28 protein-coding genes, 1 tRNA gene and 1 pseudogene (1 of these 30 cut by a window edge) are annotated in these 42612 nt (G+C 43.3%); 11 read left to right on the forward strand and 19 right to left on the reverse strand.

Annotation, left to right across the window (positions count from 1 at the left end; genetic code table 11):
• Together glgA and QGP82_RS19715 are read left to right on the forward strand one after the other, a co-directional pair.
• On the forward strand, positions 1–162 hold the end of the coding sequence (gene glgA, locus QGP82_RS19710; protein ID WP_163702928.1) for a glycogen synthase GlgA. 1314 nt of this gene lie to the left of the window's left edge; only the last 162 of its 1476 coding nucleotides appear in the window; the start codon falls outside the window, past its left edge; the stop codon is at positions 160–162.
• Between the two features lie 102 nt (positions 163–264).
• Positions 265–666: a single-stranded DNA-binding protein gene (locus QGP82_RS19715; protein ID WP_163659992.1), complete on the forward strand. Its 402-nt coding sequence runs from the start codon at positions 265–267 to the stop codon at positions 664–666.
• Between the two features lie 361 nt (positions 667–1027).
• Here the strand turns inward: QGP82_RS19715 and QGP82_RS19720 are convergent, their stop codons facing one another.
• Complete coding sequence (locus QGP82_RS19720) at positions 1028–4189, reverse strand: alpha-mannosidase (RefSeq protein WP_163659995.1); 3162 nt, start codon at positions 4187–4189, stop codon at positions 1028–1030.
• A 59-nt stretch (positions 4190–4248) separates the two neighbouring features.
• On the opposite strand from QGP82_RS19720, the gene QGP82_RS19725 reads away from it, so the two are divergent.
• Together QGP82_RS19725 and QGP82_RS19730 are read left to right on the forward strand one after the other, a co-directional pair.
• Positions 4249–5409, forward strand: a complete 1161-nt coding sequence (locus QGP82_RS19725) for a hypothetical protein (RefSeq protein WP_163659997.1) — start codon at positions 4249–4251, stop codon at positions 5407–5409.
• A 23-nt stretch (positions 5410–5432) separates the two neighbouring features.
• On the forward strand, positions 5433–6158 hold the full coding sequence (locus QGP82_RS19730; RefSeq protein WP_163659998.1) for a DUF8692 domain-containing protein: 726 nt from the start codon (positions 5433–5435) through the stop codon (positions 6156–6158).
• A 34-nt stretch (positions 6159–6192) separates the two neighbouring features.
• Here the strand turns inward: QGP82_RS19730 and QGP82_RS19735 are convergent, their stop codons facing one another.
• On the reverse strand, positions 6193–7083 hold the full coding sequence (locus QGP82_RS19735) for a putative capsular polysaccharide synthesis family protein (RefSeq protein WP_499060742.1): 891 nt from the start codon (positions 7081–7083) through the stop codon (positions 6193–6195).
• Between the two features lie 715 nt (positions 7084–7798).
• On the opposite strand from QGP82_RS19735, the gene QGP82_RS19740 reads away from it, so the two are divergent.
• Positions 7799–11038, forward strand: a complete 3240-nt coding sequence (locus QGP82_RS19740) for an HAD-IIIC family phosphatase (protein ID WP_499060743.1) — start codon at positions 7799–7801, stop codon at positions 11036–11038.
• A 32-nt stretch (positions 11039–11070) separates the two neighbouring features.
• Here QGP82_RS19740 and QGP82_RS19745 read toward each other — a convergent pair whose 3' ends face one another.
• The 12 genes from QGP82_RS19745 to moaC all read right to left on the reverse strand — a co-directional run bounded on the left by QGP82_RS19745 (position 11071) and on the right by moaC (position 24103).
• The gene (locus QGP82_RS19745) at positions 11071–11991 is read right to left on the reverse strand and encodes a glycosyltransferase (protein WP_163696940.1); all 921 of its coding nucleotides are present in this window, start codon (positions 11989–11991) and stop codon (positions 11071–11073) included.
• 562 nt (positions 11992–12553) lie between these two features.
• Positions 12554–13639, reverse strand: a complete 1086-nt coding sequence (locus tag QGP82_RS19750; protein WP_250565641.1) for a glycosyltransferase — start codon at positions 13637–13639, stop codon at positions 12554–12556.
• Positions 13640–13759: 120 nt separating this feature from the next.
• Positions 13760–14740 (reverse strand): glycosyltransferase family 2 protein, encoded by a 981-nt coding sequence (locus QGP82_RS19755; protein WP_163696944.1) that lies wholly within the window; start codon positions 14738–14740, stop codon positions 13760–13762.
• Positions 14741–14758: 18 nt separating this feature from the next.
• A complete protein-coding gene (gene hpsE / locus QGP82_RS19760; RefSeq protein ID WP_163696946.1) occupies positions 14759–15697 on the reverse strand; it encodes a hormogonium polysaccharide biosynthesis glycosyltransferase HpsE in 939 nt (312 codons plus the stop codon).
• Between the two features lie 18 nt (positions 15698–15715).
• Positions 15716–17503 (reverse strand): hormogonium polysaccharide biosynthesis glycosyltransferase HpsE, encoded by a 1788-nt coding sequence (gene hpsE, locus QGP82_RS19765; protein WP_163696948.1) that lies wholly within the window; start codon positions 17501–17503, stop codon positions 15716–15718.
• Positions 17504–17922: 419 nt separating this feature from the next.
• On the reverse strand, positions 17923–18519 hold the full coding sequence (gene cbiT / locus QGP82_RS19770; RefSeq protein ID WP_006516988.1) for a precorrin-6Y C5,15-methyltransferase subunit CbiT: 597 nt from the start codon (positions 18517–18519) through the stop codon (positions 17923–17925).
• Positions 18520–18577: 58 nt separating this feature from the next.
• On the reverse strand, positions 18578–20029 hold the full coding sequence (locus QGP82_RS19775) for an aminotransferase class I/II-fold pyridoxal phosphate-dependent enzyme (protein WP_499060745.1): 1452 nt from the start codon (positions 20027–20029) through the stop codon (positions 18578–18580).
• 157 nt (positions 20030–20186) lie between these two features.
• Positions 20187–20627 (reverse strand): hypothetical protein, encoded by a 441-nt coding sequence (locus QGP82_RS19780; RefSeq protein WP_163660009.1) that lies wholly within the window; start codon positions 20625–20627, stop codon positions 20187–20189.
• 227 nt (positions 20628–20854) lie between these two features.
• A complete protein-coding gene (locus QGP82_RS19785) occupies positions 20855–22291 on the reverse strand; it encodes a hypothetical protein (RefSeq protein WP_499060746.1) in 1437 nt (478 codons plus the stop codon).
• A 593-nt stretch (positions 22292–22884) separates the two neighbouring features.
• Positions 22885–23193, reverse strand: a complete 309-nt coding sequence (locus QGP82_RS19790) for a DUF3181 family protein (protein WP_163660011.1) — start codon at positions 23191–23193, stop codon at positions 22885–22887.
• A gap of 97 nt (positions 23194–23290) precedes the next feature.
• Complete coding sequence (locus QGP82_RS19795; protein WP_499060747.1) at positions 23291–23560, reverse strand: hypothetical protein; 270 nt, start codon at positions 23558–23560, stop codon at positions 23291–23293.
• 18 nt (positions 23561–23578) lie between these two features.
• Positions 23579–24103, reverse strand: a complete 525-nt coding sequence (moaC, locus tag QGP82_RS19800; protein WP_163696953.1) for a cyclic pyranopterin monophosphate synthase MoaC — start codon at positions 24101–24103, stop codon at positions 23579–23581.
• A gap of 49 nt (positions 24104–24152) precedes the next feature.
• Here moaC and QGP82_RS19805 point away from each other — a divergent pair.
• Positions 24153–24225: transfer RNA gene (locus tag QGP82_RS19805), tRNA-Arg, on the forward strand.
• On the opposite strand, the gene QGP82_RS19810 is transcribed toward QGP82_RS19805, so the two are convergent.
• The gene (locus tag QGP82_RS19810) at positions 24226–25518 is read right to left on the reverse strand and encodes an MFS transporter (RefSeq protein ID WP_499060748.1); all 1293 of its coding nucleotides are present in this window, start codon (positions 25516–25518) and stop codon (positions 24226–24228) included.
• Positions 25519–25672: 154 nt separating this feature from the next.
• On the opposite strand from QGP82_RS19810, the gene QGP82_RS19815 reads away from it, so the two are divergent.
• From QGP82_RS19815 to QGP82_RS19825, 3 genes are all read left to right on the forward strand, one after another.
• Positions 25673–26191, forward strand: a complete 519-nt coding sequence (locus QGP82_RS19815; RefSeq protein ID WP_499060749.1) for a DUF1643 domain-containing protein — start codon at positions 25673–25675, stop codon at positions 26189–26191.
• Between the two features lie 353 nt (positions 26192–26544).
• The gene (locus QGP82_RS19820; RefSeq protein ID WP_499060750.1) at positions 26545–27846 is read left to right on the forward strand and encodes a P-loop NTPase family protein; all 1302 of its coding nucleotides are present in this window, start codon (positions 26545–26547) and stop codon (positions 27844–27846) included.
• 98 nt (positions 27847–27944) lie between these two features.
• Positions 27945–32978 carry an nSTAND1 domain-containing NTPase gene (locus tag QGP82_RS19825; RefSeq protein ID WP_499060751.1) on the forward strand — a complete coding sequence of 1678 codons (5034 nt, stop codon included), beginning with the start codon at positions 27945–27947 and terminating at the stop codon, positions 32976–32978.
• Between the two features lie 259 nt (positions 32979–33237).
• Here QGP82_RS19825 and QGP82_RS19830 read toward each other — a convergent pair whose 3' ends face one another.
• From QGP82_RS19830 to grrM, 3 genes are all read right to left on the reverse strand, one after another.
• On the reverse strand, positions 33238–33621 hold the full coding sequence (locus QGP82_RS19830) for a hypothetical protein (protein ID WP_499060752.1): 384 nt from the start codon (positions 33619–33621) through the stop codon (positions 33238–33240).
• Between the two features lie 559 nt (positions 33622–34180).
• Positions 34181–34552 carry a hypothetical protein gene (locus tag QGP82_RS19835; protein ID WP_499060753.1) on the reverse strand — a complete coding sequence of 124 codons (372 nt, stop codon included), beginning with the start codon at positions 34550–34552 and terminating at the stop codon, positions 34181–34183.
• Between the two features lie 130 nt (positions 34553–34682).
• Positions 34683–35888, reverse strand: a complete 1206-nt coding sequence (grrM, locus tag QGP82_RS19840; RefSeq protein ID WP_499060755.1) for a cyclophane-forming radical SAM/SPASM peptide maturase GrrM/OscB — start codon at positions 35886–35888, stop codon at positions 34683–34685.
• A gap of 535 nt (positions 35889–36423) precedes the next feature.
• On the opposite strand from grrM, the gene QGP82_RS19845 reads away from it, so the two are divergent.
• Complete coding sequence (locus QGP82_RS19845; RefSeq protein WP_499060756.1) at positions 36424–36597, forward strand: hypothetical protein; 174 nt, start codon at positions 36424–36426, stop codon at positions 36595–36597.
• A 16-nt stretch (positions 36598–36613) separates the two neighbouring features.
• Here the strand turns inward: QGP82_RS19845 and QGP82_RS19850 are convergent, their stop codons facing one another.
• A complete protein-coding gene (locus tag QGP82_RS19850) occupies positions 36614–40447 on the reverse strand; it encodes a TIR domain-containing protein (RefSeq protein WP_499060758.1) in 3834 nt (1277 codons plus the stop codon).
• A 283-nt stretch (positions 40448–40730) separates the two neighbouring features.
• On the opposite strand from QGP82_RS19850, the pseudogene QGP82_RS19855 reads away from it, so the two are divergent.
• Positions 40731–42403: pseudogene (locus tag QGP82_RS19855) on the forward strand (ISL3 family transposase).
• Positions 42404–42612: the final 209 nt, after the last annotated feature.

The raw sequence follows: 42612 nt of genomic DNA on the forward strand, positions 1-42612 counted from the left end.
AACTATGCTCTAGAGTCAGCATTAGATCGGGCGTTAGATCTTTGGTACACCGACCGCAAAGGTTTCCAAACGCTACAACGCCAGGGCATGGCCTATGACTATTCATGGCATATCCCTGGCCAACAATACGTTAAAATCTACGATTCAATCCGTCACCGCTAAGCTAACAACAGAAATCGATATCACAAGCAATACAAACCCCTTTGGCCAGGGTGGGCATTTTGAGATAGCACACCTAGTCATCTCAAAAGGGGTTTATTTGCCATGTCTAGTGCTGGCCTAAACAAGTGGACTGTTAGCGGTAACTTAGCTGCTGACGCCGCTGTTAAAACTGTCGACCTCCGCAGTGGTCGTCAAGCTCAGGTAGCTAGTGCCACTATCTATGTGCGCGGGGTGAAAGATAGAAATGAGTCTTTTACCGTGAGATTAAATATTTGGGAAGGCTCTCCCGCCTGGCGCACCCTAGCTTTTTTGAAAAAAGGTTCACTCATTATTTGTACGGGGAGTGTAGAGCCCACACCCTATGTATCAAAGACAGATGGCACGCCCAAAGCAGGACTCACTATGAAGGTTCTCGATATTGACTTAGATGTAGTAAAAGACCCTAATAGGGACAACAATCATAGTGATCAAAGAGCTAACGACAAAACTCCTGTAGCTGTATAAACACCTAGTCTTACGGCGAACCTATGTAGCGTTTTTTGAGGTGACTTAGTAGCTTTTAATGCCTTTGAAAGAAACATTCCAGCGTCTTTAAAGAAAGTTCAAGCGATCTTTGCTCAAGTGTTAGCTGATGGACATCATCTGGGATGAATTAGTGTGTAGACAAACAAATTATATGTAACCCACCCCCTATTCCTACACCCATATACAGAAACGGGCCGAGTTGTCGTCATTGACAATTCGGCCTTTATGCTTCTCATACCCAATCCGAATTTATTAAACCCGATTAAACATGGAGACTCCTGTAGGGGCAGTCCCTTGTGGATACCCTTAAATATCGAACGCTATCAATCAGGGTTTCATATCATACGTCTTGCGAATAAAGACAACGAGTTTCAATTTTGTAAGGTCGAGCAGTGGATGGCTCTGTAGGCTCTTCCAGTAGATTAAGGGATTTTCCTACCGTGAGCCCTAAACTATTCGTCATGGACACATTTTTCGCAGATGATCTTCCATAGGCATCGTAGTATCGAGCTATAAACCTCTCTGGATCTGACTCGCTCGGTTTAAGTGCGGCCAGGATGAGGTGATCGGATTCCAAGCTGAAAAAGCTCTGGCTGGTCGAAACAGGAGTAGAGCGATTTGAGGATGTCATTGCTTTAGGAAGGTAAGTCCTTAGGGGAATATTGAGTGCCCGAGCATGGTGGGGGGTGCAGGCCGATTGCCAGGAACCTGCATGGGGATAAATGGCATAGGTGAAATGATGATGACCGCGATCGCAACCTGGATCAGGCCATAGCGGAGCCTTTAATAAGGTCAGTCTTAACTGACTTGGCTGGGCATCAAACCCATGCTTACAGTCTGTCAAAATGCTCAGGCCAAATGTATCATCACTCAAATCAGCCCAGCGTAAAGCAGGCACTTCCCACTTTGCTTTTTCATGGTCAGTTATCGGTTTTGTAGGCCGCTCAATGGCACCGAAGGGCACCTCATAGGTCGCCTGATCAGCCTCCACAGTGGTCGGAAAATTAACCTTGAGCACCACCTGCGTCTCCTGCCAATCCACCCAGGTCTCCACTTTTAGCAAAGGAGACGCCGCTTCCAAACAATACTCTTGAACAATCGTGGATATATTGAGCTGACGGGTAACACGCAAGCACTGGCGAACAGAATTACGAGAAATCCATTTTATCTCCAACAGCTTTGCAGGGGCAGCGGGATGATCGGCATAGTCTGGCGCAATATTCCATGCGTCCCAATACTGACCACTATCTTCAAAACACTGCAACTGATTTGCCGCTGCCTTAAAAATCTCTCGTCCCGTCGCCACATGAATACAGGAAGCAATGTCTCCAGTATCTGGAGAAACAACAACTTGTAAATACCCATTATCTAAAACAAGTTCATCTGAGTTTTGGTCGTCTCTCTTCTCTGAAGCATCAGACACGAGCGCATATAATCGATAGCCCACTGCTGGCACATCAGCGGCTAAAAAGCTGAGAACCTGACTCTCTTCGTTAGCCTTTTTAGCTAATGGGTTACTTGCTCGATGCACCTCATACTCCACTGGCTGCTTGGTTTCGCAATTAATAATTTGCCACTGGCCTAACGGTAATGTTGCAGTCACAACCTCCGTGCGTGACCAGCCATGGGCATTAAACACAAACAATGGTTGACCTTGCTCTGGTAATGATTGACCGGATAGGGTCTCTAATGCATTGACCAATGCCTCTTGCCCTAAGCTCTCCACCTTAGACCACTCTTGGTTTGCATCTTGAAAGACTTCCGGAATCGATGAGCCTGGCAAAACATCATGGAACTGATTAAACAACAACCCTTTCCAGGCGGCCTCTAAGCTATCTTTAGGATAAGGGTGTGCAGCTTTTATCTGCGCTATCGTTGACCATAGCTCCGCCTGATATAACAAATCTTCTGCGCGACGATTCTGTTGCTTTTGATCACTGTGGGCTGTGTAGCATCCGCGATGCAACTCCAGATATAGCTCATCATTCCATAGGGGTAAAGCAGGAAGAATTTGACTAGTAAAAAACGTTTGTTCTATGTCTGTACTGGGATAATCAGCGTGGGGTAAAGCATGGGATACAGTCTTTAAGAAGTTGACTGGGGTTGAGAATCTCACCTGGGGGAAAAATGGAGACTCTTGCCAGCGTCGCGCCTTAGCTAACATGTCACGGGTGGGGCCACCGCCGTGATCACCGACACCAGGTAACCAACATGCATGGGGGCTATTTGTTTTCTGTTCCCACTGCGCGGCATACTCTGCCATCTGGACAGGATCAAAATCCGTACCAATAGGAGGTAACGTCCACCCTAAAATTTCACTGCCATCGGGGGCTTGCCAACGAAATAGCTCATGGGGAAACTGGGTGGTGTCATTCCACCGGAGTTTTTGGGTGGCAAATATATTTACACCGCCTAGCTTGAGTAGCTGGGGCAGCTGCGAACAAAAACCAAAAGTATCAGGGAGCCATGCGATTAAACTGCGGGTACCAAACTTTTCTTGGCAATACCGCTGACCGTAGAGGATCTGTCGTGCGATCGCTTCTCCACTGACAATATTCAGCTCAGGTTCAACCCACAGCCCTGCATCAATAGACCATTGCCCTGCAGCCACCTGCTGCTGAATTTGACGAAACAGTTGAGGGCGATTGGTTTCTAACCAAGCAAATAAGGCCGGACTAGAGTGGGTATAGATCAGTTCAGGAAACTCCTGCTGTAGTGTCAAAACCGAGGTAAAGGTGCGCTCTGCCGCTTGCCAGGTATCAGCCACAGGCCACAGCCAAGCTAAATCTAAATGGGCATGGCCAACACAGTGAATTTGCCGCTGTTTCAGCCAATCGCCATAGGGCAACAGACATTGGCGCAAGTGGGCAAGACGCTGATGTAAATCGCCATTGCTGGCTTGCCACTCTTGAGTAATAAGATCCGTCACTGCAGGCAAGTTTTCTGGCGTCAACGTCTGCAAATAGTAATGCAGCACCTGTAATTCATCGGCCACAAAGCCAGGTTCAGGGCTGATGGCGTGATTTAAGGCCTCATAAATTAGATGCGATCGCACCAACGCCCCTGCATCATGCTTCGGACTTGCCAGGCGCAGCACCACCTCAAACGATTGTCCCGGCATCACCGCCTCACTCAAACAAAGACGCGTGAAGAAGTCGAACAAATCCCCCGCCTGGACGAACTCACCATTAATATAAAGCTGTGCATCTTCAGCCCACCAAGCAGTGACTAAACGCAGAGTCAAACCATCTAAGGGATAGCCATTCAGAGTATCAGGCACCGTAAACCGTTGATACAAGAACAGCACTCGTCCCTGAGACCAAGCAATGTGATGACGTTCATTCAACGGCATCACATCCCATTGAGGCCCCTGTTCCATCGCCGCTGTCAGGCTGCCCCCCATATCCTCATACAAACCGTGCCAATGCATTTGCACATCCTGCTGACTGTAGGACCGCAGCTCTTGAATCAGGTTCGTCACAAATGAGATAGGGGCGTTCATACTTCCGCTAAGATCGAACTAAGATTGATCAAGGATCTGAGGATACTTGCCATACAACTATGCCATCGTCGTCTCGCCCCTACAAAAGCAAATTACTCAGATTCGTCCTGCAGCAGTGGCAGCAGGGGTTAGAACGACAAGATCGAGCTTGGCGGCAGCTACAGTCAACCGCCACCTGGGGTGCGCAGGTCGCAGTGTTTCCCATCTATGTCGTCATGCGGGCATTAGAACGAGCAAATTTTGCCCTGGGCAGCAATAATACCCCTGACACTAGCAGCAGCCAACCCACTGTCCCCACCACTCGTGCTCAGGGCAATGTTACTGACCTTGAGCATTCGTTCACTGCAATTTTGACCCACACACAACAACTGCTCTCCTCAGAAGACTCATCCCAGCTAGTAATCGCCCCTTCAGGTAGCCTATTAAGCAAGGCACAATCTCTTCTATCTGGTGTTATTCAACGGATAAGGCAACAACTTCCAGGGAGCCAATTATCTACTAGGGGTTCCGCTGCTCTTACCAACATCCAAAGAAAACAGAGTCACCTCGTAACGTCTGCTAAACCTCAATACAGATCTAAAGGGTTAGCTGTGGCTCAATCTGCAAGAATGCGGCGACAAGCTAGGGCGGATTTGCTTCAAAATGGCACCACTCTGGCATCTTCTATCGAAACTCAAAAGATAGTTCTAGTGAACCCAAGCAATGAGGTCTTCGATATTTTTACCCCTGAACAACAGGCAGACCTAAAACACTACATTGCCTGCGTCATGAACGCCTATCGGGAATCGAGAACCATTGTCCCCCGTAAAACCAAGCAATTATCAGCTAAAACAATTCTGGCCATTGGTGCTGTCTTTATTGCCGCCTTACCGATGGAGTTTCGAAAAGCCTGGGCTCAGGTGGCACCGGGTCCAAAAGCCCTGAGTCTGCCCCCTCTAGAAACAAACAATCCTCAACCTCGCTCTCGTGTTTTTTACCCGTCTTCAGCGACGAAAGGTACTGTTAAAACACGGGCTCAACGCTTATCAAGTGGTGCAACCCATACCTACAGTGCCCGTCGCCTATCCAGCAAAGATCCCCATGCGTTTGAAGCTAACATCAATGACGTTAGCTACTTAGAGCATCCTTTAGAAAGGATGCTGCGCTGGTTAGATCGGGTTCTGACTTGGTGTGAACATCGTTGGCAACAATGGCTTGAGGGTAGAGCTAACATGGGATAACCTAACGCATCCTGCCACCTATCATGCTCAAAATTTGGTATCGCCTGTGCCGCGCTATGCAAACTCATCGCACAGCCTTACTGCTAAATCTGGCAGTTATCGTTCCATTTGCCCTGCTCACAGCCTACATCAAAGTCTCAACCATACTTAACGGATACTCGGCAGGGCGAACGCTCAGGCGATCAACGGGTATTGACTTACTGATTACGCTATTTAGTGAGCCCTATTCCATACCCTATGAAGGAATTCTCACCGAGATTTCCGAAATTGTTTGGTGCTTCCCCATTGCACTCTGTTTCTTTACCGCCCATTTGTTACGTCATCGGCAACTGCGTCGATATTTAAGCTGTTTCGGTATATTTTTATCTCTGTTATTAGCAGATGATGCATTTCGGATAACTCTTATTCTCTATTCTTTATTAGATGTTCCTAAAATTTTGATGTATGGGCTTTACAGTAGCGTTGGAGTAGCGATCGCAATCTGCTTCTGGCGCACTATTTTGACAACACCCTATCGATTACTGCTAATTTCTGGCGCTTTACTGGTCTTTTCGGCAGCGGCGGATTTTTTACCCATTCGTGGCATTGGCACGCCCATCATGCTAGAAGACGGAACCAAGTTGCTTGGCCTTGTTAATCTAAGCATCTACGTTTGGCAATCAGCAAAATTAGCCCTTACCAAATTTCCTATGGCCAATCCGCCATCAAACACTAGCGATCGCACAGGTCAACTATTTCAGAACTTTTGATAGGCATCAACAGAATGCCCTCAAACATGCACTACTAAATCTTTTGAGCAACTTGCCATTGACGGTAGAAACCCTGAATTTCAGCTTCACTATAAATCTTTTCAACCTGAGGAGATCGATAAAGCCTATCCAGATATTCTGGGGGAAAGTTGATGTGCTGCTTAAACTGCTTATAGATTTTGCCTTGCTCTTTTCTTTTACCTGCAACATTGGCCTTCACAAGGCTTACATTATTAATATTCAGAAATTTGCTAAAGGCTTCTTCGACACAGTGATCAAGATGCTCTACTTTCAGAACCAGCAAATCAACATGATCATATGAATAGATCTTAAATCCGTCAGTTTTAGAAAAGTCATTTAAGGGATTGTCAATAGAAAAAACGGGACTAAGCTCTTCATCAAACCAAGTAAATGGGTGTTTTTCATCAAGATAATGATGAAAATATTTTTGGATCAAAGCCTCAACATTAAAATCATTGAGCAGAGCATTAAATTCAGAATTATAACGATTTTCCTGAAAAAACTTTGATATATTGCGAGCGACAGGATCTCTGACTAACGTTATGATTTTCCATTTTGATTTTGAGTCATTAAGACCTCGATCTAAACATCGTCTCAGGTATTGACTATGAATAAGATGTTCATCAACTCTATGAGTAATTAAAAACCGTTTTTTATACGCCTGCTTCACCTCATGGATAGAAGCAGGCTGTAAAGTATGCAAATGGTAGATGGAAGCATCAAGATTTCGATTTTTTAGTGTCTTATGTAAGCTAGTTGAAGCTACTTTACCCATCTGGTAAATCAAGATTTTATTGGCCTTCGTATCAGCCTTTGCAACCTTAAATTGTTCATAGAAATTTGAAAGATGAAAGTTTTTCTTAATTAACCATTGGATTAGTTTGCCTTTAACGCTTAAAGCCATTTATAGTTTTCAAATAAAAAAGTCAACAATATCAGTTACTTAGAACGTCCTCTAACAAGGATTTTGCACTGGCTTGTTCAAGCGCTTACTTGGCTTGAAAGAGCCTGGCAGCAATGGATTGAACAAATAGCTAATATGGGATAACACGTATAGCCTTTACAGGATCAGGTAATTACAGTCGAGGCATATCTGTTTGTGAAGTTTGAGTGAAGTCCGTAAAGCAAGACGTCATAATTTATGGTGCCATAGATAAGCTTAGCTTGACGAGAATATGCTTGAAAGCAGGAATAAATTCTAAGAATTTATGTTGATATGGTGATAATCCAACAGGCACTCTTTTATCAAGGCTTGTGAGGTGATAGTACGCAATATCACCCACACTCTCAGAACAAAATTTATGAAGCTTACTTGAAGTCTCAGTATTAATGCTTTCAGGGATTGTGGAATCAGTAGTAACCTTATTGATCAGGAGTAAGCGTTTATACACAACGTATACACAAAAAGAAGTTCAAAACGGTGTGGCTTTTTATACTGTTTGGACGTGTGGAATGTCCAACTCACTTCATAAATCGCTCACAATTTATCATGATTGGCGATTGGCTTACTAACGTTTGCCCATTACTGCAATGGATGCACAAGAGAAGTACGCACCATTCTGTAGCCCATTAAAGATAAGTATTTAATAAGTATTTAAAACATCTATCTACTCATAATTATGCCGAAGCCCACGGTCACAAAGGATAATAGTCACAAGTCAACAGAACCTAATGCCGGTAATGAAATTGGTCAATTGGCTGTAGCCGCAACTTTTACCGCCGACCCTCTCAAGGAAATTCTTGAATTCTGGTTTGCTCAGCTGGGTTTGGCTATGGAAGTTAACCTAACTGATTACAATCAGGTATTTCAGCAACTGCTCAACCCTGCAAGTTTAATGGCCCAAAACACTCAGGGTATTAACTTATTGCTGATACGCATTGAAGATTGGATTAAATTTCAGACATCCGAGGAGCAGACTGAAGAAAATCTGAACGCTCTTTGTAGGGATATTTTAAAGAGAAATAGTCAGGATCTAATTAACGCTATCTTTGAGTCAGTTCAGCGTTCTTCAACACCCCATATAGTTGTTTTTTGTCCATCTAATCCAGATACATCAACTGAGACAAGAGCCCTTTATAACCAGATTGAGCAAACGATTGTCGAAGAACTTAGCCCGCTTAATAATCTATACTTTATACCGTCTGGGACCATTTTCTCGCGATATCCCGTTAACGATTTTTATGACGCTAATCGCGATCGCATCGGCCATATTCCCTTCACTCCTGAAGCGTTTGCCGCCCTCGGAACAATAATTGCACGGACAGTTCATGCCCTGAAGCGCCCTCCCTATAAAGTCATTGCTTTGGATTGCGATCGCACCCTCTGGCGCGGCATATGTGGAGAAGATGGTCCCCTGGGCATCGCAGTCGATGAACCGTTCCGGGCACTACAGTCCTTTATGGTGCGCTGTAATGAAGCTGGCTTCCTGTTGTGTCTATGCAGTAAAAACGTTGAAGAAGATGTTTGGCAGGTATTTGATCAGCGGGACGATATGCTCTTGGGTCGTGAACACCTGGTAGGTTGGCGCATTAACTGGCAGCCCAAATCAGAGAATTTGCGTTCTCTAGCCACAGAACTCAACCTGGGGCTAGACAGTTTTATCTTCATTGATGATAACCCAGTAGAATGTTCGGAAGTACGGGCGCACTGCCCCGAGGTACTTACGCTACAGCTACCTGAAGAGCCCGACCAATTTTCTCAATTTCTCAACCATATTTGGCCCTTAGATACCCTCAAGGTTACTGAAGCAGACAAAAATCGTACTCAACTTTACCAACAAAACGCGGCTCGTAAGCAATTCGAACAACATTCCATAGACTTTAAGACCTTTATTGACGGGCTACAGCTGGATATCAATATCGCCGCTCCTACGCCAGAGCAGTTTTCTCGTGTCTCTCAGCTAACTCAACGCACGAATCAGTTTAACGCTACAACATGTCGATATAGCGAATCAGAGATACAGAGACTGTGTCAGACCGATAGCGGATATGGCTGCCGCGCTGTGACTGTTAAAGATAGGTTTGGGGACTATGGTCTCGTCGGGGTCATAATCTTCCAAAGACAGGCACACACATTAAATGTCGATAGCTTTTTACTCAGCTGCCGTGTCTTAGGTCGTGGAGTAGAACACCAAATGTTGAAGCATCTGGGTGAGGTTGCGGCCAATGACGGCCTGAATACAGTTACTCTAAACTATCGGCCCACATCTAAAAATTTACCAATTGCAGAATTCTTCACATCTGTTGGCCATTCCTACCAACAAGATACCCATGAAGGCTGCCAGTACGAACTCCCCCTAGAAGTTAGTCAAAATCTAAGCTTCAACTCCAGTGCCTCCACTCAACCATCAAAGGCAAAGGAAAACGTGCCTAGGGCAGAGCAAAACAATCCTATGGTTGCACAACAACAAAGCAAATCAGAACAATGGGCTCACATTGTTCATCATCTATGGCAGCCCATACAAGTACTTAATAACCTTACCGAGCAGCACCAGAGAAAACGCGCCCATGACGATAACTGGAGTGAGCCCAAAACAACCATAGAGAAAAAACTCAGTGAGATATGGAGTAAGGTTTTACGGATTGATAGAGTGAGTCTCAACGATAATCTATTTGACTTAGGTTGCACATCTTTACTCGCGGTAAACGCGTTTACCGATATCGAGACAATCTTGGGCAAGCGTTTACCGATATCAACACTTCTGGATGCACCCAACATAGCAACCTTAGCGAGCAAGATTAATCAGCATCAAGATCAGACATGGCATCCTTTAGTCACTGGACAAGTTGGTGGTAGTAAGCTTCCTCTCTACATCGTACATGGTGGCTATGGTGACATTCTAAGCACGGTAAAAATTGTTGCCCACCTAGATAATGAACAGCCAGTCTATATTCTACGAGGGATTGGACTAGATGGCCAACAACAACCATTACCGTCAATTGAAGCCATGGCCAGCGCTTACATTCAGGCAATTAAAGAGAAGCAGCCTCAAGGACCTTATCAATTAGTAGGGCAGTGTTCTGGTGGTATTGTTGCCTTTGAAATGGCACAGCAGCTCACCAACCAAGGTGATATTGTTGAATTTTTAGGTTTGTTAGACACGCCACATCCTCAACTGGAAAATCACTTTACTAACCGGCTACGATACTATTTTCATCGTCCCACCTACCGTCACCACCAATGGGATCGCAGTTATTACTTGTTTACAGGGATTTACTACCTACGTCATCTGAGAGTATCATTTAACTATCATCTAGACGAATTACGTAAACACACCTTGGTAGAGCAACTGCGGTATGTTGGCAGAAAGCTGAGTCAAATAAGCTCTAAACTAATAAATATCAAGGGTTTGACAACAGCTACCCAAAATATAGAGCAGCAAAATAAAGGTGAGATAGCTACCGACCAACTAGCACCAGTTATAACTAATACTCAAAACAATACACATCATTCATTAGCTAAGCAGAGACTGATCAAGGACGAGTTCTTCGAGGTTTTTCTGCGAGCTCAGAAGGACTATGTTCCAAAGACCTACACTGGCAATATCAACTTCTTCTTAGCTCTGCAGCAAAGCTTTGTACCTAAGCATCCTCCTTCATCATTAGCGTCCTTAAAGGCTAATCTAGGTCCCGTTCAAGATCGCAAAAAGCTATTATTTGGATGGGATACTTTAGTATCAAAAGGAAAGTTCTATATCTGGGATGTTGACTGCCCACATCCAGCAATGTTTGAAGATCCTTACATTCAACAACTGGGCAAGACAATACAAATAGCTCTTGATACTTCAAAAACCAGTCCAGAAATCAACAATGATAGTAAGCCAAAAGATATGGATATGATATCCACGGTCATATCCTAAGAACTGTTCCGGGCAGGCTGTTGCTAAACATTTTATTGATCTATCCCAGCATGAATCAAGTATTGTTTTTTGCCTGCCTCATGGCCTACTCGCCAACCAAAACTAAAAAACCATACAGCCAGATCAGCTTTACTACGAATTTGTAGCAGTCCCTTAATCAGTAAACGCCACGCCATCACACTTTTCGATAAAGGTCGAGGTGACATCCCAATTGCTTTATATCTCTCATAAAGAAAGACTTGACAGTGCGCATAGGAGTACGCTTGTTTATAGATTCCTACTAGCGAATGGCGTAGGCGATAGTGAACAATAGCCTCAGGGATATACTTAATACCCGATCCTTGCAGCTGAGCCTGTCGACAATATTCAAAATCTTCACAGGTAAACAACGTTTCGTCAAACCCTCCAATTTTCTCGTGAACCTCTCGCTTAACCCCCAAATTACAGCTCGCCGTATAAGGATAATCAGGAGATAATTTACTGTGCAACAAACCATCGGCTAACATTTCACGCTCCTGCCCTCCCAAACGAGACTTAATGACCCAAGATGGGTTGAGCTTTTTAAGTTCGCAACCACCCCCCACCAAATCGTACTTTTCCAGTGCCGTTCCCATCGCAGCAACCCAACCAGAAGCCACTTCATCATCAGCATCACAAAAGGCTATGCTCTCACTTGCCGCAGCGCTCACGCCTTGATTACGAGCATAGGCTGCTCCTTTACGTTCATAAGCCTCAATAATCCTCAGATGTGGGATCCTCTCCATATAATCTCTTGCAATTTCTAGGGTGCGATCAGTCGATCCATTATCTACAATGATCGTCTCCCACAATTTGTCCCATTGCTGCTGAACCAAAGCATCCAATTGTGCACCCAGCGTATCCGAGACATTAAAACACGGAATCACAACACTCAATTTCATACTACACACTCTCAAAAATTCATCTTGAGCCACCTCAAATCTAGCAGTCTTACACTAACTTGGATGCATCATGTTGCCAGAGGTGATAAAAGTTATCGATTTCAGCTTTACTACATTTTTTTAACTTGGGGAAATCGTCAGATTTGGTGCAGGTGTTCAGAGAGAAATTTCACAGCTTGCTTGAATTTCTCATAGAGCATTCCTTTTTTCTCTCTTATACAAAATCTTGACTGATAGCGCCCGGTATCGAAGGGCATGGCTTCGACGGTGAGCTCAGCCGAACCGCACAAGGGAGTGCCCCTACAGGATTATCCATTTTTAATCGGGTTTAGTGAATTCGGATTTGGTATTATTAGTAATCCACAACTTTTATATCTTTAGCGCCTAGAAAGTCACGCAGTATAGCTTCAGAAAATATACCAAGCTTTCCTCACTTTAAAACCAAGCATGCGACATGATCAGATAAGTGAATAATGCTGTCCAAAATATTGACTATGCATAATATGTTCGTCAATTCTACGAGAGTTAAAAATCGCTTTTTATAAATCTTTATTCCTCTATCGATCACTAACGGCGATAAGATGTCTGCGAACAACTATTTATCACCAATAAGGTCAGCTTTAACGCTATTCAACACCTGGGCAATGGATTGATGATAATTCTTTACAGAGAAGGTTTGCAGAACCTTTTTTCTTGTCTTATTCCAATCAACTTGATAGGCTGTTTGCTTGTAAATTTGAGTGATCGTGTCAGCCATTACCTCCGGTGAAGCTTCGCAGGCCCAAAAATCTACATTAGGATCAAAAAACTCTTTAAGAGCAGGAGTAGACATCGTCAAGGTTGGAATACAAAGTGTCAAAGATTCAATCAACTTATTAGGGACAGCTGCCCGTGCTTTCTCAGTGTCGCCAAAAATTCCAAGGGCTAAATCACAGTTTTCCACAAGGTAACGTGGCAATGAATCATCCGTGAATTTCAAGTCTTGGCGTAAGGTGACTACTTGTTTTAATCCCAGTTCCTCAATCTGTGTTTCGTAAGTATTGAGCAGATATTCTCGACCTTTAGGCGGAATACCAAATAGTTGACACGAAAATTTAACCTGGTTATTTTGCAGTTTGTGGAGTGCTTCTAAAATAGTTGGAATTCCATGACTAGGAATTAACGTACCCCACCAACAAATCCGTAAACAATTATCCTGAATAGTATTGTGTTGATATTCTGTTAGCTTAGATTCACAAAATAGTGGCGCGATCGCAATTTTATCTTCTACCAATTTAATATCAAAAATCTTTTCCCAATAGCTCAACTCATACCGTGACAGATGAATGATACGGTCAGCTGCTGAGAGAGCCAGCCGATCATGGGCAAATAGTAACTGAGCTGACTTGCTATCAGCAGAAACATCTTGCTTTTCACGTACCCGTGTGTCATAGGCTGATATATACATCTCAACAACTAGCTTAGTTTTAAACAAACGGCTAGCCCATATAACTGGAGTAATTAGATTACTATTTAGGGGCAGTAAATAAATAACATCCGCTAATGCTGCTTGAACAAATAAGTCAACCAAGTAGTAACTAGATAAAAGTATACGTAGAGCTTTTGTGAGCAGATCTTTTTTTTCACCCAGCTCATAGAAAAACTCAGGCGATATAAACGATATTCGATAGCCCGAATCCAACAGATATTTAAACAGATTTTGAGAACGATAGGCTCCAAAAACATTGCCATACAGTAAAATTTTGAGCCGTTTTTTAACTATCGCCATAAAGAACCCTACATACTTTTATTGGATCAATAACTAATTAGCATTAGGCCTCACATAACTGCTTTTCAGCTGCTCTAAAAGAATGCGTGGCGACTGGTCTGGAAAAGCTCCCAACAGCAGTATTTTCATACTGGCAGAAAACAACGTTTTAGGTTGTCTAAATAGTGATTTATCATGCATTAGGCAATTCCAGAGAAACTTAATGGCCAATAGGGACTTTTTTCGATCCCCATCAAAACTATTTTCTGGAGCATCCAAAACTTTGAACAATAAATAGCGATAGAAGTTAGCAATACACTTAGGCTTCAAATATTGAAGGTTTTCAGGCACCTGATCAAAAACTTGCTCAATAATCCGTAACCGGGTTTGCTCATGTCGGGTTAAGTTAAACGATTTAGAACTAGCAGAAATTCGATAAAGCACCTGAACTTCAGGAACCAAAACAAACTCATAGTCTTTCGCAAGACGGACCCACATCTCCCAATCCTCATTAGTCAATAGGGCTGTGTTAAAACCGCCAGCATCTTGAAATACCTGCTTCCGTACTAGAGGCGTAGAGCCAGACTCCAAAAAATTCCCAAGCAGCAGTTTCTGATAGACATTGCCGGTATATTTTGGGTGTCTGCCGTTACGCAAGAATGTCCCCGCTTCATCGATACAATCAACCCAGCTGTAGGCTACAACTGCTTGCGGAGATTGCTGTAATGCTGTCACCTGAGACATGAGCTTATCTGTAGTCCAGAGATCGTCTGCATCCAAAAAAGCAATAAAATCTCCAGAGGCATGACTTACTCCACGGTTTCGACTAAAGGAAACACCAGAATTTTCATAGGAGAAGACTTTAATGCGTTGATCATTAATTGCAGCAATTTTATCTAACGTAGAATCTTGAGAACCATCATTGACAACAATAACTTCAAAGTCGACAAACGTTTGCTTTAAAACTGACTGTAACGTCTCAGCAATCGTCCTTTCACTATTAAAAACAGGAACAATAACAGAAATCAAAGGCATCGGAATACCTCAATAGTCTTATGCGGACGGATTCGCTAGCTTTTTTCTTAACAAATAAAATGGGCTCAAAAAACCTCCAATAAAGAACACGAGTTCACACATGAGGACGACATCATCTCGAATTTGAAAGCGGTATTGCACTAAATGCCTGACTATGCGTTTTAGATTACCAAGAAATATACGACTGACAATAACAGGGACCTGCCATACACTGACATTGATTAATCGCAATTCGCAAATACAACTACCTACGGTATGAGAGAGCGAGAGTAATGCTTCTTTCTCTAGACGTTTTTGAGGAATATGATGATAAATATGCATATCGGGGTTATACCAAATTTCCCACCCCTGACGATGCATGCATATTGAAATCTCAAAATCATTTCCACCCCGGGTAGTGCGTTGTAACTGAGCCGGAACAGCCTCAAGCCACGCCTGTTTGTAAATGACTAACCCTGCACCTGGTGGCAAAATCAACACATCAGGTTGATAGAGATGGGGATTAGGCCCTCGCTCTTTAATGGCTAAGAATGATTTTATCCGTTCAAAGTTCTCGGGTGGCGGCACCTCAAAATCACCGTGAATTTGGCCACCATAAGCGCCTGCATGAGGATGCTGCGCTCCAAAATGATAAGCCGCTGTAACCCAATTTTGATCCGGAGCAGTGTCATCATCCAAAAAGCCAACCCACTTACCGTTAGCGGCTTCTACTCCACATTGACGGGCATAGGCTAATCCTTGTCTAGGTTCAGTTACATAGCGCAAAGGCATAGTCGTTAGCCAATTTAGTTGATAGCCTTCAATGACCGCAGCAGTCCCATCAGTACTGTTGTTATCCACAATAACGACTTCCCAGGCAAAGGAGTCAGAGATATTCTGAGAACGCAACGCATCCAACACCCTTGGTAATCGTTGCGCGCCGTTATATGTAGGAATAACAACCGTAAAATCAACCATAGTTCAGCATTGCACCTCTTAAGTCAATGGAGTTGGCTTAGATAAATAATATCCTTGCAGATATTGAATGCCTACAGATTGAAGCTGCTCCATAATCGCTTGGGTCTCCACGCCTTTAGCAACTAATTGAATATTACGCTGCTGACTAAAGTGAACCCAATCGCCTAATTTTGGGCTAGCAGAGACAACCATCCTGGAGCTGAGCTTCAAACAGTTTACCGGCAACTGCATAAGATCAGAGGAGATCTCTAAGTCATCGGGAATCTCATCTATGGTCACATATAATCCCAATGCCTTCATACAATGAACCAGCGTTGTCGCTGCTGCAAGGTGATTCATACACACCGAAGCCGGAATCTCAAAGTATAAACTCCCAGATTTGAGTTGATAACGTTCAATCTGTTCTTCTAAAAAGTGAGACAAACTAGGATCGCATACACTAACCGCTGACAAATTAACTGAGTAGGTTGCCTCCACAGGTTTAGCAGCTAATCTTCTACAAACTTGCTGAATGACACGACGGTCTAAGGTGCGCATCAAGCCATAACGTTCTGCCGTCGGGAAAAAGCTAGCAGGAGGCACCAATCTCTCCTCAGAAGAGTGACAACGCAAGCGCAATAAGATTTCATGATGGCAAGGAGTAGCTAGATTGTTGTCCAACGTTGTTGACGCGTCGAGAAAAACAATCGCCTGTTGATGTAGAACAAGTTGGCGTTCCTCAAATGCATCTGTTAAACGTTGTAGCCACTGCTGACGTTCAGGCAGTTGGGTCTTATCTACTCGATTTTGCCAAAAGTCTCGGGATGCTTTTTTTAGTAAAAAGCTAGGACTAACCACAGTACTGGTCAGCAATGCTCGCTCACAGGCAGTCACTGTGGTCAGATTATGCTGACGCGGCCCATTCTTTAGATAATGGAGAGCCAGTTTGCGCAAATCATTGGCTATGTACGCAGGTATTTTGAAAAGGCGTTGCCAATCTTTAGTGCCTAACCAACGAATATAAAATCGACTTAAACCAACACAGCGAAACAGTGAAACCAGATACTCTTGTTGAAGACGCTTACCAGGAATCTGATGATTCACTACCATGTTGGAGTTATACCAGATCTCCCAGCCTGCCCTCTGAATATGAAGCATGGCTTCTAAGTCTTCACTGGCAAGGCCAGCATTTTTACCTTTATGATTCAGAAATAGGCGCTCTGGGACTGCATCGAGCCATGCTGTCCTGCGAACAGCTAACCCAGCAGCTGGCGGCAAAATCTTAGACTTTGGATCATATAGATGGGGTTGATTACCCCGTTCAACAATGGCTAAAAAACACGCAATATGCTCAAAACCATCTGGCAAAGGACCTTGAAAATCACCATGAATTTGACTGCCAAAGGCCCCTGCTTGGGGATGAGCCTCAGCAAACTGTTGAACATTGCTCAACCAATCATGGGCTGGAATATTGTCATCATCTAGAAAGGCAACAATATGTCCATGGGCTTCGATTACGGCTCTTTGTCTAGCAAATGCTGCTCCCTGCTCCGCAACAAAACAGTATCGTAATGGATGCTCCTGAGGCCAGGTACTCTGGTAATCTGCCACTACATCGACGGTGCGATCGCAACTATTATTGTCACAGACAATGACTTCCCAATGCAGATCGGATACCCCTGCCTGCTGTTGAAGGCGCTCCAGCACCTGAGGAATACGCTCAGCACCGTTATAGGTAGGAATAGCAACGGTAATATCCAAACAAGGTTGCCGAGATTCAACCGAGGACTCAGTCGCCTTATTCGGTTGAGAATCAACGGTCATCATGACTAGAGGCCGAAGGTCTTATGTAACAACATTTAGTAAAAGCTGCGTTGCCTTTACCCAAAATTTCAGACATCAGATAACTACCAATTAGCTGCCATGGAGCAACCCAAAAAAGTGGACAGTAATTATCGAGCAAAGTCGATAAACGCGCAGACGCTCTATGGTGATGGTGGTTTGAAATATGTAGATTGAGAAATATCAAGTTTGATAGTCCCTAGATTCATTACAACACATGGGTCAGCCCAAGGAAAGTCACCTACAAGGACAGTCATTGACAGCAACTTCAAATGACTGTCGGGGGATAGCCAGCCCCACTTAATCAAAAAGAGTAACGTGCAAAGTCATCTTCATGGTTTTTACAGACTCCATTAGATCTATTTCTAAAACGGACCCAGCCATTCATACTGAGTCCATCCACCTTAAAACTTTTCACCACTTAGGATAAATATTGGCACAATCGGCTTTAATACCTGATTCGAGCCACGGGTTTCTAAGCGGCTACCCCCGGTTTGAACGACTTCTATATTTCTGACCTGTAAATCTGCAAAGCTCTCAGAAATTGCATAGAGCGATTGAAAATTTCCTGCTGTCACGACGAGCCGACCATGGGACGCAAGTTTATGCCAGGCGTCAGTTAAGAGAGGTTTTAGGTCTCGTCCACCTTCTACCAAGATTGAGTCAGGCGTATGGGGCAGGCTGTCGAAGCAGTCGGGAGCATTACCAACGACAACATCGACATTAGATATCTCAAACCGCTGACAGTTATTTTTGATCAGGGTTGCTACGTCCTCATCTCGCTCCACCGCCACAATTGAGCCCTGGGGACAGAGCAACGCTGCTTCTACCGTAATGGTCCCAGTGCCTGCCCCAATATCCCAAAGCACAGCCTTAGGTCCTAATCGGAGAGCACTAAGAATGGCCAATCGCACCTCACGTTGGCTCATGGGAATACCAGGTAGCTGCTCAAAAAAACGATCGGGAATACCGGGGGTAGCGTAGGGCCAGAGGGGCTCCATGGAAATCTGCCTTAAAACGCTGGAATAGCCTGAGGATAGCGCTGTTCTGAAAGTCTGACTAGGGTCTGATTACAGAGGAGCCATGATCGACCTGCAAAACCCTAACGGTTCGTAGAGAGGAATCTGCCAGACCACTCAGATGGGCACCTGCTGCTTGAGCTGTCTGTAGAGTCATCAGCACAGTCTCTGTAATTAGCTCTCCTGGCATGAGGCTAGGGATACCAGGCGGGTAGATAGAGACCGTATCGGCACTTAAGCGACCAATCACATTATCTATTTCGCAAACTTCTGTGGCAGCAAAAAAAGCCTCACGGGGAGAGAGCCCCGTCAATGGCATTTCCACATAGGGTTGAGCTTTTTTGACTGCACCTGTGGCAGGCAGTTGCAATAACCCTTGAACCAATCGCTCAATATCTTGGATCGAATTGCCAAGACTAATGATGAAGGTTAGCTGGTGCAATGTCGGTAATTCAGCCGTCACACCCCGTTCATGTAACCACATGTCGGCGGCAAATCCAGTCGTATCCATAGCAGAAACATCTACTGTCAGACGCGTTAGGTCTTGTTGAAAGCTGCCGTCAGACACATTCAAAACCGGTAGCGGACTATGACGCAACTGCTCACGTGCCGTTCTAGCCAGGGCAAGGGTTCGTTCCATCAGTGACCGACCATGGGTTGCCATCTGATGACGGGCGGCATCTAAAGAACCGAGCAGTAGATAGCTAGGGCTACTGGATTGGGTGATGCGTAGTGCTTGATTCAAACGGTTGCGATCGCATCGTGTTCCTTGCACATGCAGCAATGCAGCCTGGGTAAATGCAGCCAAAACCTTGTGGGCTGAGTGAATAACCATATCCGCCCCTCCACTGAGGGCAGATGGCGGCAAATTAGCATGAAACACAAAATGAGGACCATGGGCCGCATCCACAATCAAAGGAATGTCATAGCTATGGACAACGGCTGCGATGGCAGCAATATCGCTGCACACGCCTTCATAGGTGGGTGATACCACCAACACGGCCTTGACATCGGGATGATGATTTAGGGTGGCTGCGATCGCATCCGCCGTAACCCCCAAAGCCATTTGCCAACCGGGTTCGTAGGTTGGAGACACCCAAACGGGCATGGCTCCCGATAAAATCAGCCCAGAGAGTACTGACTGATGAGCATTACGCGGCACAATGACTTTGTCACCCGGCCCACAGGTGGCTAGCAGGGCTGCTTCAATGCCGCAGGTGGAACCATTGACCAAAAACCAAGTTCTCTCTGCACCAAAAGCTAGAGCCGCCAACCGCTGAGCCTCTAAAATGACAGACTCAGGGGAAAACAAGTCATCGAGTTCAGGCAGTTCAGGCATATCTACGCAGAAGACATCACCACCAAAAACCTGCTGGTGCAACGAAGATATTCCGTGCCCACCTTTATGCCCAGGGGCATAAAAAGCAGCACCTTGTCGTCGTGCACAATCCTGCAAAGCAGTAACAAGTGGTGCACTGGCTTGGGACAGCATGGCAATTTTATCTGTGAATAAAATCAATCATCAAAAAAGCACCAGGGTTAGTGAGAACCCAAGTGCCTACTTTGACCAAATACCAAGAAGACTAACGCAATCAATCACTCAACAACAGGGCTAACTAAGCCCTTAGAGCGATCAACACATGACCAGCCTATCGGCGTATCTTTTTAGCCATGTTGCGGAACATATCCATGCTGGTGTCAGGTGCCGGACGAACATCTTGCTCTTGAGATGCAGCAGGGGCAGCTGGTGTAGATGCAGCAGACTCAGAATCACTAGTTGTAGGCACGTCAGCAGAAGCCGCTGCGGCAGGAGCAGGAGCTACAGGAGTACTAAAAGCAGAAGCACCAAAGCTAGCAGTTGCAGGCTTAACCGCTTCTCCTACTGCCTTGCTAGTGCTAGAGGAAATGCTCTTAACACTCTCCAGCTCTTCTTGACCTTTTTTCTTAGCGAATGTGCGACGGACTACGACCTCTTTCCGCATGAAGTCGATGTCACCAAAGGTTTTAGCTTCATCTTCGGTCAAAAAATAAGCCTCTTTTGGTTGAGGACCTTGATTTTTTTTGCCGCCCAAGAAATCAAATAATCCCATAATTCTTTTGTGTAACGAATGGTAGCCATTAGGTTGTTTTATATTAACTTTTACTAGCCGTTCTCAGAAACGTTATTTCTTTAAGTTTCGTAAAGACGTCGCTTAAGCTTTTTTCTTGATTATGCTGAAAGCCTCATGAATAAAAGAAATCCGGCTGCCAACGCAGACAGCCGGACAATATTTTCCAGAACCAATAACCGCTCGTTTATGAGCCAAAATTTATTTTGTTAAGCCAGTAGACTAGATGCATTGGTCAAAACATCTTCTACTGCTGACAAAGCAATTGCGCCTGAAAGTTGGCCAAGGGATGTATCAAGATTGATAGATGCGATTCCATCCTGTAAGGTCAATGCCCCAGTGGTGGAATCGATTATACTACTGGCCTGTAGGATGAGGTCATCAAAGGCAGCCGCCACTTCAAATTCCCCAAAGTCGCTGACAATATTGCCAGCAATTTCACCTGCATCAATCGTCAACTCACCCCTTAGATCTTCAGTCAAGGCACTTGCTAGTTGGCTAGCCAGAGGCCCCACCTCAAAGGTTGTTGAGAAATCACCAATCGGCAGACCATCAACACCCGCTGTAAATGCCCCTGAGCCCTCCGATAGAGACAGTTCTCCAGAGAAAGCTTCAAGCGGTAAAGCCAGAAGCGTACTAGGAATGGGTATACGCACAACACCCGCACTCCAATCTAGCTCAGCATCAACCCCTGCAAGCATGTCACCGGGTAGCTCAAACTGAGCATCCTCAGGAAATTCGATGCTGGTATCTAGAGCTCCAAACGGCGTTGTTAAATCAAGGTCGAGATCTCCCCCTGCAAAATCGATCGTGCCGACAAAGTCGCCAAGGGCTGTATCGATATCAACATTGAGAACGCCGTTGGCAAAGGGTAACGTCACCTCTGCGCTGGTAAACAGACTAGTTAGGCTGTCCGTCAAGGCCTCAGTGATGTCCAGACTCAAGGTATAGTCATTGCCATCAATGGTGACATCCCCTGTGAATTGACCATCACTCAAACTGGCACTACCTGTAATCCCTGCTAGAAAATCGCTGGCATCTTCAAGCAGATCATCAAAGGCGTCATCAGAGAACTCGATGGTGAACGAACGCAGTATCCCGTCCTGGGTTAATTCTCCTGACAAGTTAGGACCATCAATTGTGATGGTGCCTGTGCTATCAATCAGGTCTTCTACAAAATCCACCCCTTGCTCTAGAAACGGAGTAATTGATAGTTGACTGAGATCAGGAGCGATCTCGTTAATGAGGTCGCTGACATCAGTCAACAGCTCTAACAGTTCATCGTCTGATAGTGATGGCAGCGTCACTTCAAAAAAGTCCACAACATCACTCAGAACATCGGCAATCGTCGCATCTTCGGGCAGTTCTGCGATGAAGTTAACAATATCCTCAACGACATCGCTGACATCGACAGTTTCAATATCAACTCCAAGATTCGTTAGAGTCTCCACCACCAGTGAAGTCGTTGAATCAACGACTTGATCAACATCTGCGATCGCATCATTCACAGAATCTGTAATATCTGCGATCAAGCTATCAAAATCGATATTTGGTAGTAATGCTACAAAAGCGCCTAAAGGATCGGCGCTTGAATCGTTGACGGTAGCTAAAGGCTGATTAAAAAGTGATAAAACGTTAGCGTCCACAGATGCTTCCCTATCCTGGTAAACAACTCAAATAGACACACGCCAAATAGGCGCGTTAAAGCGATTTTTCATTCAACGTTGCCCCCTTACAGTCTAGGGTAGACCTCGAAATTCAACAGCAATTCAAGCGACCCTAATCTAATGGAATGTCAGGTCTAGATTGAAGCCTATGGCTACCATTGTCTGATACGAGATCCCAACTGGTTTTCATCAATTACCAGTGTGGGTACAGATATTGAAGGTGCGCACAAAACACCATACTTAAGCAGCTATTGCCATTGCTGATTGAAGCGAAACATCGAGCTGGCAAGATCGATCTGCATCAACATTTTTCAGCTTCAATCTTCCAAAAGATCAGCAACAATCAATTACCTATTTCGAGTGAAGGGAACTTAACTTTAAACAAGCAGTAGGAGCTAAGTAGATAGCTGAAAGTAAACGTCCCTAACACCGCTGGTTTCGACTCCGCTCAACCAGCTAATTTAGAGAAATGAAGGCTGAGCGGAGTCGAAGTCCGAATTGATGGATAGTTTTGTCTATTCACTTACTCCAGCCGACTCGCATTTTTAGCTGAAAACCCAAATCATTGATAGCTATATCTCACTGCGATGACGTTCTAACAGGTCAAGCAAATCTACTTGACACTGAATGGGCACTAAATCACTTAAAGGAAGAGATCGACGACCACCACCTAACTTGACAGTAATGTCCTGCAAAACTGCAACCACACCAGTTTCAGATAAATCACTGTCGGTCACCATCGGATAAAATTTTTCAGCCAGGGTAGTATGCAACGAGGTATCTCGAAGATACAAATGCCACTTGGCAACATCAATGTAAACTGTGTCGCCAATATCCGCCGCTAAGGCTTCAATAACTGCTGCCGCACCGGGGTATGCCATGGTAATTCTCTTTTTAGAGGAAAGTCTCTTGCATTAGGGTAAAAGGTCTGGCTACGGAAATGAACCGTTCGTAAAATGCATTAACAAAATTTTCAATTCATGACGATGGCTTGTCTGAGGGTGCCTCATGTGCAGAGTAGGATGCGATCGCAAATAACCAAACACCATGGACAGCCAAAAGCCCCAGCCAAGGTAGCGTTAACTTAGGCAGCCATGGCAGAGTCCCTGGCATAAAACCATGAAAAAACCATAGTCCCGAGTTAAACGCCGTAAACGCCGCCACATGCACAGCAAAATTGATTCTATCTTCTAATTTTCGATAGGCCGGGTCATTACGATCAGGTTTTCGTGGCCACTTAGGAGGCATAGAACACCAAAAAATATGTCATGGATCAATAGTATAGTCCCCCGATTTACCACCAGTTTTCTTCAGCAAACGAATATCCTCAATCTGCATTGACTTTTGTAGTGCCTTGGCCATGTCATACAGGGTTAACGCCGCTACAGAAACCGCTGTCAACGCCTCCATTTCCACACCTGTTTGGCCTGTCGTCTTCACCGTCGCTTGAATTCGATAGCCCGGTCGCTCATCATCAGGTTCCAACGAAATCTCTACCGTTTTAATTGGAAGAGGATGACACAGAGGAATTAAATTAGACGTTTGCTTAGCAGCCATAATGCCAGCAATTCGAGCAGTCCCTAACACATCCCCCTTAGGTACATCACCTGCCTGAATTGCTGCCATCGTTTCAAGCGCCATACGCAAATACCCCTCAGCCACAGCCGTACGGTGAGTCATCGCTTTGCCAGACACATCAACCATTTGAGCCGCCCCACCTCCATCCAAATGAGTTAAGGACGACTGTCTGGATTGATAGGGTACAGAGCCAGTGCCAATCAAAATTGCCATAGAAATCTTGGATAGCGTTGCAACAGTGTGTTAGAGTTTAATCCTGTTAGAGCCTGTAGCTCAGTGGACAGAGCACCTGGCTACGGACCAGGGTGTCGGGGGTTCGAATCCCTCCAGGCTCGTTAAATTGTCGAATGTGGTGTGGCATACACATCTCTACCACCTCTCAGTGAGAACTGAATTGAGTGGTTGATGTCTTTGCTAGACGTAGTGATAAAGATGACTAAACCTACAAGAGTCATTAAGCTAGCTACACCAAAAATATCCCTATAGCTAGCTAAATCAGCAATTTGCCCCATTACTGGGCCCGCTAACGCAATCCCCAAATCAAATCCTGTTAAACAGAGACCAAACATCAAGCCACGGTCAGCGGGCGTTGAGCGATCGGCCATCAGAGCTGCCACCATAGGAATTAGCATGCCACCGCCCATACCTTGTAAAGCAGCAGCAAGCAACACTGCAACTTCACTCTGGGCAAGCCATAGCGCCATCATAGAAATTGAATAAAAAATTAGTCCAAGGGTAATAAACGGTCCACGACCATAACGATCAGATGCCTTGCCGACTAAAAGACGAATCACAAAACTTGAAACTGCAGAAGCTGTGTAAATCAGACCAATATTGAGAGCAAAGTTTGACTCACGGGCATATAGCGGCACAAACGTAGCTAATCCTCCAAAAGCTAGCCCCACCAAAAATAAAATTATGGCTGGCACCCGAACAGCTGGCAGCAGCAGCAACGACCAAAAAGCAGTTTGACGACGCGATAGTATCCTCTCTCGTTGCGGCTCCGCAATCGTAACAGCGCACACCAATCCAATTGCCCCAAGAATCGCCATTAAAAAAAATACCTGAGCAAAGCCTGATCCAGCTTGTAAATAGCCCCCCAAGGCAGGTCCTATAGCCATACCAATCGGATTAACAAGACTCATATAGCCAATTAGCTCTCCTCGCTGCTGAGGTGGAGCAAAATCCGCGACTAGGGCACTGTAAGCGGTCACAAAAGCAGCAATACTTAACCCGTGAAATGCCCTGAATAACATCATCAAGGCAATTGCTGATTTGATACGCCAAACATGGCTACCCAGCGAAAACTGCCATATCTTTTCAGGAAAAACAGGTACTAGCCAATACAGTAAGGGAGCGACAGCAATTGCCATCAACCCTAGCAATAACACTGGCTTACGACCACGCTCATCAGTTATACGAGCCATCATTGGCCGCATCGTCAATAAACCAATGGCAAAACTCGCCATCACCAACCCAATTTGCTGACCCGTTGCACCAAACTGCTCAATATATAACGGTAACGCAGGCAATAGCCCTGCCAATCCAGCCCAAAAACACAGCCCAGCGACAAACATCACTATCAAGTTTCGTCTCAGGGCCGGCTCTAAAGTAACAAATACGCTCAAAATAATGCTCCTTAACGGAAGATGCGTCCACCAGGTGTAACCCAAACAGCAAACGGTATACAACACGCTTCGTGGCAAGAGTTCACAGCTTTCATTGCCAACGAAAGCGTTTGCAATTACGGACCAACGTTACACTGATTTTCCTGACAGACCAATGTTAACGATTGTAACGAATTCTCTAAAAGGAACGGCCACCTTCGACGCGTCTTATCGCTATCGCTATCGCCTCACCCGCTCATGGTTAACCGAGGGCCAAAATCTACGTCAGGTCACATTTATTATGCTCAACCCCAGTGAAGCCGATGCAGAAAAGGATGACCCCACCATTCGAGCCTGTTCACAATTTGCCCAAAGATGGGAATATACCCAATTAAATATAGTGAACTTGTTTGCCTATCGCACCTCTCAACCGTCGATTTTGAAGCAAATCAACGATCCGATTGGCCCAGAGAATAATCGTTACTTACATGAAGCATCTGCAACAGCGGACGCCGTGATTTTGGCCTGGGGCAATTGGGGCAACCTACTCAATCGACACCAAGATGTCCTAGATTTACTTGCCATCCATCACCATAAGTTCTACTGTCTAGCCCGCAACCAATCGGGCCAACCTCGCCATCCTTTATATATCAAACGGACTACTAGACCGACACCTTGGCAGCAAAATTCCTAAAGACAGATTAAGAGATAAAGCAACCCTTCATTCACTCAAAGTGCAGAGGCTTCCATTACGCAAGCATTTAAAATTCTTAACCTTACTTGCAAAGTAATTTAACTTCTTTTTTGCGAAAAGCTTAAACACTTAAAATTGAGGAGCATATAAAAAGATACAGCGTCTAACCTTTCCTGACCGAAGCTACCTGCCTCTTGGTCATAGCTAATATAGCTAGAAAATTTTACTGAATTACGATTCCAACGTCCAACAAATTCTATATGGAATGGAAATACTGTTTTCAACCAGTAATCCTCAACCATAAAGTCAATGCGTCTAATACTTCTGGCACCTTAACTAACTAAATCCTACACATGGACTTCCTTAGATTTTTTGATGCTTGTGATCCCAGCCGCACTCTAATCATCAGTAAGCCAGAGGATCGGCAATATTATGTTGATTTTGCTGAAGTTCGTGGGGGCAAAATTATCGAAGCAATTGAACGCACCATTGCACTTAAATCATTTGGGGGAGAATCAAGCTGCCAGCTGTTTACAGGACACATTGGCTGTGGGAAATCTACCGAGCTTCGTAGGCTACAAGCTGACTTAGAAGAGCAGGGTTTTTATGTAGTTTATTTTGAATCCTCGCAGGATCTTGATTTAGCAGATGTAGATGTTACGGACATACTGTTAGCCATTGCCCATCGCATTAGCATCAGACTTGAGAATATTGGCATTAAACTTAGACCATCTTATTTTGAAAAACTGTTTAAGGAGGTGTCCGAACTTCTGCAAACACCTATTGAATTTTCAGAATTCGAATTCTCTCTACCAATTGGGCTAGGAAAGCTGACAGCTCTAACGAAAGAAAGCCCAAAAACCCGTGGACGTCTCAGACAATATCTTGAACCACTGACAAGCAGCATTCTAGATGCACTGAATCAAGATGTCCTTGGCAAAGCCAATCAAGAACTAAAACTACAAGGCAAAAAAGGCTTAGTTGTCCTCGTTGATAGCCTGGATCGAGTTGACAATCGAGTGAATGATGCAGGACGTCCTCAACCTGAATATCTCTTTATTGATAGAGGCGAGCAATTACGAAAGCTCAATTGTCATGTTGTATACACAATTCCGCTATCTTTAACCTTTTCTAACGATCACCAAACGATGATCAATCGTTTCGGTGGAGGAGTACTGACCAAAACTCTACCTATGGTCCCAGTTCGTCTACGTAATGGCAATACATGTATGGAAGGAATGAATCTACTGCGCCAGTTAATTATGGCCAGAGCTTTTCCCGATGTAAGCCCTCAAGAGTACCAGAGTTTAATCTCAGAAGTGTTTGATGACACAACTACATTAGATAGACTTTGCAACATTAGCGGTGGACATGTTCGCAACCTTTTAGGCATGCTTTACACTTGCCTTCAAGAAGAAGATCCTCCCTTAAAGCGGACTACCCTTGAGAGGGTGATTCGCGAGTACGCTGACCGTTTAAGAATGGCAATCACCGAAGATGAATGGAAGTTATTACATGGTGTAGAAGAGAGTAAAAAAGTTAGTGGAGAGAAAGGATATCAAATTCTGTTGAGAAGTCTTTTTGTCTTTGAATACCATGACAAAGATGGAGGTAGATGGTTTGATCTAAATCCACTCATTAAGTCAAAGACCTAAAGAAGCGGACTTCAGAAACCTGATTCAACTCTCAGGAAATAGCTTAACACTAGTTCAGATTACAATTGTGACTATCCACCTTTCAGAGCTTACTAGCTATGGACCAGGCAAAAGATTCAGTTAATCTAACAGAAAACAATAAGCGTTCTTTAGAAAAACTAGCCAGGACACTTAGGCTAACGGGTGGTCGTAGATTTGAACTCGTGCTTGCTCGCTCCAACTATACTCCCCTACGCGACAAGATTTTACAACTTTTATATCAACAATCTGAGGTATCTATCCATACTCTAGAACTACCTAAAACGGCCCGGCAATTATACACACGGATACAACAAAGTTTCGCAGATCAGACACCTGAAGCGTTATGCATTGTGGGCTTAGAATCCGTAGAGAAATTAGAAGAGTTGCTATTATCAACTAATCAAGTACGAGAGGAATTCAGAAAGAATTTTGGTTTTCCAATAGTTATTTGGGTAACTGATGATATTTTAGGCGAGATAATTAGGTTAGTTCCTGATTTTCATAATTGGGCAACTCCAATTACCTTCGAATATGCAGCTAACGAACTAGTCGATCTTCTACAAGAGCGTTCTAAGAAACTATTTCAACATATTCTTGAGTCCGCTACAGAATATCCAGCAGAAGAAACAGTATTAACGTCAGCCTGGAATGCTCAAGAGATCAAGGAATATCTAAAAGCAAAAGAAGAACTAGAATTCCTAAATTATCAACTATCTCAAGAAAACCTTGCAACTTTAAAGCTCTGCATCGGTCGTGAAGATTACAGAAGCAATCAATTTAATAACGCAGTCACAAAATATCAGTATTGCTTACATCATTGGCAAGCTCTTAATGATAAAAGGAAACAGGGCATTGTCCAATTTCATCTAGGACTTTGTCACAAGCGGAAATCTGAGCTGGAGCTAAATCATGTTCAAAACAACCTTCAAAAAGCAGAAACTTATTTTAAACAATGCTTAGCCAGCTTCAATTCTGCTAATCGCTCAGATTTAGTGGCTTGTTTTATTGGTCAGTTAGGTGAAGTCTTATTACGCCTAAAGCAATGGAACAATTTAAAGGTATTAACCGATCAATCACTGAAGCTTCACCGGTCTGGTCAATCAACAGCCAATAATGCGCGACTTGCAAGAGACTATGGTTTTTTATCTCAAATATCTTTACATAACAATGACTGGGAAGCAGCCCAGTCATATGCAGAACAAGCATTACAGTCTATTCAATTAGCTCCCGTATCACAACGCAAGCATCGAGCTTTCTATCAGCTCGCTCGCGCGCAGGCTTTACAGGAACAAGGTCAATTAACAGAAGCGGCCACTTGCTCAAAAGAGGCAAGACAAACTCTTAGGTCGCTATCCGATCCCATACTTTGTATTTCTATATTAAAGCAGTTGCGTAAGTTATTTATTGCACAACATAACTACCTAAGCGCTTTCGAAACAAAGCAAGAACAACGGTCTCTAGAAAGCCAGTATGGATTACGGGCATTTATCGGTGCAAGTCGACTCCAGCCAAGTCGACAGCTGGGTTCTAGTATCCTTGGAGATTCTAACCTCGAAAACGTTGCTCAAGAAATCTCTGTTTCCGATCGACAGCGAGATATTGATAAGTTAGTCAACAGAATTTCAAGAGATAACTTCAAATTGACAATTATTCATGGACAGTCTGGTGTAGGTAAAAGTTCGACTGTACGGGCAGGGTTAATTCCTACGCTTCGTGATCGGATTATTAAAACTCGCGATGTTTTGACCATAACCTTACAGTACTACAATGATTGGATAGACGACTTGGGTCGTCAATTATGTGACAATTTAAACCGTCATGAGGAAGACGTAACCAATCCTCTAGACTCGGGAGCATCAGTTTTAGCACAGCTAAGGCAAAATCAGTATCGATATATTAGCGTCCTAATATTAGATCAATTTGAAGAGTTTTTTATTGGCCATTCCAATCAGGAAGAGAGAAAGTCTTTTCTTCAATTTTTAAGTCATTGCTTCAAGATTCCCTATACAAAAGTCATTATTGTAATGAGAGAAGATTATCTCCATTACTTGCTAGAGTTTGAACATTTGGCAACTGATGATTATTACATCACTAATGATATTCTGAGTGCGAATCACCGCTATGAAATTGGCAATTTCTCACCGGAAGATGCCAAGGCGATCATCCAAAGTCTCACCGAAAGAACTCAGTTTCATCTTGAACCAAAACTAGTGGATACCCTAGTCAACGATTTAGCTGGTGATATACAGCAAGTGAGACCCATTGAGCTACAAATAGTCGGCGCTCAACTTCAAACAGAGGGCATTACAAAACTAGATGAATATCATGAAAAAGGGCCAAAATCTTCTCTAGTTCAACGTTATCTAGAAGAAGTCATTAAAGATTGCGGGCCTGAAAATCAGCAGGCTGCCAATTTAGTGCTATATCTCTTGACAGATGAGAATGAGACTCGTCCCCCTAAAACCAGGGACGAGCTAGAAAGTGCCTTAAGGTCTTTAGCAAGGAATTTAGCAACCGAGGCTAATAAGCTAGACCTAGTATTGCAGATTTTCGTAAAATCAGGGCTAGTATTCCTATTGCCTTCATTACCAGCTAGTCGCTATCAACTAGTGCATGATTACTTAGTATCTTATATTCGCCGTCAGCAGACACCTCGTATCAGTGAATTGACAGCTAAACTTGAAGAAGAAAGAGAACGACGTCAAGCAACCGAGATACAGAAACAGAAGATTGAACAACAAAGAGATGCATTCAAAGAAATAAACAAGAAATTAGAAGCGGAAAAAGCACAACGACGTAAAACTGAAATAGACCTACAACAAGCCAAGAGGCTTTTTCGTAGAGTCATTATTGCCTCGACAATCGCTATCGGCACTGCTATTACTCTAGTATCTATCGATGCACATTTTAAATATCAAGATGTATCTCTACAATCAGAGAAAGCTGAGTTAGAGAGAGAATCTTTGCAAATGCTGCAACAAGTTGAATCTGATCCTCTGTCATCACTTGTTAATGCCATGGAGTATGTGCAGCGTGCGAAGAAACTAGTTAGAGATAAATCATCGAATAGTACTTCTACCTATAGCCCATACTATGTGTTACAGCAAGTGCTTCATGAAATTAGGGCAATCAACCAAATTCACGGACATGAAGGCCCTGTTCATAAAGCTATATTTAGGCCCAACAAAGATGAATTGTTGACCACCTCCCGAAGTGGGACAGCACATCTTTGGAATATGCAAGGAGAAAAATTAGTTGAATTCCCAGCTTCTCAGACACCGATTATAGACGTAAGTTTTAGTCAGGATGGACAAACTATAGCGACCGCATCTGCAGACAACATCGTAAAAATTTGGAATCCAGACGGTCATTTAATACAAGAGTTACCAGTCGAGCAGCAAGAAAGCAGAATCCGTAGTATCAGTCTGAGTCCTGATAATCAATATATAGCAATAGTATCTATAATATCAGCTGATAGAGAGGCTGATATAGGAATTACCCAGCTATGGAAGTTAGGGAATCGACATAATAATCCAATAACTTTAAGCAATCAAAATAAGCCTATTTTTGATGTTAGCTTTAACCCTGAGGGTACAAAGATTGCAACTACTTCAAGCAATGGCAAAGTTGAATTATGGGACTTAACAGGTAATAAAATTCAAACTTTATCTAATGGCAGTACAGCTGATGTACTTGACATTACCTTTGATACTACAGGCCAATTCTTCGCAACTGCTTCAGCAGACGGCAATGCTCATATTTGGAGTGTAAAAGATGGTTCTAGTACTAGCTTTGACCATGAAGGACAAACATTATTGGGCGTAAGTTTTAGTGCTGATAGAAAATATTTAGCAACAGCAGCAGCAGACCAAACGGCTCGCGTATGGGATCTTGAAACTGGTCAACAAGTACATAAACTTAAAGGGCATTCTAATCAAGTTTTAAGTGTTAGCTTTAACACCGATCCACAAAAAAGTCATATTCTGGCAACATCCTCAGAGGATGGTAGTGTGCTCACATGGGACATAAGTGACAAAAAAGTAGCAGGTTTTACTAAAAAAGACAATAACACTTTCCGGACTATACAATTCAGTCCTACAGGCAAACACCTTGTTGCTGGGGCTGTAGATGGCAGTCTTTACATATGGGATTTTACAGAAAACTCTCCGTTGTTAATTGATCAAATGTTAGACAAAGCGACGCCAGCATCTTTCAATTTACATGAACGTCAAATTAACAGCGTCCATTTCAGCCGGGATGGAAAGCTAGTTGCTTCAGGTTCAGCAGATGGCTCAATTGTTATCTTTGATATATTCCAAAAGAAGATAAATAGAAGAATTAAGTTTGATAAGCCAACTAATATTTGGGACATTGACTTTAACCCAAACAAAAAACATATAGCTAGTGTTAACGCTTCTGATGGAACTGTTAGGATCTGGGATTTAGATGGAAATTTAGTTGAAAGCAGGCTATCTACAAACGATAAAGCCCTACACACTGTTAAGTATAATGACGATGGCACATATATAGCTGCTGGTGGAGCAAGCGGTCAAGTTACAGTTTGGGATGATAACAAGAACAAAGTACTGCAAGACTTTGAAGTGCATTCATCTCCAATTTTAGATCTGATTTTCACACCAGATAATAAGTATCTAGTAACCGCCTCAGCAGATGAAAGTATTGTTGTTATAGATCTAACTGCCCAAAAAGAGCCAAGGAAAATCATAGTCAAAAACTTCAGAGCTCATACTGATTCCATTTTAGACATAGAAATTAGCTCCAAAAATCAAATGATTGCGACAGCCTCAGAAGATGGCAACGTTAAATTGTGGAGTATTAATGAGGGCTTAGCAGATATAAGGAAACAGTTATTTGCTGAGTATAGCTACAATGAGGCTGTCCGAAGTATTAGATTTTCACCCGATGAGTCACATTTACTCATCACTTCGGATAATGGACAGACGGATATGTGGGAAATTGACTCTACGCTGGACAGTCTACTAGACCGCGGCTGTCAATGGTTAAAAGACTTTAGCTACAATCGCCCTGAAGTTGAAAAAGCACTGACAGTATGTTCAGCAACACCTATCGCTTCCAAAAAAGTTCCTTAATAAACTCACATTGGAATCAAGAAGGGGTAAAATCGACTCAAAACCTTCTCAGACAAGCATTTAGATGATCTTTTTGTTGCTCTTAAAACTTTATATATCAAAGGCTCTACTATTTCTAATTAAGCCTATTCAGTAAAACTCCATGGGTAAGTCCAAAGTAAAACCTTGCTTATTTAGGTTTTACAAAAATTGAATTTCTTAAATACAAAACAGCAAATACAAAAATCCTAAGGTTAGATGTAAAAATATAATCCACTATTCAGAAACGCCAATTACTCCAATCACTCCAATCGTTCCAATCACGCCAATCACGCCAATTAACCCAGTCGTTCCAGTCGTTCCAATAATTTCTCCATTGAGATATTGCAGTTCGCGAACTTTTTGGCTCTAGCACCTGGTTACTTAGATTCTCAGACTTTTCAAAGCTTGATTCAGACACTCCATCAAGCTGCCGTTGGCTCAACTGAGACCGAACTGACTCCACTCTTTCCTCTATTGATAGGACACCTAACTTTTTTTGATGATAATCAAACGCTATATTCTCTGCAAGTACAGGGGTAGAGAACGTGAGTCCAACCGCTGCTGCACAAGCAGCAACCATCTTGTCGAATATTCTAAAAAGCTTATCGCGAATAGGTATCATAAAACGCTTTGAGACCTCGACCTATATTCTTATTCTCATCAATGACTCAGAACTTAACAAGTTCTTACAAAGAACTGCTACATTAAACTCATAGGCAGCAACTCTATAATAAGGAATAAAGTTGCTTACAGAGTAGGACTAGACTAACCTTGATGCTCTCCTCTCAAGGATATATTCTTACTTGTCTAGTAGAATAGTCCGATCAAGAGCTTACACGTTAATTAGACTAAAAAGCTTTAAGAAAAACAATTAACCTATGACATTTTATCTAATGTCATACCAATTATCCTTTTCTTGCATTGCAAGAGGCCTCTAAACATTCTTTGAAAGGATAATAAACTGAGTTTTTTCATAAGTAAGACTTATGAAAATTTAGACACCTACACATTTTGACTGCTATCAAACATTGACTTTACAGCTGATTTAAGAGCTACACAACCTAATAGTGATGTAATTATCAAAATTTATTAGACATACACATCACGAAAGTTAGCAACACTGATTTATATCCTAACTCTAGAAGATTGCTAAAACAGAAGAATTACAGGAATCGAGCAATTTATGATGTCTGTTGCATATCATTCCCATCATTTTTCCAATCATTCCAATCGTTTTTCCAATCATTCCAATCTTTCCAATCATTCCAATCTTTCCAATCTTTCCAATCTGTTTGAGAAGTTTGAGTCCCTCTATTCAGGGCATGCAGGATGTCTTGTTCGTTATTCATCTTCGCATAGGAAGATTTGGCATCAACTGATTTCAAAACCTCTTGGCGAATTCTCATAACTCTTTGTTCAATGGTTAAAAGCCTCTCATCAGCTTCTAAAACACCGAAAGCCTGGACTGGTTTACTTTGCAAAAAGTACATCACTAAGCCCAAAAGTGCGATGAAGAGAGCATTTGGAGGTTTCCTGCCATATTGTTTATGCATTAGTAGATGATTCCTAGATACTAAAATTGCAGTTAGGTACTTTAGGGACAACTCCCTCACCCCTTATTTGTCCAAGCTCTCCAACAAATATCCTCACTTAGCAAGTCAATGGACTTCACATTTATAAGTGCTAATCTAAGAAGTTATTTACCAGCCCAAGTCCCTGCTCAAGATCATGGAGAATAATATCCGTCAAAATTTGCTTCGAAAATTTACAGTACATAGTTTCAGCCGAATTAAATGAGCCATTTTCAAAGTATTTGTTAGAGGGTGCACCTCCCCCGCATACGGAAAAATATTGGCATTGTGATTTACAAAGCTCGACTCCTTTTTGAATATCAGAATTTATCTGCTGGAACTTCTGTGTTTTATAAATTAATTCAAAGCTATCCTGTAATACATTACCAAACACAAAGTCTCCGTAAACTGAACTCTTCATAGATAACAGCTCAGGAGAAAAAGTCGATATATCTCCACTATAGGAAACATTAAGCATTGTAAAAGGAACATGTTGCCCTTTTGTGATGTCAGCTTTTCCAACAATAATACTGCGAGTCTGCTCAAACTCTCGGATCTTTAAAGCTTCTGGATTTTGCTTAGTGAGTTCCAGCAACCTTGTCATGAAAGCTCGATATCGAGCTAGTGCTTCATCCCCCTCCAGAGAAGACGTCTCATTTGCACCCTCCTCTTCGTCAACATTAAATCCAACATGCCGAATCCCACTCTCAACAAAGAAATCAAAGATTTCATCAGGGTAATCTAACGATGCACTAGTCAAGACCGCTATCACATGCAACCCAATTCCGTTCTCCTGCAGCAATTTAACACCCCGCATTACACCACTGTGGGTACCCAGCCCTTTTCGAGTTACCCGATGAGCATCATGCAAAAAAGCAGGGCCATCCAAACTAACACCTACGTTGACATGATAACGCTTGAATAAATCACACCAACCATCATTAATGAGCGTTCCATTGGTTTGAATTCCATGCCTGATCTTGACGGGCTCAGCATTCAGTTGGGTATTTATCTTTTCAATTCGGCTAAACGCTTCTTCATAAAATTCTACTGGCATCGTTAAAGGCTCACCAGCATGCCACACCACAGTAAAACTTTTATCAACTAAGTCGCTCTTGAAAAGCTTCTCAAATAGTGGGTTTAGTAAATCTAGCGAAAACTTTAGTTTGAGATGCCTATCTGGCAAGTAGCAATAGTCACAGTCAAGATTGCAGAACGTTGTTGGCTGAATAACAACCAACTTCACTGGACCAACTTCAAACTGCTCAGAGGGTCTTTCAACTAATTGACGAATCGATTTTTGGACAAAAGAGATCATAATCGCCAAGAGATAACCATTAGTAAGGCACACCACCTTAATTTTACTGATAGTTGATTACTATGGCTTACTGAAAGATTAGACATTTAGCTACATAATGCAATACTATTCATACTTCGCCACACGCCACACATAAAAAAGATAGTTCTCCTACCAATAATGGCGATATATCTGAAGAAAAAATCACGGACAACCAAAACTTCCAATGATTATCGATGAAGTGTAGTACGCCACTTAGACGAAAGTATAATGGCCTGTATACTTAATAAAAATTCAGAATTTACAGACTGCCGTTGTAAAGGCTTCGACGTGTTACTCCAATGAACGTTTAAGGTTAAACCCATCCCAGAATACGCCCTTGCTTACCGTTTTAGCCCAAGTAAACTCGATACAAAACTTAGCCATAGCGCATTAGAACTAATATGACACCACAGAAAGCGTCCGTAGTAGCAAGGCTCCCTCCGGAAAATTAGTGCTTCAATAGAAATGATATGAAGAGTTCTCAAGCAGTAGGCAGTTATGCAGGACCATCACCATGAAACTATCTATTTGGATTTATACAGCTGTATTGTCTAGCACGTTGGTGCTTCCTATGTTGTCCAAAGGGATACAGGTAATCAGCACCAATGAAGTACAGGATCTAGCGGTGAATTCTTATGAATTCTGTGATGATCCTGTCAATGATCCTTCAGGCTGTAGAGCATCCTAGGGTTTGAACCTAAGAGTTAACGGGCTTCTGATTTTTTATTGGGCAAGATGCGATCGCAAAATTCTTTGATTTTTTTGATTTCCCCTAAGCTTTCTCTTTCAGAAGTGTTCATCTCCGCAATATTTTGTTGAGTATCTTTGCTATAGCGACTTTCTAAAAAAGGCATTGCGGGCCGACAACCATTTGAAATTAGCATTTTGAGTAGTGCACGATTCTGATTGCGCTCATTTATCTCTAGCTTAGATAAGTCCCATAGCTCCCAAAGCAGAACATCCTCATCTGAGCTCGATGAAACTATAAACTCATTGCCATTAGGAGAAAGATCACTATTTTTAGGAGCAAACTCAACACTCGATACAGCTCGTTTATGGCGCTCCAATACTGAAATCAAATCCCCTTGGGCTGTCCAGAGCCTAACGCTACCGTCTTGACTAGATGAAGCCAAAAACAGCCCATCACCACTAAAGCTCACTTTAGTTACTGGATCAGTATGTTCATTCAGAGTTCTAATCAATTCACCTGAGGCACTCCAAAGATTAATCTTGCCATCTTTGCCACCTGAAGCGATGATGCCATCCTTAGCAGGTTGAATCGCAACCGTTAATACACTGCCTTCATGCTTTTCTTCAGTTAGCAATTGCAGTTTCGGCTTCTCCCCCAATATTCCTTTTTTAGGCATTTGCCATAGATAAATTCCTCTGCCAACAGCATCACTTTCTGCACGAGTGCTAGTAACCAATTGCTGATTGTTCTGACTAAATGCAACACCAGTCACATCGTTAGAATGTTCCAGTGTTACGTATCGGTAAAGTTGCTCACCCTCAAATCTCCAAAGTTTTAGGGTTCTGTCAGTTCCTACCGAAGCTAACCACTGACCATCAGGGCTAAAGGCTAAATCTAAAACTTCCTCCGAACTAGACTCTTCATCCATCGGATCAGAATGGGCATCCAAGACCTGTATCGGCTTCTCTGTGTCAAAATCTGGTTTCCAGAGCCTGATTTGGCCATTAGAACCACCTGCTGCCAGTATCCTGCCATCGGGACTATAGTCCACTGCTAGTACTTTGCTATCTTGTCCAAATGCAATATGAAATCGTGGAGTACCATCAGGTCGCCATACTCTAACAGTCTTCCTCCCACCTGAAGCAATCATTCTGCCATCAGGTCGTAAGGTTACGTCATACACATCACTGTTGTGAGGTAATGGTTGAATTGGACTATCGATATTCCAAAGCCGAATATCGCCACTATCACTCGCGGAGGCTAATACCGATGCATAACCAAGCGTAGCTTTTGGAGAAAAAGCAAGGCTAGATATTTCATCTTCATGACCTTCAAAAGCCTCTATTTGAACACCCTTATCTCGCAACCACAAACGCACAATCCCATCCGCACCTCCTGTAGCTAGTACGTCATCTTGAGGACCAAATACTACCCTATACACCGGACCTTGATGGCCTCTAAGAGTATGGACTAATTCTTTACCTTCCTTTCCACGAGGATTCCAGAGCTTCACAGTGCCGTCAAAACTAGCAGATGCTAACGTTCTTCCATCAGAACTAAACACAATTTGATAGACATCACCGTCGTGATCCGCCAAACGACGAACAGTTGCTTGCTTAAGGCTTTGAACTTGAACAACACCGCCGTAGCCTGAAAAAGCTAGCAAAGAACTATCTGGACTAAAAACTAACGTAATGAGATATCGGAGATTTTCTGGTACTTCATACAGAAAAGTATTGATCAACCTGACAAAAGGTAACCCTTCAGGATTGTGGCTAATTTCCCATAAATGAACTAATCCTTGAGCATCAGCTGCTGCCAAGTATTTGCCATTAGGACTAAAGACAAGGGTTGAGACCGGTGCTTTACCTTGATACTCAAAATTAATCAGAGTAGAAAATCCATCATATCGAGTCCACAGAAACACTTGGCCATCTTTCCCTGCCGAAGCTAGATACTGACCACCTGGGCTAAAGGCAATGCGATTAACACGATCGCGATGTGATTGAGACAAGACTTTAGTTAGTTGCCCAGTACATCCCCACAACTTGATAGTTCCATCTTCATCACCTGTTGCTATATCGCTTCCATATGAGCTGTAAGAAACTGTTCTAAATGCCTTTGATGGAATACCACCTTTATCTATATTAAATCTTGTAGCATTTTGCGAACATGATTCTCCTTGATCATCTGTCTCTTTCCTCAACCCCCAAAAACGAACAGTTTTATCAACACTCACTGAAACTAATTGCTGACTATCTGGGCTAAAAACAACAGAATAAACTTTCCCATCATGGCCCTCTAAACGATTAATTTCACTAAGATTAAGGGCTGTTCGATGTAGTACAGTTGTCGCTTTTGCCTGCAAATCAGGACGCAAAAGTCTCACAAACAAGTAGTGATGGTTAACCCGTTCTCCTGCCTGTAAGCCAGTCACTAAGGCATCTAACCCCTTAAGATTATCCAAGGATTTTACTAACGCCTTAATCTCACTGAATGTTGTGGCTAACAAAAGTGTAGAAAGCCCTGCAAAGATCCCCAATATTGCAGATATCATCACCCACTGACGCTTTCGCTGTAGAGCCAAATAACGTTGACTTGCTTGTATATATTCATGCTGACGAGGAAGTAGAAGATCAACCTCTCGATTATCTGTTTGTTGAAGATATTGACGCTTTCTACGCCAACCTTGTACCTCTTTAAACTCGTGACGCCCCATCAAAAACCTATCTGAACGTTCACGATCAGACCACTCATAGGCCTTGACTAAAACCTGTCTGTAGACTTTCAGATCGTCCAAGTTGGTTTTCAGTGCATCTAATAATTGTTGCAACGACTGATCAAAAGACTGCCCATGCCTCACAAAAGACACATACTGAACAGATGATAATCCCATAGCTTGAAAAACCTCTCGGTTATAGTCATTACAACTAATAACTGGGATAATTCGCTTTTTATATTTTTTAGCCTTTTCAAACTCCCATTGACAATTTTTAGAAGTAAGAGAGTCAGGACAAACAACAAAAATAACAGTATGAGCATAACGTATCCCCTCTTCTGCCTCATCTCGCCAATTAGCAGCCACAGGGATCCTATCTCGATCAATCCAGACCTTCCAACGCTCATCCTTTAATGATTGATTCAGTTTCTCGACAAAATGCTTGTTACTGCGAGAATAAGAAATGAAAATATCAGGTGGGCTCTTACTAAAATACTCAGATGTTTCATGGGCTCGATCCACAGTCTCCAAGAAAACTTTTTGAATCTTAGTAAATTTAAACTGTGCTCCCAGCTTATGAGTCTCAATCCAACGCTTCTGTTTTTTAACCTCTTTGAGGTCTTCTAAAGTCAACAAATACGATTGAGGACGGCCCTGCTTATCCCATTCATTAGCCCGTGCTAAAAGTCTCGTATAAGTTTGTAGATGAATAATGTTGCAGGCGACTTGTTCAAACACCTTGCCCACTAGCGGAGAATTCAAATCTAAGTACTGTAAATCATCCAGGCTGAGAGTCAGCTCATGTATATCAGCAAATGAATTCTGATATAGAAGCACAATAAGTTTATTTAAGCGTTGGGCTAACCTGAGCCCTTGCATTATTTTTCCATTACCTAGTGCTGCATTAGAAAGCACTAAGACAAAAACATCAGCTCCAAGAATGCCATCTTTTATTTGTTTTTCATACGTACTATCACCATCTAAAAAATGATTGAAATCAGGAATATCATCAAAATCGATCCAAGGATCCAAACCTTGGTCACGAATGGCCTGATCCAAACGTCTGACGAAATCTCCATCTTGGGGAGTATAACTAATAAAAATATCGTTATTCCGTGGCTTCACCACAGCAATACGCCTCAGACGATCTTCTTTAGGCCGTTGATAAGCGAGGCGTAGCTTATATTGAGTCATCCTACTGATTAGACTCATACACACTCAATCGGTAGCCTATAGACATCTCCTTAAACATACATCAAGCTTTTTCAAAATATGCATATTCACTGATGTCCGTAAAAGATAGCAAGTGAAATTTGCAAAATCACACTAACTTCGGGCTCTTGGCCGCTTTTGGTGATCCGAATGGGAGGGGGCGCCGTAAATAGGGATTGGCCTTCGCGTGCATCCCATCATGGACTTTCTACAGCATCTACTCCCAGACTCATCAGCCCTAGCATTGAAACACTGGGATTTAGATACGACAACCCAACAGTTCGTCATCACAGTGGAATCGACTCAAGTGATTGCACATTGTCCGTTATGCCAAGCTCCCAGTGGACGAGTTCATAGTCACTATCAGCGAACCCTCAGGGATCTACCACTAGTCCAGTTCAGCCTGACCCTGTTGTTAGAGGTTTGTAAGTTTTTCTGTCTCAATGACAGCTGCCAACGACGAATCTTTACCGAGCGATTACCCATATCGTTGCTCCTTGGGCGAGGCGTACGACTCGTTACACGGAACACCTAATCGCCATAGGGTTGGAATTGGGAGGAGCCGCCGCCGCTCGATTAAGTCACAGAGTAGGGTATAGCTATAGTCGCAATACCTCTCTGCGTCTTCTATCTGGCTTGCCGCTACCTGAGGTGGCCACCCCTAAGATTCTGGGTGTAGATGATTTTGCGTTCCGGAAAGGTCATCACTATGGAACTATCTTGGTGGATCTCGAAACGAATCATCCCATTGCTCTTTTACCAGACCGGACAGCAGAAACCTTAGCCACATGGTTGAAAGACCATCCTGGCACTGAAATCTTGTCACGGGACCGTTCCAAGACTTACAAACGTGGGATGACTCAGGGCGCTCCCGATGCCATTCAAGTAGCAGATCGCTTTCATCTGTTACACAATCTCGAAGAGACACTAGAAAAGGCCTTAAAGGGGCATTCAAAAATCCTAAAACAGGTTGAGCAAGAACAGCTTCAAGCCGAGGGTGTTATCGTATCTAAAGTCTTGGAAGCACAAAACTCAGCTCCCCGAACAGCTCAACAACGAAAAACGGCCCAAAAGCGAGCTGAACGATTAAACAACTATGAACAGGTTCACAGCTTACGAAAACAAGGCTACAAAGTTAAAGACATTGCCTATCACCTGGGAATGGGGAAGCGTACCGTATATACCTACCTATCTCATGAGACGTTTCCAGAATGGCAGCCGTCCAGCCGACAATGTCGGAGTATTGTAGACCCCTACAAACCCTATCTCCTCGATCAATGGAGCCAAGGACGTCAACACACTAAACAACTCTTTAAGGAGATTCAACAACTTGGGTATTCAGGGACCTATGAAACCGTGGCACCCTATACCCATACGTTACGATTGACTCAGCCACAACGACTTCCCAATCCTGATTCATTGAAGGATCTCCCAGGTCGAGGTCCAGCTCCAAAGATGACCATCAAGCCCCAGAAGCCCCTAAGTGCTCGGCGAGCCGTTTGGTTAGTCCTTCAGCAACCAGACACATTAACTGACAAGCAAAAAACACTGTTGCAGCGCCTTACTCAACACGCTGAGTTATCCGAGACGATTCAGCTCACTCAGGGATTCTTAAACCTTGTCCGACAACGGCTTCCTGATCAGTTAGATAGCTGGTTAGAGAAGGCCAAGAACACCACAATAAAGGCATTTCAGAGTTTTTCAAAAGGGTTAGAAGAGGATTATGATGCGGTCAAGGCAGGCTTGACCTTAGACGTTAGCAATGGACCGGTAGAAGGTCAAAATAATCGATTAAAAATGCTGAAACGACAAATGTTTGGGCGAGCGGGACTAGACTTATTGGCCAAGCGACTGATTTTGACGAATCGATAGTCTTTTTGGGAGATGGTCTAGTTTCAGGTAGCGCGATCACCAAAAGCGGCCAAGAGCCTCACTTCGGCACCTAATTCACAGTCAACTTCGGGCTCTTGGCGACTTTTGGTGATCCGAATGGGATGGCAAACCGTAAATAGGGATTGGCCTTCACGTGCATCCCATCATGGACTTTCTACAGCATCTACTCCCTGACTCATCAGCCTTAG

It is taken from the genome of Leptothoe sp. LEGE 181152 (assembly GCF_032906605.1).
In the GTDB taxonomy this organism is placed as follows: domain Bacteria; phylum Cyanobacteriota; class Cyanobacteriia; order Phormidesmidales; family Phormidesmidaceae; genus Leptothoe; species Leptothoe turfae.

Bases quoted from the DNA above. Each gene is read 5' to 3' on its own strand.
- QGP82_RS19825 (WP_499060751.1), top strand. From the start codon at position 27,945: ATGGACCAGGCAAAAGATTCAGTTAATCTAACAGAAAACAATAAGCGT.
- QGP82_RS19815 (WP_499060749.1), top strand. From the start codon at position 25,673: ATGTTAACGATTGTAACGAATTCTCTAAAAGGAACGGCCACCTTCGAC.
- QGP82_RS19835 (WP_499060753.1), bottom strand. From the start codon at position 34,552: ATGCATAAACAATATGGCAGGAAACCTCCAAATGCTCTCTTCATCGCA.
- grrM (WP_499060755.1), bottom strand. From the start codon at position 35,888: ATGATCTCTTTTGTCCAAAAATCGATTCGTCAATTAGTTGAAAGACCC.
- hpsE (WP_163696946.1), bottom strand. From the start codon at position 15,697: ATGGTTGATTTTACGGTTGTTATTCCTACATATAACGGCGCGCAACGA.
- hpsE (WP_163696948.1), bottom strand. From the start codon at position 17,503: ATGATGACCGTTGATTCTCAACCGAATAAGGCGACTGAGTCCTCGGTT.
- QGP82_RS19715 (WP_163659992.1), top strand. From the start codon at position 265: ATGTCTAGTGCTGGCCTAAACAAGTGGACTGTTAGCGGTAACTTAGCT.
- QGP82_RS19820 (WP_499060750.1), top strand. From the start codon at position 26,545: ATGGACTTCCTTAGATTTTTTGATGCTTGTGATCCCAGCCGCACTCTA.
- QGP82_RS19780 (WP_163660009.1), bottom strand. From the start codon at position 20,627: ATGGGATTATTTGATTTCTTGGGCGGCAAAAAAAATCAAGGTCCTCAA.
- QGP82_RS19755 (WP_163696944.1), bottom strand. From the start codon at position 14,740: ATGCCTTTGATTTCTGTTATTGTTCCTGTTTTTAATAGTGAAAGGACG.
- QGP82_RS19725 (WP_163659997.1), top strand. From the start codon at position 4,249: ATGCCATCGTCGTCTCGCCCCTACAAAAGCAAATTACTCAGATTCGTC.
- QGP82_RS19730 (WP_163659998.1), top strand. From the start codon at position 5,433: ATGCTCAAAATTTGGTATCGCCTGTGCCGCGCTATGCAAACTCATCGC.
- QGP82_RS19775 (WP_499060745.1), bottom strand. From the start codon at position 20,029: ATGCTGTCCCAAGCCAGTGCACCACTTGTTACTGCTTTGCAGGATTGT.
- moaC (WP_163696953.1), bottom strand. From the start codon at position 24,103: ATGGCAATTTTGATTGGCACTGGCTCTGTACCCTATCAATCCAGACAG.
- QGP82_RS19720 (WP_163659995.1), bottom strand. From the start codon at position 4,189: ATGAACGCCCCTATCTCATTTGTGACGAACCTGATTCAAGAGCTGCGG.
- QGP82_RS19845 (WP_499060756.1), top strand. From the start codon at position 36,424: ATGAAACTATCTATTTGGATTTATACAGCTGTATTGTCTAGCACGTTG.
- QGP82_RS19790 (WP_163660011.1), bottom strand. From the start codon at position 23,193: ATGGCATACCCCGGTGCGGCAGCAGTTATTGAAGCCTTAGCGGCGGAT.
- QGP82_RS19830 (WP_499060752.1), bottom strand. From the start codon at position 33,621: ATGATACCTATTCGCGATAAGCTTTTTAGAATATTCGACAAGATGGTT.
- QGP82_RS19735 (WP_499060742.1), bottom strand. From the start codon at position 7,083: ATGGCTTTAAGCGTTAAAGGCAAACTAATCCAATGGTTAATTAAGAAA.
- QGP82_RS19795 (WP_499060747.1), bottom strand. From the start codon at position 23,560: ATGCCTCCTAAGTGGCCACGAAAACCTGATCGTAATGACCCGGCCTAT.
- cbiT (WP_006516988.1), bottom strand. From the start codon at position 18,519: ATGGAGCCCCTCTGGCCCTACGCTACCCCCGGTATTCCCGATCGTTTT.
- QGP82_RS19740 (WP_499060743.1), top strand. From the start codon at position 7,799: ATGCCGAAGCCCACGGTCACAAAGGATAATAGTCACAAGTCAACAGAA.